Raw genomic sequence first — 46,120 nt, 5'->3', positions numbered from 1 at the left:
CCAAAGTTGTACCAAAACCACGCACAAGCCGATAAACGACGAATTTGCCATATGTGGCATCTTCGCTGATCTCAACCGTTTCGATTTTTGGCTTTTCGATTTCAATCATTATATAACCCTCCTTCAAAACGTCGAAACCCCGATCAAACGTTAAACGCCTAATCGAAATTCCCCCATGAATAAGTTCCCGAATGTGCACAACAACTGGTTTAAATTTCTCTGCAAGAATTTATATATCATATCCCATTATTGACAAGGATACAAATTCTATACAGAGAAATTAAACACGGCGACGTTTTGGCGGACGGCATCCGTTATGTGGTACAGGAGTAACATCTCTAATTGCTGTAATTTCTAATCCAGCAGCTTGAAGTGCACGGATAGCAGCTTCACGACCAGCACCAGGTCCCTTTACATTTACTTCAACAGTTTTCATGCCATGCTCCATAGAAGCTTTTGCAGCAGCTTCTGCAGCCATTTGCGCAGCGAATGGAGTTGATTTGCGAGAACCTTTAAAACCTAACGCACCAGCACTTGACCAAGAAATTGCGTTACCATGAACGTCAGTAATTGTTACGATTGTGTTGTTGAATGTAGAACGAATGTGAGCAATACCAGATTCAATATTCTTTTTCACACGGCGTTTACGTGTATTTGTTTTACGTGCCATTAATTCATTTACCTCCTTTTCTCAATTATTTTTTCTTGTTAGCTACAGTGCGGCGTGGACCTTTGCGTGTACGAGCATTGTTTTTCGTATTTTGACCACGAACTGGTAAACCACGACGATGACGAAGACCACGATAGCAGCCGATTTCCATCAAACGCTTAATGTTTAAAGATACTTCACGACGAAGATCTCCTTCAACTTTTAGACGGTCAACGATTTCACGAATTTTACCTAATTCTTCTTCTGTTAAATCGCGAACGCGAGTGTCTTCAGAAACACCTGCTTCCGCTAAGATTTTTTGCGCAGTTGGTTTTCCGATACCATAGATATATGTTAAAGAAATAACTACACGTTTATCACGAGGAATATCTACACCTGCAATACGTGCCATGTTACATACACCTCCTTAAAATTATCCTTGTTTTTGTTTGTGTTTTGGATTTTCGCAAATAACCATGACTCTTCCTCTTCTACGAATAACTTTGCATTTTTCGCAGATTGGTTTAACAGATGGTCTGACCTTCATGTTTCTTACCTCCTTATTAGTCCGGAGTGTTTATTATTTATATCGATACGTAATTCTACCACGAGTTAAATCATACGGAGATAATTCTACCGTAACTTTGTCTCCAGGTAAAATGCGAATGAAGTGCATTCGAATTTTTCCAGAGACATGCGCTAATACCGTATGTCCATTTTCCAATTCAACTTTGAACATTGCATTTGGTAACGTTTCAACAACAGTGCCTTCCACTTCAATTACATCGTCCTTCGCCATTGAACGGCTCTCCCTTCTTTGTAACATATTCATTGGCAAATTTCGTTAATGCATAACGCAATTTGCCGTTTGTCACACGACCAGTTTCCATAATGCTGTTTTGAACTTCCAAAGAAATGTAATCCAGCAACCGAATGTGCTGTACATTTTTCCGCTTTGGAAAATCAAATTTACGTCTACTTCCATCTGCAAGAAGGACAAAGCGTTCATCTATAACATGAATGACTACTGCATACTGTCCCGCATCACGTCCGTGCGTAATTTGTACAATTTGCCCCACTTGGCACGGTGAGCATTTTCTTGGCAACCATCTCACCTTCTATTAAAGGGTCGTCAAAATTTCATAACCGGTCTCCGTGATAGCGATCGTATGCTCAAAATGCGCACACATTTTACCGTCCACTGTAACAACTGTCCAATTATCTTCAAGTGTTCGCACATAGCGACTTCCCGCATTTACCATCGGTTCGATACATAAAACCATTCCAGGTCTCAGTCTAGGTCCTTTATTAGGTGGACCATAATGCGGAATTTGCGGGTCCTCATGTAAGTTTTGACCAATTCCATGCCCAACATACTCACGGACTATCGAAAAATGATGAGCCTCTACGTATGTTTGAATAGCATGAGAAATATTAGATAGACGGGCACCTGGTTTTGCCTCTTGTAAGCCCTTGTATAACGACTGTTCTGTTACGTCAAGAAGCTTTTGTGTTTCCTCAGAAATTTTACCGACCGGGTATGTCCAGGCAGAATCACCGTGATAACCATTATATTTAGCTCCAATATCAATGCTGATAATGTCGCCTTCCTTTAATACTCGGTCACCGGGAATACCGTGAACCAATTGTTCGTTCACAGAAGCACAAATGCTTCCAGGGAATCCATTATATCCTTTGAAGGAAGGAATAGCACCATATTGGCGGATGACTTTCTCAGCAATATGGTCAAGCTCCTTCGTTGTAATTCCTGGCTGAATGTGCTTTTTTAACTCTTGATGAGTTAAAGCAACAATTCGCCCAGCTTCACGCATGATTTCAATTTCACGTGGGGTTTTGCAAATAATCATTATTGTAAACCCCCGAGCAGTTCGCTAATATCTTCGAATACTTTATCGATTTCTTGCTGGCCGTTAATATTACGCAAGTAGCCTTTTTCTTGATAAAAATCGAGCAATGGCTTTGTTTGCTTTAAGTTCACCTCAAGACGATTTGCCACTGTTTCTTCATTATCATCAGCACGTTGATAAAGCTCACCGCCACATTTGTCACAAACCCCAGATTGAGCAGGCGGATTAAACACTAAATGATATGTCGCACCACAATCTTTGCAAATACGTCTTCCTGTTAAACGCTCCATTAAAATATCTTTATCAACATCAATGTTGATAACATAGTCGATAGAGCGGTTAAGTTCAGCAAGAATATTTTCAAGTGCCTCTGCTTGAGCTACAGTTCGTGGAAACCCATCAAGCAAAAATCCTTTTTGACAATCGTCTTTGCTTAAGCGTTCACGAACGATTCCAATTGTGACTTCATCAGGCACAAGATCTCCTCGGTCCATATATGACTTAGCTTTCAATCCTAAAGCTGTACCTTCCTTAATCGCAGCGCGAAACATATCACCTGTAGAAATATGGGGAATTCCATATTTCTCTACAATTTTTTCCGCTTGAGTACCTTTTCCGGCACCCGGCAACCCCATCAAAACTAAATTCATCCTTGTTCCCCCTCAGCTCTATGTGAGGTAAAGGGAATAAATATTCCCAAAACCTCTTACTTAATAAATCCTTTATAATGACGTTTTACGAGTTGACTTTCAAGCTGTTTCATCGTTTCAAGTGCAACACCGATAACGATAAGCAAGCTTGTTCCACCAATTCGAGCAGAAGGCGGCAATTCAGCAATTTTAGCAAAGAAGACAGGAAGAACAGCGATTGCTGCTAAGAATAATGAACCAACAAACGTGAGTCGATAAAGAACTTTTGTTACATACTCTTGCGTGTTTCTTCCTGGACGTATACCTGGAATGTAACCACCTTGCTTCTTTAAGTTCTCCGCCATTTGTTCCGGGTTCACTTGAACAAATGCATAGAAATACGTAAAGGCAATAATTAATGCCACATATATAATCATACCAACTGGTTGTGTATAATCAAATGTTTTCCTAATCCACAATGTTACATCATTAGAGCCGAAAAACGATGCAATCGTCGGTGGAGTAATAACAAACGACACCGCAAAGATAACAGGAATAACACCTGCCGGATTTACTTTAAGCGGTAAATGAGTAGAGTGACCACCCACTGAGCTACGTCCTTCTAAGCGCTTTGCATATTGAATCGGAATTTTCCGAAGCGCTTGCTGCATATAAATAACTCCGACAATAACTGCAACAACAGCCAATGCAATGAGAAGTACCGTAACAATTCGTAAGAACAAATCTTCGCCAGCATTTTCAAATTGCTGTGCGTAAATTTGGTTAAGAGTAGATGGGATACCTGAAACAATTCCTGCAAAGATGAGAACGGAAATTCCGTTTCCTACACCTTTAGCAGTAATTTGTTCTCCCAACCACATTAAAAATGCTGTACCAGCAGTTAAAACTGTTGCAATTAACAAATACGTTCCTATTCCAGGGTTTTTAATCAATAATCCTCCTGCAAGGTTATTGAAGCCGTAAGACATACCAAGTGCTTGAATAAAACCAAGCACAATCGTAAAGTAGCGGGTAAACTGAGCTAATTTACGCCTTCCAACTTCTCCTTGTTTGGACCATTCTGTAAATTTAGGAACAACATCCATCTGTAACAGTTGTACAATGATGGATGCTGTAATGTAAGGCATAACTCCCATCGCAAAAATAGAGAAGTTTTGCAAAGCTCCTCCACCGAATGTATTCAAAACACCAAACACATTCACTTGATCTTGGAGCTTTAACACATCAGTGTTCACGTTCGGTACGGGAATAAATGTACCGATGCGAAAAACAATCAACATAAGAAGGGTGAAAATAATTTTCTTTCTTATATCACCCACGCGCATAAAATTGGAGATTGTTTGAAACATTAAATCACCTCAGTTTTACCGCCAGCAGCTTCAATTGCTTCTTTTGCAGCAGAGGAGAACTTATGTGCTTTTACTGTTAATTTTTTCTCGATTTGGCCGTTACCTAAAATTTTCACGCCAGCTTTTAATTTGCTGACAACACCTGTTTCAAGTAAAAGTTCAGGTGTTACTTCTGTACCGTCTTCAAAACGGTTAAGTGCATCAAGGTTAACAATCGCATACTCTTTACGACTAATGTTTGTAAATCCACGTTTTGGAAGACGACGGAATAAAGGAGTTTGACCACCTTCAAAGCCAATTCTTACGCCGCCGCCAGAGCGAGCTTTTTGACCTTTTTGACCTCTACCAGAAGTTTTACCGTTACCAGAACCGATACCACGACCAACACGATTACGTTCTTTACGAGAACCCGGTGCTGGTTGTAATTCATGAAGTTTCATCGCGAGGCACCTCCTTATAGTTAAGAATATCGATTATTCTTCTACTTCTTCCACTTTTACAAGGTGAGAAACTTTATTAACCATTCCGCGGATTGCCGGATTATCATTATGAACAACAGTTTGATGCAATTTTCTTAATCCTAATGTTTTTACAGTAATACGTTGATCTTCAGGACGACCGATAACGCTACGAGTGAGGGTGATTGCTAATTTTTTCGCCATTTTATTTCCCTCCTTATCCTAACAGTTCCTCAACTGTTTTACCGCGTAACTTCGCTACGTCTTCAGCACGTTTTAATTGTTTTAAACCGTCAATTGTTGCACGTACCATGTTAATTGGTGTGTTAGAACCAATTGATTTTGATAAGATGTCGCTAATACCTGCTAACTCCAATACAGCACGTGCAGGACCACCAGCGATAACTCCTGTACCTTCAGAAGCAGGCTTTAAGATAATTTCACCTGCACCGAAATGACCGATTACTTCGTGAGGAATCGTTGTGCCAACGATTGGTACAGTGATTAGGTTTTTCTTAGCGTCCTCAATTGCTTTGCGAATAGCATCTGGAACTTCTTGAGCTTTTCCTGTTCCGAATCCAACATGCCCGTTCTTGTCACCAACAACAACTAAAGCAGCGAAACGGAAACGACGTCCACCTTTTACTACTTTTGCTACGCGGTTAACGGCAACAACGCGTTCTTCAAGTTCAAGTTTGTTTGGATCAATGCGACGCATCTCTGTCCCTCCTTTGTTATTAGAATTCTAAACCAGCTTCACGAGCAGCGTCAGCAAGAGCTTTTACACGTCCATGATATAAATATCCGCCACGGTCGAATACAACAGATTTAATACCTTTCTCTAACGCACGCTTTGCAACTAATTCGCCAACTTTTTTAGCTGCTTCAACATTGCCTGTTGACTCTAAGTTCAATTCTTTATCTAATGTAGAAGCGCTCACAATCGTTACTGCTTTCATATCATCAATTACTTGAGCGTAAATGTGTTTGTTAGAACGGAACACATTTAAACGCGGACGCTCAGCAGTTCCGAACACTTTTCTACGAACACGAGCATGTCTTTTTTTGCGAACTGCATTTTTATCAAGCTTAGTGATCATTTATGTCACTCCTTTCATTTACCTAAGCAGCATTATTTACCAGTTTTACCTTCTTTACGACGTACAACTTCACCTTCGTAACGGATACCTTTTCCTTTATAAGGCTCTGGAGCACGTACCGCACGAATGTTGGCTGCTAATTCACCAACACGTTGTTTGTCCGCACCTTTAACGATAATTTTTGTTTGAGACGGAACTTCGATTTCAAGACCTTCTTCTGGCTCGATTTCAACAGGATGAGAGTAGCCAACGTTAAGTACAAGTTTTTTACCTTGTTTAGATGCACGATAACCGACACCGATTAGCTCAAGGCCTTTCTCGTATCCTTTAGAAACTCCTTCGATCATGTTTGCTAAAAGGCTACGAGTTGTGCCGTGAAGAGCGCGATGCTCTTTTTCATCGCTCGGACGAGAAACTGTTAAAACGTTATCTTCTAATTTAATTGTCATATCAGGATGGAAAGTGCGAGTAAGTTCGCCTTTCGGACCTTTTACCGTAACTGTGTTGCCATTCACTGTAACTGTAACACCAGCAGGAATCTCAAGTGGTTTTTTACCAACACGTGACATACATTACACCTCCATTCGTAAAAAGACTATTACCAAACGTATGCTAATACTTCGCCGCCAGTACCTTTTTGACGTGCTTCTTTATCAGTTAATACGCCTTGAGAAGTAGAAAGAATCGCGATACCTAAACCGTTCAATACGCGAGGAACTTCATTTGCTTTTGCATAAACACGTAAACCAGGCTTGCTGATACGTTTTAAACCAGTAATAACACGCTCATTATTTGGACCGTATTTTAAGAAGATACGGAGGATACCTTGTTTGTTGTCCTCAATGTATTCTACATCACGAATGAAACCTTCGCGTTTTAAAATTTCTGCGATTTCCTTTTTAAGTTTAGAAGCAGGAACTTCAAGTTTCTCGTGACGTACCATGTTCGCATTACGAATGCGAGTAAGCATATCTGCAATTGGATCTGTCATCACCATTATTTTTACCTCCTTCCCAATTCACGGGTTGATTACCAACTTGCTTTTTTAACACCAGGAATTTGACCTTTGTAAGCTAACTCACGGAAACAAATACGGCAAAGTTTAAATTTGCGATACACAGAGTGTGGACGTCCGCAACGTTCACAACGAGTGTACGCTTGAACTTTAAACTTTGGCGTACGTTTTTGTTTCGCAATCATTGATTTTTTAGCCACGTTTTCGCCTCCCTCTTTTTGCGATTGGGATCCATTATTTTTGGAATGGCATACCAAGTAAAGTTAATAACTCACGAGCTTCTTCGTCAGTTTTTGCTGTTGTAACGATTACGATATCCATACCGCGCACTTTGTTTACTTTATCGTAATCAATTTCAGGGAAAATTAATTGTTCTTTAATACCTAATGTATAGTTACCGCGGCCATCAAATGATTTTTTAGATACGCCACGGAAGTCACGAACGCGTGGAAGAGATACAGAAATTAATTTATCTAAGAATTCGTACATGCGCTCTCCACGTAATGTAACTTTCGCACCGATTGGCATACCTTCACGAAGACGGAAGCCAGCGATTGATTTTTTCGCGCGAGTTACAACTGGTTTTTGACCAGAAATTAACGCTAACTCTTCAACAGCGCTATCTAATGCTTTTGGATTTTGTACAGCATCACCAACACCCATGTTGATGACGATTTTTTCGATTTTTGGAACTTGCATTACAGATTTATAGTTAAACTTGCTCATAAGAGCAGGAGTAACTTCTTTTAAGAATTTTTCTTTTAGGCGGTTCATGTAAGTACCTCCCTTCCGACATCACGATTATTTATCTAAAATTTCACCAGATTTTTTCGCATAACGTACTTTTTTACCATCTACAATTTTATATCCTACACGAGTTGGTGTTCCTGTTTTAGGATCTAAAGGCATTACGTTTGATACATGAATAGGTGCCTCTTTGCTAATGATACCGCCCTGCGGATTTAGTTGAGATGGCTTTACGTGTTTTTTAACGATATTTACGCCTTCTACAAGCACTCGGTTTTTCTTAGGATATGCAGCAAGAACAACTCCTTGCTTTCCTTTGTCTTTACCAGAGATTACTTGTACTTTATCACCTTTTTTTACATGCATCTTAGTTCGCACCTCCTTGAAAGGCTTCTCGATTTTGTTAGATTACTTCTGGAGCTAAAGATACGATTTTCATAAAGTTGTTGTCGCGCAATTCACGAGCAACAGGTCCGAAAATACGTGTACCACGTGGGCTCTTATCATCACGGATAATTACGCAAGCATTTTCGTCAAAGCGAATATAAGAACCATCAGAACGGCGAACTCCGCGCTTTGTACGTACAACTACCGCTTTGACTACTTGACCTTTTTTAACAACGCCACCTGGTGTTGCTTCTTTAACTGTTGCCACCACAACATCGCCGATGTTTGCATAACGACGACCAGAGCCACCTAACACTTTAATAACAAGCACTTCACGTGCACCTGAGTTATCAGCAACTTTTAAACGAGATTCTTGTTGAACCATTTACGAGACCTCCCTTCGGAATTATATAACCGTTCCGAACAATAGTTAGATAATAACAGCTTTCTCCACAACTTCAACTAAACGGAAACGCTTTGTCGCAGAAAGCGGGCGAGTTTCCATGATTTTAACGATATCGCCAACTTTAGCTACATTGTTTTCATCATGAGCTTTGTATTTTTTAGAATACTTTACGCGCTTTCCATATAGAGGATGCTTTTTGTAAGTTTCTACAAGAACAGTGATCGTTTTATCCATTTTGTCGGATACAACACGACCAACATATACTTTGCGGTTATTGCGTTCACTCATTCCGCGAACCTCCTCTCAAGGTTTTATTTATTAGCAGCGATCTCTCTTTCGCGAATAATTGTTTTCATGCGAGCAATTGCTTTGCGCACTTCACGAATACGTGCAGTGTTTTCTAATTGACCAGTTGCTAATTGGAAACGAAGGTTGAATAACTCTTCTTTTAAAGATTTAATTTTTTGTTCAATTTCGGCAGTGGTAAGTTCACGAATTTCTTTAGCTTTCATTAGATTCACCACCAATTTCTTCACGTTTTACAAACTTACACTTCACAGGAAGTTTATGAGAAGCAAGACGCAATGCTTCACGTGCTACTTCTTCAGAAACACCTGCAACTTCAAACATTACCTTTCCAGGTTTAACTACCGCTACCCAACCTTCAGGCGCACCTTTACCGGAACCCATGCGCACTTCTAGAGGTTTTGCAGTATAAGGTTTTGAAGGGAAGATTTTAATCCATACTTTACCGCCACGTTTCATGTAACGAGTCATTGCACGACGAGCAGCCTCAATTTGACGGTTTGTAATCCAAGAAGATTCTAATGCTTGTAAACCGTATTCACCAAAATGTACTTCCGTACCGCCTTTCGCACGACCTTTCATACGTCCGCGATGTTCACGACGATATTTTACGCGTTTTGGCATTAACATGATTAATTTCCTCCTTCCTCAGTTTTCTTTTTAGTAGGAAGGACCTCTCCACGATAAATCCATACTTTGACACCGATTTTTCCGTAAGTTGTATCAGCTTCTGCTGTTGCATAATCGATGTCAGCACGCAATGTGTGGAGTGGAACTGTTCCTTCGCTATAATGTTCAGAACGAGCGATATCAGCACCGCCTAGACGACCAGATACCATTGTTTTAATTCCTAATGCACCAGCGCGCATAGTACGTTGAATCGCTTGTTTTTGTGCACGACGGAATGATACGCGGTTTTCGATTTGACGAGCGATATTTTCCGCTACTAATTTCGCATCTAGTTCTGGCTTTTTAATCTCAAGAATGTTGATATGAACACGTTTACCTGTTAATTGGTTAAGAGCTTTACGAAGCGCTTCAACTTCTGTACCGCCCTTACCGATAACCATACCAGGTTTTGCAGTGTGAATAGTGATGTTTACACGGTTTGCTGCACGTTCAATTTCGACACGTGAAACAGCAGCATCGCTTAAACGTTTCGTAATGTATTCACGAATTTTTAGGTCTTCATGTAAGAGGTCTGCGTAATCTTTTTCAGCGTACCATCTTGATTCCCAATCACGGATAATGCCGATACGAAGACCGACTGGATTCACCTTTTGACCCACTGATTATCCCTCCTTCTTTTCTGAAACAACAATTGTAATATGGCTCGTACGTTTGTTAATTGCGCTTGCACGTCCCATAGCGCGAGGGCGGAAACGTTTTAAAGTTGGACCTTCATCAACGTATGCTTTTGTGATTACTAATTTGTTAACGTCCATTTCATAATTATGTTCTGCGTTCGCTACCGCAGATTTTAACACTTTCTCAATGATTGGAGAAGCAGCTTTTGGAGTGTGGCGAAGAATAGCTACTGCTTCACCTACTTGCTTTCCTCGAATTAAATCAATGACTAAACGAGCTTTACGAGGAGCAATGCGTACTGTTCTCGCAACAGCTTTAGCTTCCATGAATGAATCCTCCTCTCATTAACGTTTTGTTTTCTTATCGTCGCCAGCGTGACCTTTGAATGTACGTGTTGGCGCGAATTCACCGAGCTTGTGTCCTACCATATCCTCTGTAATATATACAGGCACATGTTTACGGCCATCATATACAGCAATTGTATGACCGATAAATTGAGGGAAAATTGTTGAACGACGAGACCAAGTTTTAATTACTTGTTTTTGTCCAGTTTCATTCAACTTCTCAATCTTTTTCATTAAGTGATCATCACAGAAAGGACCTTTTTTCAAGCTGCGACCCATAAATGAACCTCCCTTCGTGATTGCTCTACGGTTCTTTTGAACCGTAGCTCAACCCCGTTATTTTTTACGACGACGTACAATGAATTTATCAGATTTATTTTTCTTCTTACGAGTTTTGAAGCCAAGAGTTGGTTTACCCCATGGAGTCATTGGTGACTTACGTCCGATCGGTGCTTTACCTTCACCACCACCATGTGGGTGATCCACTGGGTTCATTACAGAACCGCGAACTGTTGGACGAATTCCTAACCAACGAGCACGTCCTGCTTTACCAATGTTTACAAGCTCGTGTTGTTCGTTACCTACTTGACCGATTGTTGCACGGCAAGTTCCTAAAATCATACGAACTTCGCCAGACGCTAAACGAACAAGCACATATTTACCTTCTTTACCAAGAATCTGTGCAGATGTACCTGCAGAACGTACTAATTGTCCACCTTTACCAGGTTTTAATTCAATGTTGTGTACTAACGTACCAACAGGGATATTTGCAAGTGGTAATGCGTTACCTACTTTAATGTCCGCATCTGGACCAGACATGATTTCCATGCCTACTTCTAAGTTTTTAGGCGCAATGATGTAGCGTTTTTCACCATCTAAGTAGTGAATTAACGCGATGTTAGCAGAACGGTTTGGATCGTACTCGATTGTAGCAACGCGTCCTGGAATGCCATCTTTATCGCGTTTGAAGTCAATGATACGATATTGACGCTTATGACCGCCACCTTGGTGACGTACAGTTAACTTACCTTGGTTATTGCGACCGCCTTTTTTCTTTAAAGGCACAAGCAAAGATTTTTCCGGCTTATCAGTTGTGATTTCAGAGAAATCAAGAACTGTCATGCCACGACGACCGTTAGATGTTGGTTTATATTTTTTAATCGCCATGTCGTTTTCCCTCCTTCGCTTTTAAACTTACACTTCAAACAATTCGATTTCTTTGCTGTCAGGCGTTAATGTAACGATCGCTTTGCGACGGCGATTTGTAAGACCGCTATAACGACCTACACGCTTGAATTTACCTTTGTAGTTCATGATGTTTACTTTTGCAACTTTTACGCCAAAGATCGCTTCAATTGCATCTTTTACTTCTGTTTTATTAGCTTTCACGTCAACTTCAAACGTATATTTTTTCTCAGCCATTAATTCAGTTGAACGCTCAGTAATGACGGGGCGCTTAATAATATCGCGAGGATCTTTCATTATGCAAGCACCTCCTCTACTTTTTCCACTGCAGCTTTCGTGATCACAAGCTTATCGTGGTTAAGCACGTCAAGAACGTTAATTCCGTTTGCAGTAACAACTGTTACTCCAGGAATGTTGCGTGCTGATAATGTAATATTCTCGTTTACATCAGCTGTAACGATTAACGCTTTGCGATCAACAGAAAGATTATTTAGGATGTTCACCATTTCTTTTGTTTTTGGCGCTTCAAGAGTTAAGTTATCTAACACGATAATGTTGTTTTCAAGAACTTTTGAAGATAATGCAGATTTAATTGCTAAACGACGTACTTTTTTCGGTAATTTGTAGCTGTAGCTGCGTGGAACCGGACCAAATACTGTACCACCACCGCGCCATTGTGGAGAGCGAATAGAACCTTGACGAGCGCGTCCAGTACCTTTTTGGCGCCATGGTTTACGGCCACCGCCGCTTACCTCTGCACGATTTTTTGTTTTGTGAGTTCCTTGACGTAAGGAAGCACGTTGCATAATAACAGCTTCAAATAAAACATGCTTATTTGGCTCAATACCAAATACGGAATCGTTTAATTCGATTTCACCAATAGTTGCTCCGTTTTGGTTGTACAATGCTACTTTTGGCATTGGATAATTCCTCCTTTCTTAAAGAAGTTATTTCGCTTTAACCGCACTTTTGATGATTACTAATGCTTTTTTCGGACCAGGTACGTTACCTTTTACAAGAATTAAGTTGCGTTCTGCATCAACTTTAACAATCTTTAAGTTTTGAACTGTTACACGTTCGCCACCCATACGACCTGGAAGTTCTTTAGATTTGAATACACGGTTTGGAGCAATAGCACCCATTGAACCAGGACGACGATGGTAACGAGAACCGTGTGACATAGGTCCACGAGATTGTCCATGGCGTTTGATTGCACCTTGGAATCCTTTACCTTTTGAAATTCCTGTTACATCAACAACATCGCCTTCAGCGAAAATATCAACTTTGACTTCCTGACCAACTTCATAATCCGCAAGATTTACTCCACGGATTTCACGAATGAAGCGCTTAGGTGCAGTATTCGCTTTAGCAACATGCCCTTTTAAAGGCTTATTAGCAAGCTTTTCGCGTAAATCTTCAAAACCTAATTGGATTGCTTCATAGCCATCATTTTCGATTGTTTTCTTTTGAAGAACTACGTTTGGAGTAGCTTCAATAACCGTTACAGGAATTAAATCACCGTTTTCAGCGAATACTTGCGTCATGCCAATTTTTCTACCTAAGATTCCTTTGGTCATTCGTCACACCTCCTATAAAACTCGTTTTTAGATTAAAGTTTAATTTCAATATCTACACCAGACGGTAAGTCAAGACGCATTAAAGAATCCACTGTTTGTGGAGTTGGGTTTACGATATCGATTAAACGCTTGTGAGTACGCATTTCAAATTGCTCACGAGAGTCTTTGTATTTGTGAACAGCGCGTAAAATCGTATAAACAGTTCTTTCAGTTGGTAATGGGATCGGTCCAGACACAGTTGCACCTGAACGTTTTGCTGTTTCTACGATTTTCTCAGCAGATTGATCAAGGATTCGATGATCGTAAGCTTTTAAACGGATACGAATTTTTTCTTTTGCCATTATTTTCCCTCCTTCTTCGCCTATTTTAAAAATAGACATTCTCCGTGGAAATTCCCTCACACTCTCGCCATGGCAAAGCGGCCGGGTGTGTCAGCAACCTTCCACTTCATCGCAATTAAAGACCAACATTAGATATTATACAGATATCTAATGTAGATTGCAAGTAATTTCTCGCATGACCACACACTTCTTATATTATACATACAAAAAAATCCTATTTCAACTTCTCGTGAAATTATTAGAATTTTGTTGCATATACATATTTTAATTAAAGAAAAAGATGGATGGCTTAACTCCTGAAACTCTTTAATCTTTGAATCAAAAAAGAACAGGCTTGCTTTAGCAAGCCTGTTCCTTCAACCCTCTATCGATTATTCGATGATAGAAGATACAACGCCAGCGCCTACTGTGCGGCCGCCTTCACGGATTGAGAATTTTGTACCTTCTTCGATCGCGATTGGAGCGATTAATTCTACTGTCATTTCAACGTTGTCGCCAGGCATTACCATCTCTACGCCTTCTGGAAGAGTGATGATACCTGTTACGTCAGTTGTACGGAAGTAGAATTGTGGACGGTAGTTAGAGAAGAATGGAGTATGACGTCCACCTTCTTCTTTAGATAATACGTAAACTTCTGCTTTAAATTTAGTGTGTGGTGTGATTGTACCTGGTTTTGCAAGTACTTGACCACGTTGTACTTCGTCGCGAGATACACCACGAAGAAGCGCACCGATGTTGTCACCAGCTTCAGCTTGGTCAAGAAGTTTACGGAACATTTCTACACCAGTAACTGTTGTAGCTTTTGGCTCATCAGCAAGACCGATGATTTCAACAGCGTCACCAACTTTTAAGATACCGCGCTCAACGCGACCAGTAGCAACTGTACCACGACCAGTGATTGAGAATACGTCCTCAACTGGCATCATGAATGGTTTGTCAGTTTCACGTTGTGGAGTTGGGATGTACTCGTCAACAGCGTTCATAAGCTCAATGATTTTTGCTTCCCATTCAGCATCGCCTTCAAGAGCTTTTAACGCAGAACCTTTGATAACTGGGATTTCATCGCCAGGGAAGTCATATTCAGATAATAAGTCACGAACTTCCATTTCAACAAGCTCTAGTAATTCTTCGTCGTCTACCATATCGCATTTGTTTAAGAATACTACGATGTATGGTACACCTACTTGACGAGATAAAAGAATGTGCTCACGAGTTTGTGGCATTGGACCGTCAGCAGCAGATACTACAAGGATTGCGCCGTCCATTTGCGCAGCACCAGTGATCATGTTTTTAACGTAGTCTGCGTGACCTGGGCAGTCAACGTGTGCATAGTGACGAGCGTCAGTTTCATACTCAACGTGTGCAGTTGAGATTGTGATACCGCGCTCACGCTCTTCTGGAGCAGCGTCGATTTGGTCATAAGCACGAGCTTCTGCTTTACCTTGTTTTGCAAGAACTGTTGTAATAGCAGCTGTTAAAGTTGTTTTACCATGGTCAACGTGGCCAATTGTACCAATGTTAACGTGTGGTTTAGAGCGTTCGAATTTCGCTTTAGCCATTAGAAATATCCTCCTTAATGATAAATTTCAATATATAAAATATAGAATGCCTGGAAGCGAACACGCAAGCATATTCGCTTCCAAGTCTTACATAAGTATTTATACTTGAACAATGCTAGAAAATCAATTATTCACCTTTATTTTTTTTGATGATTTCCTCAGCAATGCTCTTAGGAACTTCTTCATAGTGGTCAAATACCATTGAGAATGTTCCGCGTCCTTGAGTGTTTGAACGCAATGAAGTTGCGTATCCAAACATTTCAGCAAGCGGAACCATTGCATGTACAACTTGTGCATTACCGCGAGCTTCCATACCTTCTACACGACCGCGGCGAGAAGTGATGTCACCCATAATATCTCCAAGATATTCTTCAGGGATGACTACTTCTACTTTCATAATTGGCTCAAGTAATACTGGATCACATTTTGCTGCTGCATTTTTCAATGCAAGAGAAGCAGCAATTTTGAACGCCATCTCACTTGAGTCAACATCATGGTAAGAACCATCAAATAGTTTTGCTTTAATATCTACTACTGGATATCCAGCAAGAACCCCATTTTGCATTGCATCTTCAAGACCTGCTTGGATCGCTGGGATGTACTCTTTTGGAACTACCCCACCAACGATCGCGTTTTCGAACTCGAATCCTTTACCTTCTTCATTTGGAGAGAATTCGATCCAAACGTGACCGTATTGACCGCGACCACCAGATTGACGCACAAATTTACCTTCAACTTGTGCAGATTTACGGAATGTTTCGCGGTACGCTACTTGTGGAGCACCAACGTTTGCTTCTACTTTGAATTCACGACGCATACGGTCTACAATGATATCAAGGTGAAGCTCACCCATACCAGCGATGATTGTTTGACCAGTTTCTTGGTCTGTCCATGCACGGAATGTTGGGTCTTCTTCTTGTAGTTTTTGTAGAGCTTGACCCATTTTATCTTGGTCTGCTTTTGATTTTGGTTCAATTGCAATTTGAATAACTGGCTCTGGGAATTGCATTGACTCTAAAATAACAGGATGTTTTTCATCACATAGAGTATCGCCAGTTGTTGTATCTTTTAAACCTACAGCCGCAGCGATGTCACCAGCGTACACTTTAGAAATCTCTTGACGATGGTTCGCATGCATTTGTAGGATACGACCGATACGTTCGCGTTTACGTTTTGTAGAGTTCAACACGTATGAACCAGAATCTAATGTACCTGAGTAAACGCGGAAGAATGTTAATTTACCAACATAAGGGTCAGTCATAATCTTGAACGCTAATGCTGAGAATGGAGCGTCATCGCTAGATTCACGAACTACTTCTTCTTCTGTACTTGGATCGACACCTTTGATAGCAGGTACGTCTATTGGGGAAGGTAAGTAGTCGATAACGCCGTCAAGCATTAACTGAACACCTTTGTTTTTAAACGCAGAACCGCAGAATACAGGGAAGAATTCAACGCTAACAGTTGCTTTTCGAATCGCAGCTTTAAGCTCTTCTACTGTAATTTCTTCCCCTTCTAAATATTTCATCATTAATTCTTCGTCAAGTTCTGCTACCGCTTCAATAAGTTTTCCACGATATTCTTCTGCAATATCTCTGTAATCTTCAGGAATTTCGATTTCTCGAATATCTTTACCAAGATCATCGTTATATTGGTAAGCAGTCATTTTTACTAAGTCGATAATTCCTGTGAATTGATCTTCCGCACCAATCGGTAATTGAACCGGATGCGCATTTGCTTCCAAACGATCATGAAGCGTTTTTACAGAATATAAAAAGTCTGCGCCAATTTTGTCCATTTTGTTTACGAATACAATACGTGGAACACCGTACGTAGTCGCTTGGCGCCATACTGTTTCAGTTTGTGGTTCTACCCCGGATTGTGCATCAAGTACAGCTACTGCACCGTCTAATACACGTAAAGAACGCTCAACTTCAACTGTGAAGTCTACGTGTCCAGGTGTATCGATAATGTTAATGCGGTGACCTTTCCATTGCGCAGTTGTTGCCGCAGAAGTGATTGTAATACCACGTTCTTGCTCTTGCTCCATCCAGTCCATTGTAGCTGCGCCTTCATGAACTTCACCGATTTTGTGAACGCGCCCTGTATAGAAAAGGATACGTTCAGTTGTTGTTGTTTTACCGGCATCGATATGAGCCATGATACCAATATTGCGAGTTTTTTCTAAGGAGAACTCTCTTGCCATCGTGGTTTTTTCTCCTTCCTTAAGTAAGTATCGTGTTTGAAAAAATTCATTCATATATAGGAAGATAGGTGAGTGTACGATAGAAATATTTCTATCGCCTTCACCTATTCCTAGTATATATCAATAGACATACGAAACAAAACAACAATAATGAAGATTACCAACGATAGTGAGCGAATGCTTTGTTCGCTTCTGCCATTTTGTGAGTATCTTCACGTTTCTTAACAGCTGCACCTGTGTTGTTTGCAGCATCCATAATTTCGTTAGCTAGACGCTCTTCCATTGTTCTTTCACCACGAAGACGAGCGTAGTTTACTAACCAACGAAGACCTAATGTTGTACGACGTTCAGGGCGCACTTCTACCGGAACTTGATAGTTAGCACCACCAACACGGCGAGCTCTTACTTCAAGAACTGGCATTACATTTTTTAAAGCTTGCTCAAAAACTTCCATTGGATCTTTACCTGTGCGCTCACGGATGATATCAAACGCAGTATAAAGAATTTTTTGAGCTTTACCTTTTTTACCGTCAATCATAATTTTGTTGATAAGACGTGTTACTAGTTTTGAATTGTAAATTGGATCAGGTAATACATCTCTTTTCGGAACTGGACCTTTACGTGGCATAGTTTTTCCTCCTTTCAAGAAAAAGTTATCTTTTTCTTAAATTATTTTTTATTACTTCTTAGCTGCTTTTGGTTTCTTCGTACCGTATTTAGAACGTCCTTGCATACGGTTTGCTACACCAGCAGTATCTAACGCACCACGAACGATATGGTAGCGCACACCTGGTAAGTCTTTTACACGTCCACCGCGAATTAATACAACGCTGTGTTCTTGTAAGTTATGACCGATACCAGGAATGTATGCTGTTACCTCGATACCGTTTGTTAAACGTACACGAGCATATTTACGAAGCGCTGAGTTTGGCTTCTTAGGTGTCATAGTACCTACACGTGTACATACACCACGTTTTTGTGGTGAAGAAACGTTAGTTTGCACTTTTTTGAAGCTGTTGTATCCTTTGTTTAACGCAGGAGATTTAGATTTTTCAACTTTTTTCGTACGACCTTTACGTACTAGCTGGTTAATTGTAGGCATTATGAATTTCCTCCCTTCACATCTAAGTTCAAGCCCACACATCCAGGCGGCTCATTTTTATACAAAAACAAAGTTTTTGTAGCCAAACCTACAAAAACAGTTTTTAACAAATAATCGCAACAGCGGCAGCTCCAACTTGGATTTTACATACCTTCCCAAGTTTTTTCATAGAGTCTACTTTCGTTACAGGAACGTTTGCTTCCTTTGCAGCTTCTAATACTTTATCAATAATGAATGAATCCGCATCTTCCGCAATAACAACTTCCTGTACTTTTCCCTCTTTTAGAGCTCTCACTGTTTGTTTGGTTCCTACAATGATTTGTTTAGCCTGCAATACTTTTTCATAAGACATGAAACATATCCTCCAAAGTACCAGGTTTTTGGAACACCTTTATTACATTAACATTTTCTCAAGGCGTTGTCAACTTCATTTATTAAAAATTTGTTACCGGCAAGAACTGTGCTTGCCGGTAACAATGTATAAGCGATTACTTGCTTGTTGTCACTACATCTTCACCAGTGTTTGACTTCTTAATTACTGGTTTTACTTTACGATAACGTGCCATTCCTGTTCCAGCAGGCACTAACTTACCAATAATAACGTTTTCCTTAAGGCCAAGTAATTCGTCACGTTTGCCTTTAATTGCTGCATCTGTAAGCACTCTCGTTGTTTCTTGGAAAGATGCAGCAGATAGGAATGAGTCTGTTTCAAGCGATGCTTTTGTAATACCAAGTAATACCGGACGAGCTGTTGCCGGTGTTTTGCCTTCAAGCAACGCTTTAGCATTGACATCTGTAAATTGATGTACATCAAGCAACGTGCCTGGAAGTACGTCCGTATCACCTGCATCAATGACACGAACTTTCCGAAGCATTTGACGAACCATTACTTCAATATGTTTATCACTAATTTCTACCCCTTGCATTCGGTACACTTTCTGCACTTCACGCAACAAGTATTCTTGAACAGCGGTAATATCTTTTACCTTTAGGAGCTCCTTCGGATCAATTGAACCTTCTGTTAGCTCTTGACCCCGCTCTACTTGCTGACCTTCTTGAACTTTTAATCTTGCACTATACGGAGCTGTATACGTGCGTGTTTCTACTTCGCCTTGTACAACAATTTCTTGTTGACGGTCGCGAGTTTCATTAATAGCAACAACCACACCGTCAATTTCTGAAATGACCGCTTGACCTTTTGGATTACGCGCTTCGAACAATTCTTGAACACGCGGTAAACCTTGAGTGATATCGTCTCCTGCTACACCACCAGTGTGGAATGTACGCATCGTTAATTGTGTACCAGGTTCACCGATGGATTGAGCGGCGATAATACCAACCGCTTCCCCAACTTCTACTTCTGCACCTGTAGCTAGGTTACGGCCATAACATTTCTTACATACTCCATGACGCGTATTACATGTAAACGCAGAGCGAATCCAAACTTGGTCAATACCTGCCTTAATAATGGCGTTAGCAATATCTTCAGTGATCATTTCATTTTCCCGAACAAGGATTTCACCTGTTTCCGGATGTTTCACTGTTTTTCTCGCATATCGACCAACTAAGCGCTCTTCTAACTTAACAATGACCTCACTTCCATCCGTTAACGCTCTTACAAGTATACCTCGATCCGTACCACAATCATCTTCACGAACAATCACATCTTGAGCAACGTCAACGAGACGTCTTGTGAGATAACCAGAGTCAGCCGTTTTCAGCGCTGTATCGGCAAGACCTTTACGCGCACCATGCGTTGAAATAAAGTACTCTAATACCGTTAAACCTTCACGGAACGAAGATTTAATCGGCAATTCAATAATGCGTCCCGCTGGGTTAGCCATGAGACCACGCATACCCGCAAGCTGCGTAAAGTTCGATGCGTTACCGCGAGCACCGGAGTCGCTCATCATAAAGATTGGGTTGCGTTTATCCAATGATTCCATTAACTTGCTTTGAATTTTGTCTTTCGCAGCACTCCAGATAGAGATGACACGCTCATAACGCTCGTCTTCAGTAATTAAACCGCGTCTAAATTGCTTTAAGACCGTGTCTACTTTGGCTTGTGCTTCTTGTAAAATCTCTTGTTTTTCCGGCAATACAACGATATCGGCGACACCGATTGTGATACCGGCTTTCGTTGAATATTTGAAACCAAGGTCTTTCATGCGGTCAAGCATTTTAGACGTTTCCGTAATTTTGAAACGCTTAAACACTTCCGCGATGATGTTTCCAAGAATCTTTTTCTTAAATGGAGGAACAAGCTCGCGTTTGCGAATTTCCTCTTTTACATTTACACCTTTATCAAGGAAGTACTTATCAGGAGTACGTTCCTCTAGGTTTTCTTTTGTAGGTTCGTTAATGTAAGGGAAAGACTTCGGTAAAATTTCGTTAAAGATTAATTTACCAACCGTCGTAATTAATAATTTATTATTTTGCTCTTCAGTGAACGTTTCATTTTTCAATGAACCTGCGTGCACGGCGATACGGCTGTGAAGATGCACATAACCATTATGGTAAGCTAAAAGCGCTTCATTCGTATCTTTGAACACCATTCCTTCACCGATTGCACCTTCACGTTCCATCGTTAGGTAATAGTTACCTAATACCATGTCTTGTGATGGAGTAACAACCGGTTTTCCATCTTTAGGGTTTAAGATGTTTTGTGCTGCGAGCATGAGCAAGCGAGCTTCTGCTTGCGCCTCCGCTGATAACGGAACGTGTACCGCCATTTGGTCACCATCGAAGTCCGCGTTATATGCTGTACATACAAGCGGATGCAAGCGAATGGCACGACCTTCAACAAGTGTAGGTTCGAACGCTTGAATACCAAGTCTGTGTAAAGTTGGAGCACGGTTCAAAAGTACAGGATGTTCTTTAATAACCGATTCTAAAACATCCCAAACTTCTGGTTGAACACGTTCGATTTTTCGTTTTGCGCTCTTAATGTTGTGAGCTAAACCTCTTTCTACAAGCTCTTTCATCACGAATGGCTTAAAGAGCTCAAGCGCCATTTCCTTCGGAAGACCGCATTGATACATTTTTAAGTTTGGTCCTACAACGATAACGGAACGACCAGAATAGTCAACACGTTTACCAAGTAAGTTTTGACGGAAGCGACCTTGCTTACCTTTTAGCATATGAGAAAGAGATTTTAACGGACGGTTTCCAGGACCTGTAACTGGACGACCACGACGACCGTTATCAATTAGCGCATCAACCGCTTCTTGAAGCATGCGTTTTTCGTTTTGCACAATGATATTTGGTGCTCCAAGATCTAGAAGTCGTTTTAAGCGGTTGTTACGATTAATGACACGACGATATAAATCATTTAAATCGGATGTCGCAAAACGACCGCCATCCAGTTGAACCATCGGGCGCAATTCTGGCGGAATAACCGGAAGGACATCTAATACCATCCATGCCGGATCGTTTCCAGAATTCCGGAATGCTTCCAACACTTCAAGACGTTTAATTGTTCGAGCACGACGTTGTCCTTGAGCTGTTTTTAATTCTTCTTTTAGTGCCTCTACTTCTTTTTCAAGATCAATATCTTGAAGAAGCTTTTTAATCGCTTCAGCTCCCATAGAAGCTTGGAATGACTGTCCGTACTTTTCGCGATATGCACGATATTCTTTTTCAGAAAGCAATTGCTTTTTCTCAAGCGGAGTATCTCCAGGATCAGTAACTACATAGGAAGCAAAGTAAATTACTTCTTCCAAAGCCCGCGGGGACATGTCTAAGACAAGTCCCATGCGGCTTGGAATTCCTTTGAAATACCAAATATGTGAAACAGGGGCTGCCAGTTCAATATGGCCCATTCGTTCACGACGAACTTTGGCACGAGTGACTTCAACACCGCAACGATCACAAACAACGCCTTTATAACGCACGCGCTTATATTTACCGCAATGACACTCCCAGTCTTTTGTTGGACCAAAAATACGCTCACAGAATAGCCCATCTTTTTCAGGTTTTAATGTACGATAGTTAATCGTTTCAGGTTTCTTTACTTCACCGTATGACCAAGAACGAATTTTTTCTGGTGAAGCAAGTCCGATTTTCATATACTCAAAATTATTTACATCTAGCAAGGGGCCTACCTCCCTCTTAATCTCCAGGTTTTACCCTTATTGCTTTGTCATTTTATTACTCTTTCGTTACGACATCTTTTTCTTCTTTAGCTTCATCTACACCAATTGCAACCGCATCCGCTGGTTGAACATCATCATCTTCATCAAAATTTTCCATATTAATTTCTTTGTCGTCGCTAGAAAGAATTGTAACGTCCATACCCAAACTTTGCAGTTCTTTTATCAATACTTTGAATGACTCTGGAACACCAGGTTCTGGAACGTTCTCACCTTTAACAATAGCTTCATATGTTTTCACACGACCAACGACGTCATCTGATTTAACTGTAAGAATCTCTTGTAATGTGTATGCTGCACCATAAGCTTCAAGCGCCCATACTTCCATCTCACCGAAACGCTGACCACCGAACTGCGCTTTACCACCGAGTGGTTGTTGCGTTACCAGCGAGTAAGGACCTGTTGAACGAGCATGCAATTTATCATCAACCATGTGTGCCAATTTAATCATGTACATGATACCAACAGACACACGATTATCAAACGGCTCTCCTGTTCTTCCATCATAAAGAACCGTTTTAGCATCACGAGGCATTCCAGCTTCTTCTAATGTTGCCCACACATCTTCATCAGTGGCTCCATCGAATACTGGAGTAGCTACATGAATGCCCAGTTTTTTCGCCGCCATACCGAGGTGTAACTCTAGTACCTGACCAATGTTCATACGTGAAGGTACCCCTAATGGGTTTAACATGATATCAACTGGCGTGCCATCTGGTAAGAAAGGCATATCCTCTTCTGGTAAGATTCTTGAAATGACCCCTTTGTTACCATGGCGTCCTGCCATTTTATCGCCTTCAGAGATTTTACGTTTTTGAACAATGTACACACGTACTAGCTGATTCACACCAGGTGGAAGCTCATCTCCATCTTCTCGGTTAAATACTTTGACATCTAATACGATACCGCCACCACCATGTGGAACACGGAGAGATGTATCTCGTACTTCGCGAGCTTTTTCGCCAAAGATCGCATGCAACAAACGCTCTTCCGCTGTTAACTCCGTTACTCCTTTTGGCGTTACTTTACCAACAAGTAAATCTCCGTCTTTTACCTCGGCACCAATTCGCACAATTCCTCGTTCATCTAAGTTACGTAACGCATCTTCTCCGACGTTCGGAATGTCGCGTGTAATTTCTTCAGGTCCAAGCTTTGTATCGCGAGCCTCAGACTCATATTCCTCAATATGAATAGATGTATAAACATCTTCTTTAACAAGACGCTCGCTCATAATAATCGCGTCCTCGTAGTTGTAACCATCCCATGTCATGAAGGCAACAAGGACGTTGCGACCAAGAGCAAGTTCGCCTTTCTCCATTGACGGACCATCAGCAAGGATTTCACCTTTTTCAACGATATCGCCTTTTTTCACAATTGGACGTTGATTATAGCATGTTCCTTGGTTAGAACGAACAAATTTAAGCAGACGGTATTTATCAAGATCTCCTTTTACCTCTTGACCATCTACTTCAATTAAACGACGAACCCAAATTTCTTTTGCTTCTACTCTTTCAACAATTCCTCTATGCTTACAAATAACTGCCGCACCTGAATCTCTCGCGGAAACATACTCCATTCCTGTACCAACGATTGGAGCCTCAGGTTGCAATAATGGAACCGCTTGACGCTGCATGTTTGCACCCATCAAAGCACGGTTAGAGTCGTCATTTTCCAAGAATGGGATGCACGCTGTTGCAGCTGATACGACCTGTTTCGGCGATACGTCCATGTAGTCGACGCGATCGCGTTTGACCACAATGTTTTCACCACGGAAACGTGCCACGATATCTTCATCTAGGAACGTACCGTCTTCGGCAATTCTTGCGTTCGCCTGAGCTACAACATAGTTATCTTCTTCGTCGGCTGTTAAGTAATCAATGCGGTTCGTTACTTTTCCTGTTTCAGGATCAACACGACGATACGGTGTTTCGATAAAACCAAATTTGTTTACTTTTGCATATGTTGACAGCGAGTTAATTAAACCGATGTTTGGACCCTCAGGAGTTTCGATTGGACACATGCGACCATAGTGTGAATAGTGAACGTCACGAACTTCGAAACCAGCACGTTCACGCGTTAAACCACCTGGCCCTAGCGCAGAAAGACGACGCTTATGTGTTAACTCAGCAAGAGGGTTTGTTTGGTCCATGAATTGAGATAATTGTGAACTTCCGAAAAATTCCTTAATCGCCGCGATCACTGGACGAATATTGATAAGTTGCTGCGGCGTAATTGTATTTGTATCTTGGATAGACATACGCTCACGCACAACGCGTTCCATGCGTGAAAGCCCAATTCTAAATTGGTTTTGCAATAACTCACCAACAGAACGAAGACGACGATTTCCTAAGTGGTCAATATCGTCTGTATCGCCTACTCCGTGAAGCAAGTTAAAGAAGTAGCTAATCGATGCAATAATATCGCTTGGTGTGATATGTTTTACATCTTCCGCAATATAGCCGTTACCAATGACATTAATGACTTGCTCCCCATCCGGATCATTTGGCGCATAAATTTTAATAGATTGTAGTGTGAATTCTTCATCTACAACGCCACCAGCAGGGTTGTATGTCTTAAAACCAATATTCTTTTCTAGCTTTGGTAAAATTCGGTCTAGTGTTCTACGGTCGATGATTGTTCCTTTTTCAGCGATAATTTCACCAGTTTCAGGATCAACAAGAGTTTCTGCTAAACGCTGATTAAAGAGTCGGTTTTTAATATGAAGCTTTTTATTAATTTTATAACGTCCAACGCTTGCTAAATCGTAGCGTTTTGGATCAAAGAAACGAGAAATTAGTAAATTTTTTGCATTTTCTACAGTAGGCGGTTCTCCCGGGCGTAAGCGCTCATAAATTTCTAATAACGCTTTTTCTGTGCTTTCTGTATTATCTTTTTCAAGAGTGTTACGTAAATACTCATTATCACCAATTAAATCGATGATTTCTTGATCAGACCCAAACCCAAGCGCACGTAAAAGCACCGTTACTGGCAATTTACGAGTACGGTCGATACGAACATATACAACATCTTTCGCATCTGTTTCATACTCCAACCACGCACCACGGTTTGGAATAACTGTCGCAGAAAAGCCGCGTTTACCGTTTTTGTCAACCTTTCCGCTGTAATATACGCTTGGTGAGCGAACGAGCTGAGAAACGATGACACGTTCAGCCCCGTTAATGATGAACGTACCCGTCTCTGTCATGAGAGGAAAATCTCCCATAAACACGTCTTGATCTTTTACCTCACCAGTTTCTTTATTAATTAAACGGACCTTTACGCGAAGCGGTGCTGCATACGTAACGTCCCGTTCTTTCGCTTCTTCAACGGAATATTTAGGCTCTCCTAAACTATAATCAATAAATTCAAGCGACAAATTTCCTGTGAAATCCTCGATAGGAGAGATTTCTTTAAACATTTCTCTTAAACCCTCATCAAGAAACCACTGATAAGAGGAAGTTTGAATTTCAATTAGATTTGGTAATTCCAAAACTTCACTGATACGCGCGTAACTTCTTCGTTGGCGGTGTCGTCCATATTGAACTAGTTGACCTGTCAACTGATTCACCCCTCAAATTAAAGCGTTAATAAGTAGAAAGCAAGCTTATGAAAAGACAATCATTGCCTTATCATATAAAACAAAAGAAAAAATGGTTTCTGTTAAGAAAACCACATTTTACACAGCATTGATTTTATAATTTTTTCCATTAAAAATAAAATTATACACTTTATTTTTTGAACAGAACCTTAATAAAATTACACATTTGGCATTTTATAATGATATCATATACAAAAAAAACCGTCAATATTTTTTCGCTTTTATGATATAATATCCTTTTTTCTTTTCTATAACTTCTACCTCAGGAAATAAAGATTGTAACTTTTCCATCGCTGAAGGAGCGCCTTGCTTTTTTTGAATAACGACCCATAATTCTCCACCAGAAAACAAACGAGAGAAGCTTTGCTCAAAAATCGAATAAACAACACTTTTTCCTGCACGAATGGGTGGGTTTGTTAAAATTGCAGCAAACATCTTATCACCAACACGTTCAAATAAATCACTTTGATAAATAACTACATTGTCTACTTGATTGATGGCTTTATTTTTGTTAGCTAACTCAACGGCACGTTCATTAATATCGATCATTTCTACTTTACGCTCAGGAAAATCTTTTGCTATGGACAGTCCAATCGGTCCATATCCACAACCTACATCCAAAAAATCCCCCTCAATTTCCGGTTGCTCAAACGATTCGATTAGTAATCGCGAACCAAAATCCACTTCCTTTTTTGAAAAAACACCGCTGTCAGTTGTAAAAGTAAAAAGCCGGCCTCTTAATTGAAATGTCCAAGTTTGCGGATTGCTCGATGAAGAAGGTTTTTTCGAATAATAATGTTCGTTCAACGACATCACCTTTTCATTCCTTTTTTCCCTATCATCATAACCGTTTCTTCACAATATTAATATTAAAAAAAGCCCGCTATCATTAGCGAGCTTTTTATTGCATAGCTGAAATTACTTAATTTCTACGCTAGCGCCAGCTTCTTCAAGTTTAGCTTTGATTTCTTCAGCTTCTTCTTTAGAAACGCCTTCTTTAACTGGTTTTGGAGTGTTATCAACTAAGTCTTTTGCTTCTTTTAAGCCAAGACCAGTGATTTCACGAACAACTTTGATAACTTTAATTTTTTGAGCGCCGCCATCAGCAAGGATAACGTCGAATTCTGTTTTCTCAGCAGCAGCATCGCCACCAGCAGCAGCACCGCCAGCAACTACTACAGGAGCAGCAGCAGTTACACCGAACTCTTCTTCAATTGCTTTTACTAATTCATTTAATTCTAAAACAGTCATATTCTTAACCGCTTCAATGATTTGTTCTTTAGTCATTGTAATATTCCTCCCTTAATATCATTTTTTAATGTAATCACACTTAAGATACAAACGCTAAATTATGCGCCTTGTTCTTCTTTCTTCTCTGCAACCGCTTTTGTAACAAGAGCGAAGTTGCGGATTGGTGCTTGAAGAACGCTAAGCAACATAGAAAGCAAGCCTTCGCGAGAAGGAAGATTTGCAAGTGCTTTAACTTCTTCAACAGTAGCAACGTTACCTTCAATTACACCTGCTTTAATCTCTAACGCTTCGTGAGTTTTCGCGAATTCATTTAAGATTTTTGCAGGCGCTACTACATCATCGTTACTAAACGCGATCGCATTTGGTCCAGTAAGAACTTCGTCTAATCCCTCTAAACCAACTTCTGCAAGAGCACGACGAGTTAATGTGTTTTTGTACACTTTGAACTCGATGCCAGCTTCACGAAGCTGTTTACGAAGTTCTGTAACTTCTGCTACGTTAAGACCGCGATAGTCTACGATGATTGTCGATTTGCTCGCGCGGAATTTATCAGCGATTTCCGCTACAACTTGCTTTTTGAGTTCGATTGCGCTGCTCATCTTTACACCTCCTGTAGAAGATAAAATAAAACACCACTTATACCGTTCACAAAAAACCTCCATGCCTTCGCAGACATGGAGGTACCACAAAGCAAGTGCATGATGAAGACGCACTTTATTTATGAACAACACCTCGGTAGGAAATTAAGCCCTTAGGGCACCTACTGTCTACGGTACAAATGATATTCCTTTTTCAAACAAAATATATAATACTAAATGACTTTGAAAAAGTCAACAATTAGCTTATGAAATAACAAATGTTGAAGGGTCTACTTTAATACCAGGTCCCATTGTTGAAGTAACCGTTACGTTTTTCACGTAAGTACCTTTAGCAGCGGCTGGTTTTACTTTTAAGATTGTTTCGTAAATAGTTGTAAAGTTATCAACAAGTTTTTCATTATCGAAAGAAATTTTTCCGATTGGTACATGAATGTTACCCGCTTTATCTACACGGTATTCAACTTTACCTGCTTTAATTTCTTTTACTGCTTTCGCTACATCAAATGTAACTGTACCTGTTTTAGGGTTTGGCATTAAGCCTTTAGGACCTAAAATACGACCTAATTTACCTACCTCACCCATCATATCAGGAGTTGCTACGATTACATCAAATTCGAACCAACCTTGTTGAATTTTATTGATGTAATCTGTATCGCCAACGTAGTCTGCACCTGCAGCTTCCGCTTCTTTTGCTTTTTCACCTTTTGCGAATACTAACACGCGTTGCACTTTACCAGTACCATGTGGTAATACAACCGCGCCGCGGATTTGTTGGTCAGCTTTTTTAGGGTCTACACCTAAGCGGAAAGCAACTTCTACTGTTGCATCAAATTTCGCAATGTTTGTTTTTTTCACTAACTCAATTGCTTCTGTTACAGAATAAGCTTTAGAACGATCAACAAGCTTTACAGCTTCTAAATATCTTTTGCCTCTTTTAGCCATCTTAATTTCCTCCTTAATTGTGGTTTTAGCGGAATAACCTCCCACGAATAAAGGTTGCGAAACAGAACACCCCTGTATTCGCAACCTTCAAAAGCCAGCTAAATGACAACATTAGTCTTCAATAACGATACCCATACTGCGCGCTGTACCTTCAATCATGCGCATTGCAGCTTCAATGCTAGCAGCATTTAGATCTGGCATTTTTGTTTCAGCAATCTCGCGTACTTTATCACGCTTGATTGTTGCTACTTTATTACGGTTTGGCTCACCAGAACCTGACTCGATACCAGCTGCTTTCTTAAGCAATACTGCAGCAGGCGGAGTCTTCGTAATAAATGTAAATGAACGGTCTTCGTATACCGTAATTTCAACAGGAATGATTAAACCTGCTTGGTCAGCTGTACGAGCATTGAATTCTTTACAGAATCCCATGATGTTTACACCAGCTTGACCTAACGCTGGACCAACTGGTGGTGCCGGATTCGCTTTACCTGCAGGAATTTGCAATTTCACAACTTTAATCACTTTTTTAGCCACGAGACACACCTCCTTAAGTCCGTGATGTGGTATTAGGGATTTACCCTCCCACTCGTTATTCTTTATATAACCTATATAAAGAACTAGCAATAACAGCCTCAATGTATTTGAGACATACTGACCTTAAAATATTACCACTTTTCTTAACTGATTTCAAGTTATTTGATATTATATTTTTTCAATCTGTGCAAAGTCGAGTTCGACTGGCGTTTCACGACCAAACATATTAACAAGAACTTTCACTTTGCGCTTATCTTTATCAATCTCTTCAATCGTACCGGTAAAGTTTGCAAACGGTCCTTCTTTTACTTGAACCGTTTCATTTAATTCATAGTCAAAATCAAGATCCATTAAGTCTACTCCTGCACGCTTCAAGATGACGTTTACTTCTTCTTCAAGCAGTGGAGTCGGCTTAGAACCTGCCCCAGAAGAACCTACAAATCCAGTTACACCAGGTGTATTGCGTACAACATACCAAGAGTCATCTGTCATAACCATTTCGACTAAAACATATCCAGGGAATACCTTTCGTTTCGTTACTTTTTTCTTTCCATTTTTCATATCCGTTTCTTCTTCCTCAGGAACAACAACACGAAAAATTTTATCTTGCATTCCCATGGATTCTACTCTTTTCTCAAGATTCGCTTTCACTTTATTTTCATATCCAGAATAAGTATGAATCACATACCAATTTTTCTCCATTTATTGGGGCCTTAAACGCCCTTCCCTCCCTAAAGAAAATTGAGAAAATATGGATTTATATTCGTTAAAAACCAAAATAAAAACCCGTTTCCGGGCTTCACACTTCCTATATTATCTTTCATTATACCATACAATTACAAGAGTTATTCAAGCACTAAACGAATTAAAGAAGAAATCCCTAAATCAACAATAGCAAAAAAGACTGTCATAAACGCAACTGTAGCCAAGACCGTAATCGTGTAACGCACGAGCTCTTTCCGCTTCGGCCAACTTACTTTTTTCATTTCTCGTGCGACATCACTGAAAAATTTCATCATTCGTTGCATAATAAGTAACCTCCAACAGCTAGGGACTGGCTCAAACAAGCATTAAATTTATGTTAAAACAAAATTATTTCGTTTCACGGTGAACAGTATGAGTGTTACATACTTTGCAAAACTTTTTCATTTCAAGCCGCTCTTGCAAATTCGCAGCATTTTTCATTGTTGAGTAATTCCTGCTATTACAATTACTGCATGCTAATACTACTTTTTTACGCATATTCATCTCACCAATACAACAAGATGTCTTTAAAACTGTAACACACCGCTATTTTTCATGTCAACATAATCGCGAAGAATTAAAACTATAAGCTGATTTCTTTCCATTCCAAATATCTTTCCAATTTACGCTTCACGCGTTGCAAAGCATTATCAATCGATTTGACATGTCGGTTTAACTCTTCTGAAATTTCCTGGTAAGAACGGCCGTCCAAATACAAAACAAGCACTTTTCTTTCTAAATCACTTAGCAATTCAGCCATTTTCACTTCAATATCGTCTACTTTTTCCTGATTAATGATTAATTCCTCAGGATCCATCACTTTTGCTCCTGAAATAACATCCATCAAAGTTCGATCTGATTCATCATCATAGATTGGTTTATCAAGTGAGACATACGAGTTAAGAGGAATATGTTTTTGCCGAGTTGCAGTCTTAATGGCTGTAATCATCTGTCTTGTAATACACAACTCGGCAAATGCTTTAAAAGAGGTTAACTTGTCCTCTTTAAAGTCACGAATAGCTTTATATAAACCAATCATTCCTTCTTGAATAATATCTTCTCGATCTGCGCCAACTAAAAAATACGAACGTGCTTTGGCACGAACAAAATTTTGATATTTATGAATCAGATAATCTAGTGCATCACTGTCGCCTTGATGAACTAATTCTACTACCTCTTCGTCCTCAAGATGGTCATAATCCTTGATAGTTCTGCCTTTGAAGCCTGCGCCCACGCCAATCCCCCCGACCGCACAACTCGATAGAATCATTATACAGTACAATTTTTTACAGCGTCAACCGCTCATTTTTCGCCTCTTCGCCATCTTTCAAAAATTCTCGCAATTTCATCATTTAAAGGGATTTTCGATATCGGTTTTTTCTCTTGAATTTTCTTTACTTTTCGCTCGATGCTTTTTTCAATCGATTCCATCTCAATGAGTAACTCCCGCGCTGATTTTCGCAAGGCTCCTTGGCCAAAAATCGCCCATTGTTCTGTATAATCAGATGTTGCTACGTAAATTTGTGTGCGGATGTTATTTAAACTTTTCGCAAGTTTTTCAATACGTTCATCTGCCGTCTCATTTTCTCTCGTGAAAATGACTTCTACTTTATAATTTTTATATTTTTTCTCAATTCCTTGTACGAGGTGCGCATCGAAAACAATAATCACTTTATAACCTGTAAAGGCTTGGTACTCAGCCATTTTTGCAATTAATAAGTCTCTTGCCGAGGCAAGATCATGTTCTTTTAATTGTCTAAGTTCTGGCCAAGCACCAATAATGTTATAACCATCTACAATAAGAATATCCATATTAATTATTCTCCTAAAGGATACCGTTTGCGATACACCTCATACATTAGTAAACCAGCAGCTACAGATGCATTTAAAGATGTGACTTTCCCTTTCATTGGCAAACGAATTAAAAAGTCACATTTTTCTAAAATGAGTCTGCCAATTCCTTTTCCTTCGCTACCAATAACAAGAGCTATTGGCAGTGTTCCATCAAGAGAACGATAATCATCGCTTCCTTTCGCATCTGTTCCAACAATCCAAATCCCCCGTTCTTTTAACTCATCAATTGTTCTTGCTAGATTCGTTACCCGAGCTACTGGAATATATTCAATTGCCCCTGTTGATGCTTTTGCTACCGTAGCCGTCAATCCAACAGACCGACGCTTCGGAATAATAATTCCATGCGCTCCTACGGCATCGGCTGTTCTCATAATGGATCCTAAGTTATGAGGATCCTCAAGCTCGTCCAATATTAAAAAGAACGGTTGTTCATTTTTCTCATCAGCACGTTTAAATAGTTCATCGATGTCATAATATTTATAGGAAGCTACTTGTGCAACAACACCTTGATGATTTCCTTCCACCATTTGATCAATTTTCTTTTTCGGTACATACTGTACAACAACACCTTTTTGCTTCGCTAATTGAATAATTTGTTGCATCGTGCCGCGCTGCGAGTTTTCCGAAATCCAAATTTTGTTAATATCACGTTCTGACTTCAACGCCTCAACTACTGGATTTTTTCCGATCACAAAATCCATTCTTATTTCTCCCTTTCTTGATTCTCGATAATATCAAAAGAATAGCCGATAATCTCTTCCATTCGCTCGTGGTTATTTCCTAAGAAATGATATCCGATTAGTGTTTCAAAAGCCGTGCTATATCTATATGTCTGTACATCCGTATTTTTCGGAATCGTAGCCGATTTGGCATTTCTTCCTCTTCGAACGACTGATTGCTCTTCTTCCGTTAATATGGACTGTTGCAAAAAGGTTAAAATTACACTCGCTTGCGCCTTGGCTGATACATATTTTGTTGCTTGCCTATGCAGTTGGTTAGGTTTAACATTTCCTTGAGAAAGTAGGCGATGCCGCACATAAAGGTCATAAACGGCATCACCAATATACGCAAGAGCTAGACTGTTTAACTGTTTAAAATCTTTTACTTCTTTTAATAAACTCATACAAACCTTATCCTCTTTTCCATCTTGTTCCTTGTGGTGTATCTTCTAAAATAATATTTTTTGCTCTTAATTCATCACGAATTTGATCAGCTAAAGCAAAATTGCGATTTTTCCGAGCCTCCATTCGTTTTTGGATGAGCGCTTCAATTTCTTCATCCAGTAACTGCTCCTCTTGCAAAGTAAGACCTAATACATCGAATAACTGTTCAAACTCTGTTAAAAATGCTTGAATCACTGTTTCTGATGTGTTCTTTTCCAGCAAATATAAATTGGCCTGCTTCGACAATTCAAACAAAACAGCAATGGCGTTCGCTGTATTAAAATCATCGTCCATTTCTTTAATAAATGCCTCACGATAACCTTTAATTTTATCTAACCACTGCTCATCATTATGTGTTAAATTTGTACTGCTTTCTAGACGATGTTTAAGGTTAAAATACGAAGTTTTTAAACGCTCTAATCCATTTTTTGCGCTCTCTAACAATTCTTCACTATAGTTAATTGGATGACGGTAATGTACAGAAAGCATAAAGAATCGTAGCACTTGCGGATCAATTTGTTTAATAATGTCATGAACAAGTACAAAGTTTCCAAGAGATTTAGACATTTTTTCATTATTAATGTTAATATAACCATTATGCAACCAATATTTTGCAAATGTTTTTCCTGTTAACGCTTCAGACTGAGCAATTTCGTTTTCATGATGTGGAAACGTTAAATCCTGTCCTCCTGCGTGAATGTCAATCGTATCACCTAAATATTTACGCGCCATTGCCGAGCACTCAATATGCCAGCCTGGTCTTCCTTTGCCCCATGGGCTATCCCAAGCAATTTCTCCTTCTTTTGCCGCTTTCCATAGAGCAAAATCCAGCGGATCTTTTTTCTTCTCGCCCACTTCAATGCGTGCTCCCGCTCGCAATTCATCAATCGATTGATGAGAAAGCTTTCCGTATTCGGCAAATTCTCTTGTTTTGTAATACACATCTCCGTCTGCTTCATATGCATATCCTTTTTCGATAAGCTGTTCAATGAACTCAATAATAATATCAATGTTCTCTGTTACGCGAGGATGAACATCCGCTTTTTTGCATCCTAGTGCAGATATATCTTCAAAATACGCTTGAATAAAACGCTCCGCAATGGTTGGAACATCTTCTCCCAATTCTTTTGCTGCTTTAATTAATTTATCATCTACATCAGTAAAGTTGGAAACATATTGAACCTCATAACCTCGAAATTCTAGATAGCGGCGAATCGTATCATAAACGATGGCTGGCCGAGCATTTCCGATATGAATATAGTTATAAACGGTTGGACCGCATACATACATTTTCACCTTATTTGGTTCTATTGGTTCGAAAACTTCTTTTTTGCGGGTCATCGTATTATAAAGCTGAATGGTCATTTTCTATCTTCCTTTCCTTTAGTTCGTTAAGTTCGTTTCTTAGCTTTTCAATTTCCATTTCTAGTTCTTTTAATCTGTCAGCAATTGGATCTGGCAAATCTGTATGATTTAAATCTTTTTTAATTCTAACACCATTTTGAACAACGACACGTCCAGGTATGCCGACAACAGTAGAGTTAGGCGGTACATCCTTTAGAACAACAGAACCAGCGCCGATTTTTGAATTCTCTCCAATGGTAATCGACCCAAGTACTTTTGCCCCTGTGGCAATGAGGCAATTATCTTTAATTGTTGGGTGACGTTTTCCTTTTTCTTTTCCCGTTCCTCCTAATGTCACCCCTTGATAAACCGTCACATTATCCCCAATTTCACATGTTTCTCCAATCACAACCCCCATGCCATGGTCAATGAAAAAGCGACGGCCAATTTTCGCTCCTGGATGAATCTCTATTCCTGTAAAAAAACGGCTAATCTGTGAAATAACTCTTGCGATAAAGAAAAATTTACGTTTGTAAAAAGCATGGGCAATGCGATGAGCCCAAATCGCATGTAATCCTGAATAAGTAAGAATAACTTCCAAATAACTCCTTGCCGCTGGATCTTGCTCAAAAATGACTTCAATGTCCTCTTTTAATGTTTTAAACATACATATTCTCCCTCCTATCTGCCTGCAAGAATAATAAAAAGCGTCTCTGTGTTTATAAACACAGAGACGCTCAAATGCGCGGTTCCACTCTGTTTAGCTAAACAAATGAAGTGTTTAGCTCCCTCAACTCTTATAACGGAAGAGAATCCGCTCCATTCTAATACAGAGCATCTCTGATTCGAAAGGAGACTCAGAGGCGCATTTCAAAAACATTGAACATGAATCACTTCCAGCCAAGGTGATTCTCTCTGTAATGTCAATGTTTTTTACTTCTCCTCATCAACGTTTTAGCCATCTATTGACTTGTTATCATTACTATATTATAACAGGTCAAAAATGTTAATTAATTAGCTTCTCTAAACGGCTGATTACTTTTTCTTTACCTAGTAACTGAAGAGCAAGCGGCAGCTCCGGTCCATGAGTTTGGCCAGTCGTCGCGACACGAATCGGCATAAATAATTTCTTTCCTTTTTGTCCCGTTGCTTTTTGTACCGCTTTAATCGCTGCTTTGATTGCTTCAGCTTCAAACGTTTCTAGATTTTTCACTTCCTCTAAAAACGCTTTTAATACTTCTGGCACTTGTTCTTCTGCCAATACTGCTTTTGCTTCATCATTATACTCAATATCCTCTTTAAAGAACAACTCGGATAATTCTACAATCTCCGCACCATAGCTCATTTGTTCTTGATAAAGTGCAATAAGGCTACGGGCCCATTGCTTCTGCTCATCGCTCATATTTTCAGGTAGGCGGCCTGCTTTCACTAAATGCGGAAGTGCCAGATCAACTAATCGGTCTAAATCTAATTTTTTAATATATTGGTTGTTCATCCATGTTAGCTTTTGTTTATCGAACATCGAAGGAGACTTTGATAAGCGAGAAACATCAAAGATTTTAATTAATTCTTCTTTTGTAAAAATCTCTTCTTCTCCTTCTGGTGACCATCCTAGTAAAGCAAAAAAGTTAAACATTGCCTCCGGTAAATAGCCTAACTCTTTGTATTGAGATACGAATTGAATAATTGATTCATCGCGCTTAGATAGCTTTTTACGATTTTCATTAACGATTAGTGTCATATGACCATATTTCGGTGCTTCCCATCCTAAATATTCGTAAATCATTAATTGCTTTGGTGTGTTCGATAAGTGTTCTTCTCCACGGAATACGTGCGTAATCTTCATTAAATAGTCATCGATCACAACAGCAAAGTTATAGGTTGGAATGCCGTTTGCCTTTACAATCACCCAGTCTCCAATATCTTTTGACTCAAATACTACTTTGCCGCGAACCATATCTTCGAATTCATATACTTTTCCTTCTGGAACTTTAATACGAAGCGTATATGGCTTTCCTTCCGCTTCCAATTGTGCTACTTGCTCTGGAGTTAAATGACGGCATTTTCCGCTGTACTGTGGAGCCGCTATGCCGGCAGCTTTTTGAGCTTCACGCTCCTGCTCCAATTCTTCTGGCGTACAGAAGCATTTATACGCATATCCTTTTTCTAATAATTCATTTGCATACTTACGATATATATCAAGGCGTTCAGTTTGGCGATAAGGACCGTATCCGCCATCTTTATCAATCGATTCATCATACTCAATACCAAGCCATTTTAAGTTTTCTAATTGTGATTGTTCTCCACCTTCAACGTTACGTTCGATATCAGTATCTTCTATACGCACAATAAACTTACCATTGTGATGACGTGCAAATAAATAATTGAATAGCGCTGTTCGCGCTCCGCCAATATGTAAATGTCCTGTTGGACTTGGCGCATAACGCACTCTTACTTCTTGTGACATTGTCGATAACCCTCCATAAAATTTTCGATAATCCGAGTATCCTACGTTATTTTAACATTATACAAGAGAAAAGTTCAAAAACAGTTATTTCTTTTGCAATAGAACAACCGCTTGTGCAGCGATTCCTTCTTCACGACCCGTAAAGCCCAGCTTTTCAGTAGTAGTCGCCTTCACATTAACTTGAGACAGTTCTCCCTCTAGTAATTCCGCAATTCTTGCTCTCATTTGCTCAATATACGGCGCCATTTTCGGTTTTTGCGCAATAATGGTACAATCAAGGTTCACTAGTTGATAACCTTCTTTTTTTACAAGGTTCCAAACATGTTGTAAAAGAACAGCAGAATCGGCATCTTTATATCTTTGATCGTTATCCGGAAAATGTTTGCCGATATCCCCAGCAGCAATGGCCCCTAAACATGCATCGGCCACAGCATGAAGTAAAACATCAGCATCTGAATGTCCAAGCAGCCCTTTTTCATATGGAATTTCAACTCCACCAATAATAAGAGGACGTCCTTCGGCAAACTGATGAACATCAAAACCTTGACCAATTCGAAACATAATGGTCCTCCTTTTTCTCTCTATTTTAACAGCTTGTCCAATTCGACAAAATAGCTTGTGCAAATAATAAATCATCAGGAGTCGTTAATTTTATATTCCGGTAATCTCCTTCAATAATCCTTACCTGCTTTCCAATTCGCTCAACAAGACTGGCATCGTCTGTTCCAATATATCCCTCCAAAGAAGCACGTTCATGAGCTTCTAACACAAGTGAAACATGAAAAGCTTGTGGAGTTTGTACAGCCCACAAGCTAGAGCGTTCCACCGTTTCATGGACATATCCATCAAATACCCGTTTAATTGTGTCCTTTACTGGCACAGCTATAACCGCCGCTCCATGTTCTTTCGCTGCTTGAACAAGCTCATGAATTTTCTCTACTGTAATAAAAGGACGTGCCCCATCATGAATAAGAACAATATCGCTGTTTTGAATCTTTTTCAAGCCGTTGTAAACGCTATGCTGACGCTCAGTACCGCCGCTTACCATAGAAATGACTTTTTTAATCGAGTAACGTTTTACTATTTCATTAAATTGCTCACGTTCCGCTTCATTAATAACAAGAATGATTCCTTCACACCATTCATCCCGCTCAAACACTTTTAATGTATGGACAATAACAGGTTGGTCACAAAGTTCAATAAATTGTTTATTCTTACCTGCCTTCATTCGTTTTCCTTGTCCAGCAGCAGGAATTACAACCTGATAAAACATTCCTCATTCCCCTAACCAAAGTCTATAATGCTTTTTCAAGAAGTTTCAGCTTTGCAAAAATCATTCTTCCTGCCGATGTTTGCAACACGCTTGTGACCATTACATCGACTCGCTTACCGATATAGTCTCTTCCATCTTCAACAACAATCATTGTACCGTCATCCAAGTATGCCACACCTTGATTATGTTCCTTCCCGTCTTTAATCACATGAACATTTAATTCTTCCCCAGGAAGCACAATTGGCTTTACGGCATTGGCTAAATCATTGATATTTAGTACCGGTACATTTTGCAATTCACATACTTTATTTAAATTAAAATCGTTAGTAACCACAACCCCGGAAATCAATTTTGCTAATTTGACAAGTTTGCTGTCTACTTCTTGAATATCATCAAAATCTCCTTCATAAATTTCAACTTTCCTATCTAATTCTTTTTGAATGCGATTCAAAATGTCAAGACCGCGGCGTCCACGGTTTCGCTTCAGCACATCCGATGAGTCGGCAATATGTTGTAACTCCTCTAAGACAAAACGTGGAATCACAATGGTTCCTTCTAAAAATCCAGTTTGACAAATATCAGCAATTCGGCCATCGATAATGACGCTTGTATCCAATATTTTCAATGCCCGACCTTTACTATTTTCAACTTCTTCATCATTTCCTTTTTTCTTTGCCATTCGGTTAGAAAGAGAAAATAAGTTCATAAGTTCATGGCGTTTTTTAAATCCGACCTGAAACCCTAAATACCCTAACAAAACAGTTAGAAAAATAGGCAACACCGTGTTGAGCACTTGAAATTGGAACGCCTTAAGCGGCATAACAACTAAAAAGGCAACAATCAAGCCAAAAATTAATCCTAGACTGCCAAATAAAATATCAGTAACTGGTGCCTTGACCAGCGACTCCTCAATCCAATGTATGAGACCAACAATATAATCAACTAACCAAAATGTCATGATAAATAAAATAAGAGCTCCTAATATCGCTAAAATATAAGGACTATTCAAAAAAGGGGCGTTTCTAATATTTAACAAACCCAATAAATCCGGAAGAAAAATAACTCCTAACATCCCCCCGACAATAAGAAAAAACAATTGAACAATTCTTTTTAACATTTTTTCACCTCCTCATATTACCATTATAAACAGTTTCGAATGTTTGAAACCAATATTAGTACATTTTTAAAGAGTTTGATAAAAATTTGTAAAACTTATTGGAAAGGATTATATGAATTTCCTAATACATACTCAAGCGTTTCAGCGACATCAGAAACCCCGATTATTTCCACACCTTTTGGAACGGTCCATCCCCCTAAGTTATTTTTCGGAATAATAATGCGGTTAAATCCTAATTTTACTGCTTCTTGCACACGCTGCTCGATGCGGGAAACACGGCGAACCTCCCCAGTTAATCCTACCTCACCAATAATGACATCAGCCGGATTGGTTGGCTGGTCACGGAAACTTGATGCAATGCTAACAGCAATCGCTAAATCGATCGCTGGTTCATCTAATTTGACTCCGCCAGCTACTTTTAAATAAGCATCTTGATTTTGCAATAGCAAACCTACCCGCTTCTCAAGCACTGCCATTAATAAAGAAACTCGATTATGATCAATTCCCGTAGCCATTCTTCGCGGGTGACCAAAGCTGGTTGGTGAAATTAACGCTTGAATTTCCACTAAGACCGGTCTTGTTCCTTCCATAGCAGCTACAACAGTTGAGCCTGCTGCCCCCTGCGATCTCTCTTCAAGAAAAATTTCTGAAGGATTCTCAACCTCTGATAAACCGGATTCTCTCATTTCAAAAATACCGATTTCATTTGTCGAACCAAAGCGGTTTTTCACAGCCCGCAAAATTCGATACGTATGATGGCGTTCTCCTTCAAAATAAAGAACCGTATCTACCATATGTTCTAAAATTCTCGGTCCAGCAATCGATCCTTCCTTTGTGACGTGACCGACAATAAATATAGCGATTCCTTTTGTCTTCGCTACTCTCATAAGTTCAGCTGTACACTCACGCACTTGGGATACACTTCCAGGTGCTGAAGTAATATTCGAATGGTAGATTGTTTGAATTGAATCAATGATGACAAAAGCCGGATTCATTTCCTCGATCGTTTGGATGATATATTCTAAATCCGTTTCAGCCATTACATATAGTTGGTCAGTATTAACATGCAGACGATCTGCACGTAATTTTGTTTGCTTTACAGATTCCTCTCCGGAAATATATAAAATTTTATGTCCTTTCATAGCCATTTGGGCAGAAACTTGCAAAAGAAGCGTTGATTTTCCAATCCCAGGATCCCCACCAATTAATACGAGGGAGCCTTTTACAATTCCACCACCTAAAACACGATTAAACTCTGATAAATCAGTTAGCATTCGGGGCTCTTGAGACGTTTCAATTGTGGAAATGGGCACAGGCTTCGATATCGTTTGCTGCGAAGAATGAATAAATACTCCCTTTGGAGTTTGCTTTGTCCGCTCAACTTCCTCTACCATTGAATTCCACATATAACATCCGGGGCACTTCCCCATCCATTTCGGTGATTCATAACCGCATTCTTGACAAATAAACTTTGTCTTTCTCTTTGCCATTCCACTATTTCCTTTCTTCATTAAAAATACAAAAGAAGGGGCTGCCCCAAAAGTGTCTGACCTCACGCGCATTCCACAATACATAGTTCATTTACTCAATGTTATGTCTTATATATTGTGTTATGGGGTCTGACACTTTGCTTTAGGGTCAGCCTCTTACTGCTTCATTGGCTTTATTGTACCGTTTCTCCCGTTAATACTACAAATTCATTATCTTTTACATCTACGACTACTTTTTGTCCTTTTGTAATTGTGCCTTTAAGCAATTCTTCGGATAAGCGATCTTCAATATGTTTTTGAAGCGCCCGGCGCAATGGACGTGCACCATATTCAGGGTCGTATCCTTCCTGTGCAATTTTTTCGATTGCTGCCTCCGTTAATTCTAAATCAATGTCTTGCTCTTTCAAACGTTTTACCAATTGCTCAGCCATTAAATTAACGATTTGTGCTAAATGTTTCTTCTCTAATGAATGGAAAACAATGATTTCATCAATACGGTTTAAAAATTCTGGACGGAATGCTTTCTTTAACTCTTCCATCACTTTTCCTTTCATATCTTTGTATTGCTGATTTTCATCTTGAACATTGAAGCCAACGTATTTATTTCGCTTCAATGCATCAGCACCAACATTCGATGTCATAATTAAAATTGTATTGCGGAAATCGACCGTTCTTCCCTTTGAATCCGTTAAACGCCCATCTTCTAATACTTGTAAAAGAATGTTAAATACATCTGGATGAGCTTTCTCCATTTCATCTAACAATACGACTGAATATGGTTTTCTACGAACTTTTTCCGTTAATTGTCCGCCTTCTTCATATCCTACATATCCAGGAGGAGAACCGACTAAACGAGAAGTTGAATGCTTCTCCATATACTCTGACATATCGATACGAATTAAAGCATCCTCATCACCAAACATCGCTTCCGCAAGCGCTCTAGCTAATTCTGTTTTACCTACTCCAGTTGGTCCTAAGAAAATAAATGAACCGATTGGGCGTTTTGGATCTTTTAATCCGGCACGAGCACGACGTACTGCTTTAGCAACTGCTTTAACCGCTTCCTCTTGACCGATTACACGAGAATGGAGAATTTCTTCTAGTTTTAACAAACGTTCCGTCTCTGTTTGTGCTAGTTTCGATACTGGAATTCCCGTCCAACTTGATACAACCATGGCAATATCTTCAACGGTTACTTCTGAATTCTCTTGTCCTTGTTTTTCTTTCCAAGCTCGCTTCGTTTCCTCAAGTTGTTCGCGTAACCGTTGTTCAGCATCTCGCAATGAAGCTGCTTTTTCGAATTCTTGGCTTTGAACAGCAGCGTCTTTTTCTTTGCGTACTTCCTCTAATTTTTGTTCTAATTCTTTTAAGTTTGGAGGAGCGGTAAAGGAACGAAGACGTACTTTAGAGCATGCTTCATCAATTAAGTCAATTGCTTTATCTGGAAGGAAACGATCGGTAATATAGCGATCTGATAACTTGACAGCTTGGATGATTGCTTCATCGGAAATGGATACGCGATGATGTGCCTCATAACGATCACGCAATCCTTTTAAAATCTGAATAGACTCTTCAATGGTCGGTTCATCAACGTAAATCGGCTGGAAACGACGCTCAAGTGCCGCATCTTTTTCGATATATTTACGATATTCATCTAATGTCGTTGCACCAATGCATTGCAATTCTCCACGGGCAAGAGATGGTTTTAAAATGTTTGATGCATCAATCGCCCCTTCTGCACCACCAGCTCCAATCAATGTATGCAACTCATCAATGAATAAAATAATGTTACCAGCTTGGCGGATTTCATCCATTACCTTTTTCAAGCGGTCTTCGAATTCACCACGGTATTTTGTACCCGCGACCACGGTTCCCATATCTAATGTCATCACGCGCTTGTCGCGAAGAGTTTCCGGCACTTCATTGTTTACAATTTGCTGTGCCAGTCCTTCCGCAATCGCTGTTTTACCTACCCCTGGTTCACCGATAAGAACAGGGTTATTTTTTGTACGACGACTTAATACTTCAATCACGCGTTGTATTTCTTTGCTTCTTCCAATAACAGGATCGAGGCTACCTTCTCGAGCAATTGCAGTCAAATCGCGAGCGAGACTATCTAACGTAGGGGTACTTACGTGAGATGCTGTACCGCCTTGATGTCCAGCAACGGATTCATTGCTACCTAACAATTGCAATACTTGTTGTCGTGCTTTATTTAAGCTAACCCCTAGATTATTAAGCACGCGGGCTGCTACACCTTCGCCTTCGCGAATAAGGCCAAGTAAAATATGTTCCGTACCAACATAAGAATGACCCAGTTTTCGCGCTTCATCCATAGAAAGTTCAATGACTTTTTTCGCTCGCGGCGTATAGTGAATTGTTTGCATTGATTCATGGCCTCGGCCGATGAGCGCTTCCACTTCTTTTTGAATTTTTTCCGGCCCTAGTCCCAAGGCAGTTAACGCCTTCGCGGCAATCCCTTCACCTTCACGAATGAGGCCAAGCAAAATATGTTCTGTACCAATATTGTTATGTCCTAAGCGGACTGCTTCCTCTTGTGCTAGAGCCAATACTTTCTGCGCTCTTTCTGTAAATCGACCAAACATCATTCCTCATCACCCTCCATTTCTTGATACTTCCTTTCTTCCATTTTCAAACGCTCACGAATTAGAGTAGCTCTACGAACATCCCGTTCACTTGGTCTTAAAGCTCCTCCAGCATATTGTTGTAAGAAACCTGGCTGCATTAAAATCATTAACTCATTCAAAATACTTCGAGAGACATTTCTAATGTATCCTAAGTCTATTCCTAATCGTACATCAGATAAACATTGAGCTGCCTCTTTTGATTCAATAATACGGCTATTTGTCAATATACCGTAAGAGCGAAAGATTCTGTCTTCTAATTGTATGTTAGAAGTTTTGACTAATGCCTCCCTTGCCATTCTTTCTTGAGCAATTAATTGTTGAACAACACTTTTTAAATCCTCAACAATATCTTCCTCAGACTTTCCTAATGTAATTTGATTAGATATTTGAAATATATTCCCTAAAGCTTCACTGCCTTCTCCATACGTTCCCCTTACTACTAGTCCAAGTTGATTAATAGCAGGGATAATTCGATTCATTTGCTGCGTTAAAACAAGAGCCGGCAGATGCATCATTACCGAAGCGCGCATCCCTGTCCCTACATTTGTAGGACAACTAGTTAAATAACCACGTTTTTCATCAAATGCGTAGTTAACATGAGTCTCGATCCAATCATCCAATTGATTTGCCACATCTAAAGCTTCTGTTAGTTGAAGACCTGGGAACAAACATTGAATTCGTATGTGATCTTCCTCGTTAATCATGATGCTAACCTCTTCGTTTTCTGAAAGCAAACACGCCCCGAATGCACAATCTTCAGCTAAATGAGGACTTATTAAATGTTTCTCAACCAATACCCGCTTCTCAATTGGCTGAAGCTCATTCATTTTTAATAGTTCAAATTTCCCAAAGGGAACGTATGATTTATAAGCAAATGTTTTTTCAAACAGATCAACAATTTCTTGTGCTTCTTCATTTGTAAATACAGTAGGAAATTGAAAATCCTCAATATTTCTCGCCAATCTAATCCTGCTGCTTAATACAATATCGGAATCAGGTCCTTCTTGGCTCATCCAAGAGCTCACTGCTGTATTAAGAAATTTCTCTAATGACATAAAATTATAATCCCCCCTCTCCATATTCCATTAACCGAGATTCGAGAGAACGGATTTCATCGCGGACATTGGCAGCTTTTTCAAATTCTTCTCTAACGATAAGATCTTGTAGTTTTTGTTTTAATTTTTCAATTTGTTTTCGTATATGGATCGCTCCACCAATACGTTTTGGTATTTTACCTGCGTGAGTGGCATTTCCGCTATGCAGTCTTCTCAATATTGGCTGCAAGTGTCTAGAAAATGTATGATAACAATCCGAACAACCAAACCGGCCTACCTTTGTAAATTGGTGATATGTCATTTTACAACGTTCACATTGTAAAATTTCCGGTCCCTGAAAAGCGCTTGTTTTAGCTTCTTTCAAAGGAGATTCAAGATTCAATAAACCTGCTAATAAATTATTAATGGAGAAACCTGCATTTTCCGAAAACATTAACATCTCTCCACGTTCTTGAGCACAATGCTCACAAAGGTGAACTTCCGTTTTTTCACCGTTAATAATTTTTGTAAAATGCAAGGTGGCCGGTCTTTGTTTACACTCTTGACATATCAAGTTTTTCACCCCTCTGCAGCTTTACTTATATTTCAATGAAGTTAGCATCGCTCTTAACATTCTCGCTCTTAGTTCATCTCGATGCGGCAAATCAATATATAAAACAGAGCGATCCATAACACTTAGCATAATATTTGCCTCTCGATCAGAAATTACTTTTTCTTCTACCAAACGATGAACAATATCTTCAGCACTCGATTGACTAATTCGGTTACCAATAAGAGATAGCAACTGATCAATTAACTGCGCTCCGCTTTGCATCTTAACTTTCATAATCCGAATATATCCTCCGCCCCCGCGTTTACTTTCAACAATGTAACCTCTTTCCAATGTGAAACGGGTATTAATAACATAATTAATTTGCGAAGGAACACATTGAAATTTATCAGCGATCTCACTCCGTTTAATTTCAACAATATCTTTGTTACTTGTATGAAGAACTTGTTTTAAATACTGTTCAATTATGTCAGAAATATTTCTCACTCTACCTCCTCCTTGTTGCAGCTGACTTTGACTATATTTGACCTTACTTTTACTATATAGCGAATGAATGAAAAATGCAAGGAAACAAATCAACAGAAACTCAGTTATACAATTATATAATGACCTTTTTTAGATAAAATGAAACATAATAAAAAATAAAAGAGACTGGATATAATCCAGCCTCTTTTCTGCTAATACTGCCTGGCAACGTCCTACTCTCGCAGGGGCGCTGGCCCCAACTACCATCGGCGCTGGAGAGCTTAACTTCCGTGTTCGGGATGGGAACGGGTGTGA

General features: G+C 39.7%; 59 protein-coding genes, 1 rRNA gene, 1 pseudogene and 2 other annotated features. All 61 genes and pseudogenes read right to left on the bottom strand.

Annotation, left to right across the window (positions count from 1 at the left end; genetic code table 11):
- Positions 1-109 (bottom strand): annotated as a pseudogene (locus HNQ85_RS16890) (DNA-directed RNA polymerase subunit alpha); the annotation flags it as partial.
- A 171-nt stretch (positions 110-280) separates the two neighbouring features.
- On the bottom strand, positions 281-670 hold the full coding sequence (rpsK, locus tag HNQ85_RS16885) for a 30S ribosomal protein S11 (protein WP_181538872.1): 390 nt from the start codon (positions 668-670) through the stop codon (positions 281-283).
- A 25-nt stretch (positions 671-695) separates the two neighbouring features.
- Positions 696-1,061, bottom strand: a complete 366-nt coding sequence (gene rpsM, locus HNQ85_RS16880; protein ID WP_044895215.1) for a 30S ribosomal protein S13 — start codon at positions 1,059-1,061, stop codon at positions 696-698.
- Between the two features lie 21 nt (positions 1,062-1,082).
- Complete coding sequence (rpmJ, locus tag HNQ85_RS16875) at positions 1,083-1,196, bottom strand: 50S ribosomal protein L36 (protein WP_066207081.1); 114 nt, start codon at positions 1,194-1,196, stop codon at positions 1,083-1,085.
- Between the two features lie 33 nt (positions 1,197-1,229).
- Positions 1,230-1,448, bottom strand: coding sequence for a translation initiation factor IF-1 (gene infA, locus HNQ85_RS16870; protein ID WP_003178377.1), 219 nt, complete (start codon positions 1,446-1,448; stop codon positions 1,230-1,232).
- Positions 1,426-1,755: a KOW domain-containing RNA-binding protein gene (locus HNQ85_RS16865; RefSeq protein ID WP_181538871.1), complete on the bottom strand. Its 330-nt coding sequence runs from the start codon at positions 1,753-1,755 to the stop codon at positions 1,426-1,428. The genes infA and HNQ85_RS16865 overlap by 23 nt, the downstream gene beginning before the upstream one ends.
- Before the next feature lie 15 nt (positions 1,756-1,770).
- Positions 1,771-2,517 carry a type I methionyl aminopeptidase gene (map, locus tag HNQ85_RS16860; protein ID WP_181538870.1) on the bottom strand — a complete coding sequence of 249 codons (747 nt, stop codon included), beginning with the start codon at positions 2,515-2,517 and terminating at the stop codon, positions 1,771-1,773.
- A complete protein-coding gene (locus tag HNQ85_RS16855; protein ID WP_181538869.1) occupies positions 2,517-3,167 on the bottom strand; it encodes an adenylate kinase in 651 nt (216 codons plus the stop codon). Before HNQ85_RS16855 ends, map begins: the two co-directional genes overlap by 1 nt.
- 56 nt (positions 3,168-3,223) lie before the next feature.
- Positions 3,224-4,516: a preprotein translocase subunit SecY gene (secY, locus tag HNQ85_RS16850; protein ID WP_181538868.1), complete on the bottom strand. Its 1,293-nt coding sequence runs from the start codon at positions 4,514-4,516 to the stop codon at positions 3,224-3,226.
- Positions 4,516-4,956, bottom strand: a complete 441-nt coding sequence (gene rplO / locus HNQ85_RS16845) for a 50S ribosomal protein L15 (RefSeq protein WP_181538867.1) — start codon at positions 4,954-4,956, stop codon at positions 4,516-4,518. Before rplO ends, secY begins: the two co-directional genes overlap by 1 nt.
- 33 nt (positions 4,957-4,989) lie before the next feature.
- Positions 4,990-5,178 carry a 50S ribosomal protein L30 gene (gene rpmD, locus HNQ85_RS16840; protein WP_044895209.1) on the bottom strand — a complete coding sequence of 63 codons (189 nt, stop codon included), beginning with the start codon at positions 5,176-5,178 and terminating at the stop codon, positions 4,990-4,992.
- A 13-nt stretch (positions 5,179-5,191) separates the two neighbouring features.
- Entirely contained in the window at positions 5,192-5,692 is a 501-nt protein-coding gene (gene rpsE, locus HNQ85_RS16835) for a 30S ribosomal protein S5 (RefSeq protein ID WP_003397684.1), read from the bottom strand.
- Positions 5,693-5,711: 19 nt separating this feature from the next.
- The gene (rplR, locus tag HNQ85_RS16830) at positions 5,712-6,074 is read right to left on the bottom strand and encodes a 50S ribosomal protein L18 (RefSeq protein ID WP_181538866.1); all 363 of its coding nucleotides are present in this window, start codon (positions 6,072-6,074) and stop codon (positions 5,712-5,714) included.
- 32 nt (positions 6,075-6,106) lie between these two features.
- Positions 6,107-6,643, bottom strand: coding sequence for a 50S ribosomal protein L6 (rplF, locus tag HNQ85_RS16825; RefSeq protein WP_181538865.1), 537 nt, complete (start codon positions 6,641-6,643; stop codon positions 6,107-6,109).
- Positions 6,644-6,672: 29 nt separating this feature from the next.
- Positions 6,673-7,071, bottom strand: a complete 399-nt coding sequence (gene rpsH, locus HNQ85_RS16820; RefSeq protein WP_181538864.1) for a 30S ribosomal protein S8 — start codon at positions 7,069-7,071, stop codon at positions 6,673-6,675.
- Positions 7,072-7,103: 32 nt separating this feature from the next.
- Positions 7,104-7,289, bottom strand: a complete 186-nt coding sequence (gene rpsN / locus HNQ85_RS16815) for a 30S ribosomal protein S14 (protein WP_003397678.1) — start codon at positions 7,287-7,289, stop codon at positions 7,104-7,106.
- 34 nt (positions 7,290-7,323) lie between these two features.
- Positions 7,324-7,863 (bottom strand): 50S ribosomal protein L5, encoded by a 540-nt coding sequence (gene rplE, locus HNQ85_RS16810; RefSeq protein ID WP_044895204.1) that lies wholly within the window; start codon positions 7,861-7,863, stop codon positions 7,324-7,326.
- A 27-nt stretch (positions 7,864-7,890) separates the two neighbouring features.
- Complete coding sequence (gene rplX / locus HNQ85_RS16805) at positions 7,891-8,202, bottom strand: 50S ribosomal protein L24 (protein ID WP_181538863.1); 312 nt, start codon at positions 8,200-8,202, stop codon at positions 7,891-7,893.
- Between the two features lie 37 nt (positions 8,203-8,239).
- Entirely contained in the window at positions 8,240-8,608 is a 369-nt protein-coding gene (rplN, locus tag HNQ85_RS16800; protein WP_181538862.1) for a 50S ribosomal protein L14, read from the bottom strand.
- A 45-nt stretch (positions 8,609-8,653) separates the two neighbouring features.
- Entirely contained in the window at positions 8,654-8,917 is a 264-nt protein-coding gene (gene rpsQ / locus HNQ85_RS16795; RefSeq protein ID WP_181538861.1) for a 30S ribosomal protein S17, read from the bottom strand.
- Between the two features lie 23 nt (positions 8,918-8,940).
- A complete protein-coding gene (gene rpmC, locus HNQ85_RS16790; RefSeq protein ID WP_181538860.1) occupies positions 8,941-9,141 on the bottom strand; it encodes a 50S ribosomal protein L29 in 201 nt (66 codons plus the stop codon).
- Positions 9,131-9,565, bottom strand: a complete 435-nt coding sequence (gene rplP, locus HNQ85_RS16785) for a 50S ribosomal protein L16 (RefSeq protein WP_044895199.1) — start codon at positions 9,563-9,565, stop codon at positions 9,131-9,133. Before rplP ends, rpmC begins: the two co-directional genes overlap by 11 nt.
- Before the next feature lie 2 nt (positions 9,566-9,567).
- Complete coding sequence (gene rpsC, locus HNQ85_RS16780) at positions 9,568-10,224, bottom strand: 30S ribosomal protein S3 (RefSeq protein WP_181538859.1); 657 nt, start codon at positions 10,222-10,224, stop codon at positions 9,568-9,570.
- A 3-nt stretch (positions 10,225-10,227) separates the two neighbouring features.
- Positions 10,228-10,569, bottom strand: a complete 342-nt coding sequence (gene rplV / locus HNQ85_RS16775; RefSeq protein ID WP_181538858.1) for a 50S ribosomal protein L22 — start codon at positions 10,567-10,569, stop codon at positions 10,228-10,230.
- 18 nt (positions 10,570-10,587) lie between these two features.
- Positions 10,588-10,866, bottom strand: coding sequence for a 30S ribosomal protein S19 (rpsS, locus tag HNQ85_RS16770; protein WP_044895196.1), 279 nt, complete (start codon positions 10,864-10,866; stop codon positions 10,588-10,590).
- 57 nt (positions 10,867-10,923) lie between these two features.
- Positions 10,924-11,754 carry a 50S ribosomal protein L2 gene (gene rplB, locus HNQ85_RS16765; RefSeq protein ID WP_044895195.1) on the bottom strand — a complete coding sequence of 277 codons (831 nt, stop codon included), beginning with the start codon at positions 11,752-11,754 and terminating at the stop codon, positions 10,924-10,926.
- A gap of 27 nt (positions 11,755-11,781) precedes the next feature.
- Positions 11,782-12,069 (bottom strand): 50S ribosomal protein L23, encoded by a 288-nt coding sequence (rplW, locus tag HNQ85_RS16760; protein WP_009361492.1) that lies wholly within the window; start codon positions 12,067-12,069, stop codon positions 11,782-11,784.
- Positions 12,069-12,692 (bottom strand): 50S ribosomal protein L4, encoded by a 624-nt coding sequence (rplD, locus tag HNQ85_RS16755; protein ID WP_181538857.1) that lies wholly within the window; start codon positions 12,690-12,692, stop codon positions 12,069-12,071. Before rplD ends, rplW begins: the two co-directional genes overlap by 1 nt.
- Before the next feature lie 27 nt (positions 12,693-12,719).
- Entirely contained in the window at positions 12,720-13,349 is a 630-nt protein-coding gene (gene rplC / locus HNQ85_RS16750) for a 50S ribosomal protein L3 (RefSeq protein WP_181538856.1), read from the bottom strand.
- A 32-nt stretch (positions 13,350-13,381) separates the two neighbouring features.
- On the bottom strand, positions 13,382-13,690 hold the full coding sequence (rpsJ, locus tag HNQ85_RS16745) for a 30S ribosomal protein S10 (protein ID WP_009361489.1): 309 nt from the start codon (positions 13,688-13,690) through the stop codon (positions 13,382-13,384).
- Between the two features lie 371 nt (positions 13,691-14,061).
- Positions 14,062-15,249: an elongation factor Tu gene (tuf, locus tag HNQ85_RS16740; RefSeq protein WP_181538855.1), complete on the bottom strand. Its 1,188-nt coding sequence runs from the start codon at positions 15,247-15,249 to the stop codon at positions 14,062-14,064.
- A gap of 127 nt (positions 15,250-15,376) precedes the next feature.
- Positions 15,377-17,455, bottom strand: a complete 2,079-nt coding sequence (gene fusA, locus HNQ85_RS16735; RefSeq protein WP_181538854.1) for an elongation factor G — start codon at positions 17,453-17,455, stop codon at positions 15,377-15,379.
- A gap of 157 nt (positions 17,456-17,612) precedes the next feature.
- Positions 17,613-18,083: a 30S ribosomal protein S7 gene (gene rpsG / locus HNQ85_RS16730; protein WP_181538853.1), complete on the bottom strand. Its 471-nt coding sequence runs from the start codon at positions 18,081-18,083 to the stop codon at positions 17,613-17,615.
- A gap of 51 nt (positions 18,084-18,134) precedes the next feature.
- Positions 18,135-18,557, bottom strand: coding sequence for a 30S ribosomal protein S12 (rpsL, locus tag HNQ85_RS16725; protein WP_181538852.1), 423 nt, complete (start codon positions 18,555-18,557; stop codon positions 18,135-18,137).
- Between the two features lie 103 nt (positions 18,558-18,660).
- Positions 18,661-18,909 carry a 50S ribosomal protein L7ae-like protein gene (locus HNQ85_RS16720; RefSeq protein WP_181538851.1) on the bottom strand — a complete coding sequence of 83 codons (249 nt, stop codon included), beginning with the start codon at positions 18,907-18,909 and terminating at the stop codon, positions 18,661-18,663.
- 136 nt (positions 18,910-19,045) lie between these two features.
- Complete coding sequence (gene rpoC / locus HNQ85_RS16715; protein ID WP_181538850.1) at positions 19,046-22,651, bottom strand: DNA-directed RNA polymerase subunit beta'; 3,606 nt, start codon at positions 22,649-22,651, stop codon at positions 19,046-19,048.
- A gap of 55 nt (positions 22,652-22,706) precedes the next feature.
- The gene (gene rpoB / locus HNQ85_RS16710; protein ID WP_181538849.1) at positions 22,707-26,267 is read right to left on the bottom strand and encodes a DNA-directed RNA polymerase subunit beta; all 3,561 of its coding nucleotides are present in this window, start codon (positions 26,265-26,267) and stop codon (positions 22,707-22,709) included.
- Positions 26,268-26,510: 243 nt separating this feature from the next.
- On the bottom strand, positions 26,511-27,113 hold the full coding sequence (locus tag HNQ85_RS16705) for a class I SAM-dependent methyltransferase (RefSeq protein ID WP_181538848.1): 603 nt from the start codon (positions 27,111-27,113) through the stop codon (positions 26,511-26,513).
- 111 nt (positions 27,114-27,224) lie between these two features.
- Positions 27,225-27,593 (bottom strand): 50S ribosomal protein L7/L12, encoded by a 369-nt coding sequence (rplL, locus tag HNQ85_RS16700; protein WP_181538847.1) that lies wholly within the window; start codon positions 27,591-27,593, stop codon positions 27,225-27,227.
- Between the two features lie 62 nt (positions 27,594-27,655).
- Positions 27,656-28,156 carry a 50S ribosomal protein L10 gene (gene rplJ / locus HNQ85_RS16695; RefSeq protein WP_181538846.1) on the bottom strand — a complete coding sequence of 167 codons (501 nt, stop codon included), beginning with the start codon at positions 28,154-28,156 and terminating at the stop codon, positions 27,656-27,658.
- 41 nt (positions 28,157-28,197) lie between these two features.
- Positions 28,198-28,348 (bottom strand) — a sequence feature (ribosomal protein L10 leader region).
- A gap of 51 nt (positions 28,349-28,399) precedes the next feature.
- Entirely contained in the window at positions 28,400-29,098 is a 699-nt protein-coding gene (gene rplA, locus HNQ85_RS16690) for a 50S ribosomal protein L1 (protein WP_181538845.1), read from the bottom strand.
- A 111-nt stretch (positions 29,099-29,209) separates the two neighbouring features.
- The gene (gene rplK, locus HNQ85_RS16685) at positions 29,210-29,635 is read right to left on the bottom strand and encodes a 50S ribosomal protein L11 (protein WP_165871795.1); all 426 of its coding nucleotides are present in this window, start codon (positions 29,633-29,635) and stop codon (positions 29,210-29,212) included.
- 168 nt (positions 29,636-29,803) lie between these two features.
- Entirely contained in the window at positions 29,804-30,337 is a 534-nt protein-coding gene (gene nusG / locus HNQ85_RS16680; RefSeq protein ID WP_181538844.1) for a transcription termination/antitermination protein NusG, read from the bottom strand.
- A gap of 143 nt (positions 30,338-30,480) precedes the next feature.
- A complete protein-coding gene (gene secE, locus HNQ85_RS16675) occupies positions 30,481-30,663 on the bottom strand; it encodes a preprotein translocase subunit SecE (protein WP_181538843.1) in 183 nt (60 codons plus the stop codon).
- 64 nt (positions 30,664-30,727) lie between these two features.
- Complete coding sequence (gene rpmG / locus HNQ85_RS16670) at positions 30,728-30,877, bottom strand: 50S ribosomal protein L33 (protein WP_181538842.1); 150 nt, start codon at positions 30,875-30,877, stop codon at positions 30,728-30,730.
- Between the two features lie 85 nt (positions 30,878-30,962).
- Positions 30,963-31,646 carry an RNA polymerase sporulation sigma factor SigH gene (gene sigH / locus HNQ85_RS16665; protein ID WP_181538873.1) on the bottom strand — a complete coding sequence of 228 codons (684 nt, stop codon included), beginning with the start codon at positions 31,644-31,646 and terminating at the stop codon, positions 30,963-30,965.
- A 35-nt stretch (positions 31,647-31,681) separates the two neighbouring features.
- Positions 31,682-32,191, bottom strand: coding sequence for an NYN domain-containing protein (locus tag HNQ85_RS16660; protein ID WP_181538841.1), 510 nt, complete (start codon positions 32,189-32,191; stop codon positions 31,682-31,684).
- 5 nt (positions 32,192-32,196) lie between these two features.
- Positions 32,197-32,934 (bottom strand): 23S rRNA (guanosine(2251)-2'-O)-methyltransferase RlmB, encoded by a 738-nt coding sequence (gene rlmB, locus HNQ85_RS16655; RefSeq protein WP_181538840.1) that lies wholly within the window; start codon positions 32,932-32,934, stop codon positions 32,197-32,199.
- A gap of 2 nt (positions 32,935-32,936) precedes the next feature.
- Complete coding sequence (locus HNQ85_RS16650) at positions 32,937-33,356, bottom strand: Mini-ribonuclease 3 (RefSeq protein WP_181538839.1); 420 nt, start codon at positions 33,354-33,356, stop codon at positions 32,937-32,939.
- A 7-nt stretch (positions 33,357-33,363) separates the two neighbouring features.
- Positions 33,364-34,761: a cysteine--tRNA ligase gene (gene cysS, locus HNQ85_RS16645; protein WP_181538838.1), complete on the bottom strand. Its 1,398-nt coding sequence runs from the start codon at positions 34,759-34,761 to the stop codon at positions 33,364-33,366.
- On the bottom strand, positions 34,742-35,407 hold the full coding sequence (gene cysE, locus HNQ85_RS16640; RefSeq protein ID WP_181538837.1) for a serine O-acetyltransferase: 666 nt from the start codon (positions 35,405-35,407) through the stop codon (positions 34,742-34,744). The genes cysS and cysE overlap by 20 nt, the downstream gene beginning before the upstream one ends.
- 59 nt (positions 35,408-35,466) lie before the next feature.
- Positions 35,467-35,699, bottom strand: a binding site (T-box leader).
- 47 nt (positions 35,700-35,746) lie between these two features.
- A complete protein-coding gene (gene gltX, locus HNQ85_RS16635) occupies positions 35,747-37,207 on the bottom strand; it encodes a glutamate--tRNA ligase (protein WP_181538836.1) in 1,461 nt (486 codons plus the stop codon).
- A gap of 84 nt (positions 37,208-37,291) precedes the next feature.
- Positions 37,292-37,768 (bottom strand): 2-C-methyl-D-erythritol 2,4-cyclodiphosphate synthase, encoded by a 477-nt coding sequence (gene ispF / locus HNQ85_RS16630; protein WP_181538835.1) that lies wholly within the window; start codon positions 37,766-37,768, stop codon positions 37,292-37,294.
- 25 nt (positions 37,769-37,793) lie between these two features.
- The gene (gene ispD, locus HNQ85_RS16625; RefSeq protein ID WP_181538834.1) at positions 37,794-38,480 is read right to left on the bottom strand and encodes a 2-C-methyl-D-erythritol 4-phosphate cytidylyltransferase; all 687 of its coding nucleotides are present in this window, start codon (positions 38,478-38,480) and stop codon (positions 37,794-37,796) included.
- A 22-nt stretch (positions 38,481-38,502) separates the two neighbouring features.
- Positions 38,503-39,597, bottom strand: coding sequence for a PIN/TRAM domain-containing protein (locus HNQ85_RS16620; RefSeq protein ID WP_181538833.1), 1,095 nt, complete (start codon positions 39,595-39,597; stop codon positions 38,503-38,505).
- Between the two features lie 95 nt (positions 39,598-39,692).
- Positions 39,693-41,087 carry a DNA repair protein RadA gene (gene radA, locus HNQ85_RS16615; protein WP_181538832.1) on the bottom strand — a complete coding sequence of 465 codons (1,395 nt, stop codon included), beginning with the start codon at positions 41,085-41,087 and terminating at the stop codon, positions 39,693-39,695.
- A 173-nt stretch (positions 41,088-41,260) separates the two neighbouring features.
- Positions 41,261-43,696, bottom strand: coding sequence for an ATP-dependent protease ATP-binding subunit ClpC (gene clpC / locus HNQ85_RS16610; protein ID WP_181538831.1), 2,436 nt, complete (start codon positions 43,694-43,696; stop codon positions 41,261-41,263).
- Entirely contained in the window at positions 43,693-44,790 is a 1,098-nt protein-coding gene (locus HNQ85_RS16605) for a protein arginine kinase (RefSeq protein WP_181538830.1), read from the bottom strand. Before HNQ85_RS16605 ends, clpC begins: the two co-directional genes overlap by 4 nt.
- Before the next feature lie 4 nt (positions 44,791-44,794).
- A complete protein-coding gene (locus tag HNQ85_RS16600; protein WP_181538829.1) occupies positions 44,795-45,343 on the bottom strand; it encodes a UvrB/UvrC motif-containing protein in 549 nt (182 codons plus the stop codon).
- 21 nt (positions 45,344-45,364) lie between these two features.
- Positions 45,365-45,826 carry a CtsR family transcriptional regulator gene (locus HNQ85_RS16595; protein WP_181538828.1) on the bottom strand — a complete coding sequence of 154 codons (462 nt, stop codon included), beginning with the start codon at positions 45,824-45,826 and terminating at the stop codon, positions 45,365-45,367.
- 199 nt (positions 45,827-46,025) lie between these two features.
- A 5S ribosomal RNA gene (gene rrf, locus HNQ85_RS16590) occupies positions 46,026-46,120 on the bottom strand; the annotation flags it as partial.

Origin of the sequence: [Anoxybacillus] calidus (assembly GCF_013760845.1) — a bacterium.
Lineage (GTDB): Bacteria > Bacillota > Bacilli > Bacillales > Anoxybacillaceae > Paranoxybacillus > Paranoxybacillus calidus.
Note: the sequence above shows the minus strand (reverse complement) of the source record. Positions and strands in the feature narration are given on the sequence as shown.

What these genes read in the sequence shown, in the direction of transcription:
- rplP (WP_044895199.1), bottom strand. Translation starts at nt 9,565, where the DNA reads ATGTTAATGCCAAAACGCGTAAAATATCGTCGTGAACATCGCGGACGT.
- rpmC (WP_181538860.1), bottom strand. Translation starts at nt 9,141, where the DNA reads ATGAAAGCTAAAGAAATTCGTGAACTTACCACTGCCGAAATTGAACAA.
- nusG (WP_181538844.1), bottom strand. Translation starts at nt 30,337, where the DNA reads ATGGAGAAAAATTGGTATGTGATTCATACTTATTCTGGATATGAAAAT.
- rplR (WP_181538866.1), bottom strand. Translation starts at nt 6,074, where the DNA reads ATGATCACTAAGCTTGATAAAAATGCAGTTCGCAAAAAAAGACATGCT.
- cysE (WP_181538837.1), bottom strand. Translation starts at nt 35,407, where the DNA reads ATGTTTAAAACATTAAAAGAGGACATTGAAGTCATTTTTGAGCAAGAT.
- rpmG (WP_181538842.1), bottom strand. Translation starts at nt 30,877, where the DNA reads ATGCGTAAAAAAGTAGTATTAGCATGCAGTAATTGTAATAGCAGGAAT.
- HNQ85_RS16605 (WP_181538830.1), bottom strand. Translation starts at nt 44,790, where the DNA reads ATGTCATTAGAGAAATTTCTTAATACAGCAGTGAGCTCTTGGATGAGC.
- radA (WP_181538832.1), bottom strand. Translation starts at nt 41,087, where the DNA reads ATGGCAAAGAGAAAGACAAAGTTTATTTGTCAAGAATGCGGTTATGAA.
- rplC (WP_181538856.1), bottom strand. Translation starts at nt 13,349, where the DNA reads ATGACCAAAGGAATCTTAGGTAGAAAAATTGGCATGACGCAAGTATTC.
- rpsM (WP_044895215.1), bottom strand. Translation starts at nt 1,061, where the DNA reads ATGGCACGTATTGCAGGTGTAGATATTCCTCGTGATAAACGTGTAGTT.
- rplW (WP_009361492.1), bottom strand. Translation starts at nt 12,069, where the DNA reads ATGAAAGATCCTCGCGATATTATTAAGCGCCCCGTCATTACTGAGCGT.
- rplB (WP_044895195.1), bottom strand. Translation starts at nt 11,754, where the DNA reads ATGGCGATTAAAAAATATAAACCAACATCTAACGGTCGTCGTGGCATG.
- rpsQ (WP_181538861.1), bottom strand. Translation starts at nt 8,917, where the DNA reads ATGAGTGAACGCAATAACCGCAAAGTATATGTTGGTCGTGTTGTATCC.
- gltX (WP_181538836.1), bottom strand. Translation starts at nt 37,207, where the DNA reads ATGTCACAAGAAGTAAGAGTGCGTTATGCGCCAAGTCCAACAGGACAT.
- secY (WP_181538868.1), bottom strand. Translation starts at nt 4,516, where the DNA reads ATGTTTCAAACAATCTCCAATTTTATGCGCGTGGGTGATATAAGAAAG.
- fusA (WP_181538854.1), bottom strand. Translation starts at nt 17,455, where the DNA reads ATGGCAAGAGAGTTCTCCTTAGAAAAAACTCGCAATATTGGTATCATG.
- HNQ85_RS16720 (WP_181538851.1), bottom strand. Translation starts at nt 18,909, where the DNA reads ATGTCTTATGAAAAAGTATTGCAGGCTAAACAAATCATTGTAGGAACC.
- rpmJ (WP_066207081.1), bottom strand. Translation starts at nt 1,196, where the DNA reads ATGAAGGTCAGACCATCTGTTAAACCAATCTGCGAAAAATGCAAAGTT.
- secE (WP_181538843.1), bottom strand. Translation starts at nt 30,663, where the DNA reads ATGCAACGAATGATGAAATTTTTCAGTGATGTCGCACGAGAAATGAAA.
- rpsS (WP_044895196.1), bottom strand. Translation starts at nt 10,866, where the DNA reads ATGGGTCGCAGCTTGAAAAAAGGTCCTTTCTGTGATGATCACTTAATG.
- infA (WP_003178377.1), bottom strand. Translation starts at nt 1,448, where the DNA reads ATGGCGAAGGACGATGTAATTGAAGTGGAAGGCACTGTTGTTGAAACG.
- rplA (WP_181538845.1), bottom strand. Translation starts at nt 29,098, where the DNA reads ATGGCTAAAAGAGGCAAAAGATATTTAGAAGCTGTAAAGCTTGTTGAT.
- rpsL (WP_181538852.1), bottom strand. Translation starts at nt 18,557, where the DNA reads ATGCCTACAATTAACCAGCTAGTACGTAAAGGTCGTACGAAAAAAGTT.
- rplN (WP_181538862.1), bottom strand. Translation starts at nt 8,608, where the DNA reads ATGGTTCAACAAGAATCTCGTTTAAAAGTTGCTGATAACTCAGGTGCA.
- rpmD (WP_044895209.1), bottom strand. Translation starts at nt 5,178, where the DNA reads ATGGCGAAAAAATTAGCAATCACCCTCACTCGTAGCGTTATCGGTCGT.
- rplL (WP_181538847.1), bottom strand. Translation starts at nt 27,593, where the DNA reads ATGACTAAAGAACAAATCATTGAAGCGGTTAAGAATATGACTGTTTTA.
- map (WP_181538870.1), bottom strand. Translation starts at nt 2,517, where the DNA reads ATGATTATTTGCAAAACCCCACGTGAAATTGAAATCATGCGTGAAGCT.
- rpsE (WP_003397684.1), bottom strand. Translation starts at nt 5,692, where the DNA reads ATGCGTCGCATTGATCCAAACAAACTTGAACTTGAAGAACGCGTTGTT.
- rplO (WP_181538867.1), bottom strand. Translation starts at nt 4,956, where the DNA reads ATGAAACTTCATGAATTACAACCAGCACCGGGTTCTCGTAAAGAACGT.
- cysS (WP_181538838.1), bottom strand. Translation starts at nt 34,761, where the DNA reads ATGACCATTCAGCTTTATAATACGATGACCCGCAAAAAAGAAGTTTTC.
- tuf (WP_181538855.1), bottom strand. Translation starts at nt 15,249, where the DNA reads ATGGCTAAAGCGAAATTCGAACGCTCTAAACCACACGTTAACATTGGT.
- HNQ85_RS16855 (WP_181538869.1), bottom strand. Translation starts at nt 3,167, where the DNA reads ATGAATTTAGTTTTGATGGGGTTGCCGGGTGCCGGAAAAGGTACTCAA.
- rlmB (WP_181538840.1), bottom strand. Translation starts at nt 32,934, where the DNA reads ATGGATTTTGTGATCGGAAAAAATCCAGTAGTTGAGGCGTTGAAGTCA.
- rpsG (WP_181538853.1), bottom strand. Translation starts at nt 18,083, where the DNA reads ATGCCACGTAAAGGTCCAGTTCCGAAAAGAGATGTATTACCTGATCCA.
- HNQ85_RS16660 (WP_181538841.1), bottom strand. Translation starts at nt 32,191, where the DNA reads ATGGATATTCTTATTGTAGATGGTTATAACATTATTGGTGCTTGGCCA.
- clpC (WP_181538831.1), bottom strand. Translation starts at nt 43,696, where the DNA reads ATGATGTTTGGTCGATTTACAGAAAGAGCGCAGAAAGTATTGGCTCTA.
- rplJ (WP_181538846.1), bottom strand. Translation starts at nt 28,156, where the DNA reads ATGAGCAGCGCAATCGAACTCAAAAAGCAAGTTGTAGCGGAAATCGCT.
- rpsJ (WP_009361489.1), bottom strand. Translation starts at nt 13,690, where the DNA reads ATGGCAAAAGAAAAAATTCGTATCCGTTTAAAAGCTTACGATCATCGA.
- ispD (WP_181538834.1), bottom strand. Translation starts at nt 38,480, where the DNA reads ATGTTTTATCAGGTTGTAATTCCTGCTGCTGGACAAGGAAAACGAATG.
- rpsH (WP_181538864.1), bottom strand. Translation starts at nt 7,071, where the DNA reads ATGGTGATGACAGATCCAATTGCAGATATGCTTACTCGCATTCGTAAT.
- rplD (WP_181538857.1), bottom strand. Translation starts at nt 12,692, where the DNA reads ATGCCAAAAGTAGCATTGTACAACCAAAACGGAGCAACTATTGGTGAA.
- rplE (WP_044895204.1), bottom strand. Translation starts at nt 7,863, where the DNA reads ATGAACCGCCTAAAAGAAAAATTCTTAAAAGAAGTTACTCCTGCTCTT.
- HNQ85_RS16650 (WP_181538839.1), bottom strand. Translation starts at nt 33,356, where the DNA reads ATGAGTTTATTAAAAGAAGTAAAAGATTTTAAACAGTTAAACAGTCTA.
- rplF (WP_181538865.1), bottom strand. Translation starts at nt 6,643, where the DNA reads ATGTCACGTGTTGGTAAAAAACCACTTGAGATTCCTGCTGGTGTTACA.
- HNQ85_RS16620 (WP_181538833.1), bottom strand. Translation starts at nt 39,597, where the DNA reads ATGTTAAAAAGAATTGTTCAATTGTTTTTTCTTATTGTCGGGGGGATG.
- rplV (WP_181538858.1), bottom strand. Translation starts at nt 10,569, where the DNA reads ATGGAAGCTAAAGCTGTTGCGAGAACAGTACGCATTGCTCCTCGTAAA.
- rplX (WP_181538863.1), bottom strand. Translation starts at nt 8,202, where the DNA reads ATGCATGTAAAAAAAGGTGATAAAGTACAAGTAATCTCTGGTAAAGAC.
- ispF (WP_181538835.1), bottom strand. Translation starts at nt 37,768, where the DNA reads ATGTTTCGAATTGGTCAAGGTTTTGATGTTCATCAGTTTGCCGAAGGA.
- rpsK (WP_181538872.1), bottom strand. Translation starts at nt 670, where the DNA reads ATGGCACGTAAAACAAATACACGTAAACGCCGTGTGAAAAAGAATATT.